The organism is Mammaliicoccus sp. J-M40 (assembly GCF_022386395.1).
Lineage (GTDB): Bacteria > Bacillota > Bacilli > Staphylococcales > Staphylococcaceae > Mammaliicoccus > Mammaliicoccus lentus.
In genome coordinates, this window is the sequence record NZ_JAJNIQ010000002.1 from 346,029 (window position 1) to 390,562 (window position 44,534).

Sequence of the window (44,534 nt, forward strand, 5' to 3'; positions counted from 1 at the left end):
GTTCTAATGTAGCAGATGACCAAGAAGACGTAGCTCAAACGATGCGAGATTACGATTTAATTGCATTACCTGTTATTGATTATCAAGATCATTTATTAGGTATTATAACAATCGATGATATTTTAGATGTTATGGATGAAGAAGCAAGTGAAGACTACTCTAAATTGGCCGGTGTGTCTGATATAGACTCTACTAACGATACTGTGTTTCAAACAGCAATGAAACGTTTACCTTGGTTATTAATTTTAACAGTATTAGGTATGATTACAGCATCAATACTAGGCCAATTCGAAGAAACCTTATCTCAAGTAGCTTTATTAGCAGCTTTTATCCCAATAATTAGTGGTATGAGTGGTAACTCAGGCACGCAATCTTTAGCCGTTTCAGTACGTAATATATCCACAGGGGAAATTGATGAGCAAAGCAAATTCAAGCTCGCTTTACGTGAATCAGGCTCCGGTTTATTAACTGGTTTCTGCTGTGCACTTAGTTTATTTCTAATTATTATTTTATTATACAGAGAGCCAGTTTTGGCGTTGATTGTTTCCATCAGTCTTACAATTGCAATGACAGTTGGTACATTAATGGGAGCAATCATACCTATGTTTATGAATAAAATGAATATAGATCCTGCAGTAGCAAGCGGCCCGTTTATAACGACAATTAATGACATTATTAGTATGTTAATATATTTTGGTTTAGCAACTGCATTTATGTCATATTTAATATAAGGAGAAAAATATGGAACATTCTAGTTTTACTTCGCTAGTAATAGTGGTAGTAGCAGCATTTTTAACCCCTATACTAGTCAATAGACTTAAAATATCTTTCTTACCTGTAGTCGTAGCCGAAATTATAATGGGGATTATAATTGGTGATTCTTTATTTGGTCTAGTTAAAGAGGATGCTTGGTTATCCATTTTATCTACACTTGGATTTATCTTTTTGATGTTTTTAAGTGGTTTAGAAATTGATTTCAATGCATTTAAGTCAAAGAAACATTCAGAAGATGAAGAAGCGAATAAAATTCCAAGCAATTTATCTTTAATGACTATCGTCTTTTCAATGATTATGATTTTATCTATATTTTTAGCATTTGTATTTAAATGGACAGGTTTAATCGATGATGTTTTACTTATGGTTATTATCATTTCAACAATAAGTCTAGGCGTAGTTGTTCCAACGCTTAAAGAAATGAATATTATGCATACGAGCATAGGTCAGTTTATTTTACTAGTAGCAGTTGTAGCAGATTTAGTAACGATGATTCTATTGACTGTTTACGGTACGATAAACGCAAAAGGTGATTCACCGCTATGGTTAATAACGATTTTAATCGCATTTGGAATTGTATTTTACATAATTGGTGGCTATTTCATTAAATCACCGTTCTTAAAAAAGTTAACTTCAGGAACAACACAAATAGGGATAAGAGCAGTATTTGCACTTATTATACTATTGGTTGCTTTAGCTGAAGGCGTAGGGGCTGAAAATATACTTGGTGCCTTCTTAGCAGGTGTTATTGTTTCATTGCTTGGTCCAGATCAAGATATGATAGAGAAATTAGATTCATTTGGATATGGTTTTTTCATACCAATATTCTTTATCATGGTCGGTGTAAATTTAAACATACCTTCTTTAATAAAAGAACCAGGCTTGTTGCTTATCATACCTTTATTGTTTATTGCTTTCTTAATTTCAAAATTAATACCAGTAAGTATTATTGGAAAATGGTATGATATGAAAACAACAATTTCATCAGCATTTTTATTAACATCAACACTTTCTCTTGTAATTGCAGCTGCTAAAATTGCTGAACAATTAGGCACTATTTCACCTGAAATCTCAGGTATACTTGTGTTAAGTGCAGTTATAACATGTGTGTTTGTACCAATAGTATTCAAGAAGTTATTCCCAATACCAGAAGAAACTAAAGTAATTGTTAAAGTAAGTTTCATTGGTAAAAACCAACTGTCTATACCAGTTGCTCAAAGTATTCATTCACACATATATCAAACGACTATGTTCTTTAGAAAAGACTTAGCTGATCATCGTAATTTAGATGAAAGTATTAAAACACATGAGTTAGATGATTATGTTGAAGAAGAACTAATAGAGCTTGGGTTATTTAAATCAGATATCATTGTTTGTTCTGCAAATGATGATGCTATTAATAAAAAAGTAGCTTTAATGGCTCATAAACATGGTGTTAAACGAATTATTTGTAAGCAAGAAAACATTTCAGAAGATGATGAATTACACGATAAGAACATTGAATTCTTTAGTAGTTTCTTAAGTAATAAGATATTACTTAAAGGTTTAATTGAATCTCCAAACGTACTGAACTTATTAAGTAACGTAGAAACATCACTATATGAAATCGAAATGAAAAATCACAGTTACCACAATGTGTTATTACGTTCATTTCCTTTTGCAGGCGATATCATTTTCGTACGAATTATTAGAGGAAAAGATTCAATCGTACCGCATGGTGATACAGAATTACAATATGGAGATAAACTGATTGTTACAGGTTCGAAAGAATATGTATCAGAACTAAAACAAGATATGGAATTCATTTGATTTAAAGTGAAAATGAGGAGTGAAACTTGCTTCTCATTTTTGCTTTTTTCTAAATGAAAATAAAGGTATTATGCTTGTCAGGTGGTATGACCAGTGGTATCATTACCAGTGAATGTAAAGAATAATATACATATTAAAGGAGTTAAATGAATGTTTAATTTAGAAGGAAAAACATATGTCATTATGGGTATTGCTAATAAGAGAAGTATTGGTTTCGGCGTAGCAAAAGTATTAGATGAACTTGGTGCTAAATTAGTATTTACTTACAGAAAAGAACGTAGTAAAAATCAACTTGAAAAATTATTCGACGAACTAAAAAACCAAGATGAAGCATATTTATATGAATGCGATGTTCAACAAGACGATCACGTTGTAAATGCTTTTAAAGAAATAGGCGATAAGTTCGGTAAAATAGATGGCGTTTATCATTCAATTGCTTTCGCTAATATGGAAGATTTACGTGGTAGATTTAGTGATACAACAAGAGAAGGATTCTTACTTGCACAAGACATCAGTTCTTATTCTTTAACAATTGTTTCAAGAGAAGCTAAAAAACTTATGCCTGAAGGTGGCAGTATCGTTGCTACTACATACTTAGGCGGAGAATTCGCTGTTCCTAACTATAATGTTATGGGCGTAGCTAAAGCAAGTTTAGAAGCAAATGTTAAATATTTAGCAAGTGATTTAGGCGCAGATAATATCCGTGTTAACGCAATTTCTGCAGGACCTATCCGTACTTTAAGTGCTAAAGGTGTAGGTGGATTTAACTCTATCCTTAAAGAAATTGAAGAACGTGCGCCATTACAACGCAATGTAGACACAGAAGAAGTAGGTAAAACAGCTGCTTACTTGCTAAGTGATTACTCTAGCGGTGTAACTGGTGAAAATATTCATGTTGATTCAGGTTATCATATCGTAAAATAATTATTAGTTTGGGAAGTATACTAGTCTCATAAATAGTGCTCACAATTCGTTGTTGTTTAACCTTCGAATTGTGAGTTTTTATTTATATGAAATGATATTTAAAATGGGAGAGAGATTTCGTAACCCCGCCCCGGTCAGGATGACTAGGATTGAAAAAAGCTTGATATAAGTGCATTTTCAATTTAATTAGCTACTGCCACTATAATAAAGAGGTCTGATACATTGTAATGTTTCAGACTTAAATGCAAAAATACAGGCCGATAAAATAAATTATCGACCCGCAAACGCAAAAATACAGGCCGATAAAATAAATTATCGAACCGCAAAATGAATATAGCTTGAAAGAAGGGCAGCGTACACTAAAAAAGCCGAAACACGAACGCCGTGTTTCGGCTTTTTAAATAGTCATTATTTTAAATCATTATCTACTATTGGATCATCTTCTACCGTTCTCGATGCTGTTGAACTTATTGATTGTCTATGTGTGTATACATTTCTAACAATTGTCTTAATAACAGCATAAGTTGGTACAGCAATTAAAATAGCTACGAATCCTCCTAAATTACCAGCTGCTAATATAACAGTAATAATTGTTAGGGGATGAATGCTTAAAGTCTTACCCATAATATTTGGTGTAATAACATTACCTTCTAATTGCTGACAAATTAACGTAATAATACTTACCCATATAAACATCACTGGGTCTTGAATTATTGAAATAATGGCTGCTGGTATGAAAGCTAACCATGGTCCCAGGAATGGTATCATATTAGTTACTAATGCGAGCAAGGCAAGTAATAGAGCGTAGTCTAAGCCTACAAATGTATAACCGATATAAAGTAAGACACCTAAGATTAAACTGACTGTTACTTGGCCTTGTATATAAGCTTGTAGCGTTTGGTTAATGTCTTTACATAAATTAACTACGAACCACTTTGTACGTCCTCTAAATGGTTTAGCGATAAACGGGATAAATCTTTCATGATCTTTCAACATATATATTAAGAAGAAAGGTACTAAAATTAATAAGAAAAGTGTTGATACTAATGAAGATATATATCCAAATAAGTTTGAAAGCATATCTGTCACAATACCACTAATACTTTCTATAGAGTCATTAATTTTTTGAGAAATGTTATCTGGTAGTCTATCTCTTTGTTGTAAAGCATAATCTACTGCATTTTGTACTTCACGCTGGATGTAAGGCATGTTTCTAATTAAATTGTTAATTTGATCTGTTACTAGAGGTGCAACTATAGAAATGAACAACATAATAACGAATACTAATGCAATCATTAAAATAGTGATGCTGCCCCATCTAGGTATTTTTCTTTTTTCTAACATTTTTTGGAATGGTAAACAAATATAGAATAAGAAACCACCTAATAATAAAGGTAATAAAATCGATTGAACAATAACAATGATTGGATAAAAAATCTGATTAATTTCCATAAATACTTTTATGATTAGAAATGTTAGGAGAATGGCGATTCCTGAACGGAACCAAGCTTTATTTAACAAGAGCGTACCTCCTTTAATCTAGTTTTGTATACCATTATATTATAAGCGAAAAATGAAAATTGACAATGACAATTGGAAATACTTTTAAATCTATATTCGTAAATTAATCTATATTAATTTTAAGTTGTACGGATTAGAATAAATATTAATCTTTCATGAATAGAAAGTTAATAGTATTTTAAACTATATTAATATAAAAAAAGATTAAATCAACAAAGAAAACGCTTACAAATATTATAATTATTAAGTGAAAAAATATATTGATTGTGTTTTTATACATGGTATAATCATAACAAGATAATTTCCGAATTTTCAGAATTCAGAAATTATCTTACAGGCTTACAACAAAGGGGAGATTATTATGGAATCTATTGTTAGCTTTGCCAATGATATAGTGTGGAGTAAAGCCCTTGTATATGGTTTATTACTTACAGGAATTTTATTCTCATTTATGATGCGATTTTTTCAAATTAGACATTTTAAAGAAATGATAAGGTTAATGTTTCAAGGGGAAAAATCACCTACAGGTATTTCTTCATTCCAAGCGATAGCAGTTTCATTAGCTGGTCGTGTTGGTACTGGTAATATTGTAGGTGTTGCGACAGCGATTTTCATCGGTGGTCCTGGTGCAGTATTTTGGATGTGGGCAACCGCGTTCTTAGGTGCTAGTTCAGCTTTCATCGAATCAACGCTCGGCCAAATTTATAAAAGAGAAATTAAAGGTCAATACCGTGGGGGTCCTGCTTACTATATAGAAACTGGTATAAAGGGTAAAGCAGGAAAAATTTACGCAGTTATTTTTGCACTTGTTACAATACTTTCAGTAGGATTGTTATTACCTGGTGTTCAATCAAATGCGATTGCCTCTTCAATGAAAAATGCATTCGGTTTGAATGCGTGGATTATAGCTATTGTTTTAGCAATATTACTAGCGTTAATTATTTTTGGTGGTATTAAATCAATTGCAAATGTAGCAACGACAGTTGTTCCGTTTATGGCTATTATTTACATAGGTTTTGCAATATTAATTATTATTCTTAATATAGATGCAGTTCCTTCGTTAATTGCGCTTATATTTAAATCAGCCTTTGGAGCTGAAGCAGCATTTGGTGGTATATTTGGTGCCATGATTGAGATAGGTGTAAAGCGTGGACTGTACTCAAATGAAGCAGGTCAAGGTACTGGGCCTCATGCCGCTGCTGCAGCAGAAGTTTCACATCCAGCAAAACAAGGATTAGTACAAGCGTTCTCTGTATATATTGATACATTATTAGTGTGTACAGCAACAGCATTAATGATTTTAATGACTGGTACATTTAATACTACAGATGGTGCTACAAATAAAGATGGATCGCCACATTTAATTCATGATAATGGAATTTATGTAGAAAGTGCTGATGGTAGTAAAGATGTGAGTGGTACAGCAATGTATGCACAAGCAGGGATAGATAAAGCATTCTCAGGAGATGACTACACATTTAGTCCAGGCTATTCTGGAATAGGTTCATATTTCATCGCATTAGCGTTATTCTTCTTTGCTTTCACAACTATACTCGCATATTACTATATTGCAGAAACCAACGTCAGCTTTATAGTCCCCTCCGACAAGCAGAAAATATGGATAAATCTTGTGCGGGTAGTGCTCATAGCTGCCACAATTTATGGTTGTGTTAAAACGGCGGATGTAGCATGGATGATGGGTGACTTAGGTGTTGGTATGATGGCGTGGTTAAATATTATTGCAATATGGATACTACACAAACCAGCATTACGAGCACTTAAAGATTTCGAAAGGCAAAAGAAAGAAAAAGGTTCAGGAAAATATGCAATATATAGACCCGATCCAAATGAAGTTCCAGATGCAAAATTTTGGCATGAAGATTATCCAAAACGTTTAAAAGAATTTGATATTAAAGAATAATTTATAAATATCAAACGCTTTCAAATATGCGCTCTCTACTGTACAATGTATTTATATGTATAGTTGGGAGCGTTTTTTATGGATAAAAAAGTAGGTCTAGTTGATCAAATTAATTTAGAAAGTAAATTTTTAGAAAGGGAAGTGACAGTCTCAATCTATTTACCCAAAGATTATACAGATTTGTATAAACATCATGTGATTATTACTTTTGATGGTCGTGATTTCTTCCAATTCGGCCAAATACATCGAACGTATGAAAAGCTAAGATCTGCGAATCAAATAGATAAAGCAATCATAGTAGGTGTTCACTATGAAAGTGTCGAAGAAAGAAGAAAAGAATTTCATCCAGATGGTTCGCATAGAAAAGAAATGTCAAAATTTGTTGTGAAAGAGCTTTGTCCTTATATTGATAAAACATTTTCTACGTTGAAAGTGGGAAATGCTAGAATACTATTAGGCGATAGTTTAGCAGCAAGCATTGCTTTATTAACAGGTCTAGAATACCCACATCATTTTAGTCAACTAGGTTTATTTAGTCCAATGATTAACGATACCGTTACAGAAAAATTTAAAGCGTGCTCATCATTAGGGTTGTTAAACATTAAACATTATATTGGAAAAGAAGAAAATCATTTTAAACTGATTAGTGGCAATTATGCTGATTTTCTTACGCCAAATAGAGCTTTTAGTGAACTTTTACAAAAATATAACATAACTTACGAATATAGAGAATTAGAGGGTGGGCACACATGGAAAACATGGAAACCACACTTAGAAGACATGTTAAGTTACTTTTTAAGTCATCAAAAACAGAAAAGTTTGATATAATAAAATAGAAGACAAACAAAGGAGGAAGTATCATTATGAAATTAGGCATCGTACTTATTCCATCAAAACCATTCCAAGAAGCAGTGAATGCTTATCGTAAAAGATACGATAAACACTATGCGTTAATTAGTCCGCATATTACTATTAAAGAAAAGTTTGACATTGAAGACAATGAACTAGACAAAGTTAAAGATAGACTTGCGGAAACTGCTAAACAACATCAACCAGTAAACATTCAAGTATCAAAGGCGTCTAGTTTTACGCCAACTAAAAACGTAATATACTTTAAAGTAACAAAAACAGATGAATTAGAAGCATTGTATAATGAATTTAATAATAGTGAATTCTATGGTGAAAGCACACATCCATTTGTCCCACATTTTACAATTGCACAAGGTCTTTCTAGCCAAGAGTTTGAAGACATCTTTGGGCAAGTTAAAATGGCTGGTATCAATCATTCAGAAACAATTGATACTATTAAATTAATGAAACAAAATGACGATGAAACATGGTCTGAAGAAGCATCTTATACATTAGGATAAAATTAAACAATATAAGACATAATTATATTATTTAAACAGATTATTCTAGAACTTAATTGTTCAATAAAAAAACAGAGGATATTCCACTTAAAATGGATATCCTCTGTTTTTTTATATAGTATTTGATCTTTTCTTTCTTCGGACATTTAAAAAGTATATACCATAAAATAAAGCTAAGAATAAAAAAATTAAACTTGAAGCATAAATTGTATAGTATACGTCAGCGAATATTTCTGAAATAACGCCACCTAGTATAGGTCCAATCATCGTACCAAAACCTTGTACGCTGTTGAATACACCCCATGTTTCTTCTTGTACTTTTGTATCTATATGACTAGCCATAAATGTATTCCATGCTGGCAATAATAGGCCGTAAATCGCACCGATTAATAGGGCGATTGTTATAACAATAAATAGCTGTGTTAATAAAGTTAATCCAAAAATAAATGAACTGTAAGCTAAGAAGCCTATAAAAATAATGATATGAGTAAATACTTTAGCGTATTTATCCATCAGTTTTGAAAAGAATAGCATCGAAATTGTACAACCAATACCACCAACTATCAAAATAATCGTATATTCTAAGGTTGTTACACCCATATGTTTAGTTGCGTATGTTGGTAATATTGGAACAAGCATTCCTATTGAAGCACCTTGTAAAAATATACCTGGGAATAATAATAAATGTCTCTTTGTAACATCTACAATTTCTGTTAATTGTTTTTTTACAGATTTATTTTCATAATCAGTCAATTGTACTTTAACAAAGTAGAACAATACCCAAGCGACTAATACACATATTGCCATCATAAATGAAAATTTAGTTGGATGTAATTTGAATAATAAATTCATAAATATCATACCTGAAAGCATACCGACTAACCAACTAAAGTAAACATAACCCATTTGTTTACCACGTGATGATTCTTCTACGCTTGAAAGCATAATCACCCATATAGGACTGACTGCAATTCCGAGTAAAATAGCACTCAGAATATAAATAACAGGTGATGGGAAGAAAATAATTAATGCTAAACTTGTAAATGCTAATAAAAAACCACTAGTTAAGATTACAGTTGGACCGAATCTTTTTAATAGAAAACCAATTACGAAATTTGTTAACGCGTCACTTATAAAATGTAAAGAAATTGCTGTAGAAGTAATACCAACAGTCACTTTCGCTGTAGTCGTTGGTAGAAATGGTAAATAACTTAATATATACATACCTCTAGCAAATTCCATCATAAATAAAATGACGAGCATTATCCAAAAATCTTTTTTATAGAATGATTTACCTGATGAAGTATTTGGCATACATAGGGACCTTTCCATAAATTTCATTGTAAGTAAGTGAATCGCTTAGTAATGAAAGTAAATCCTTACAAATTGTTTCAGTTGGTTTTTCTAAATAGTTTTCTTCTAGTAGTTGTGTCATTTCTTTAAGTTCTTCAGGTTGATTTACAAGTGAAATAACTAATTTAGTAGCTTCTTCAGGTGTGTTAGCAACTTTCCCATATCCTTTTTCACTAAAGTATTCAGCATTCTCTAGTTCTTGTCCTGGAGCAGGGTTAAGAAAAATTAATGGTAAGTGTCTAGCAAACGCTTCAGATATTGTTATACCACCAGGCTTCGTAATCATCAGTTGGCTAGAAGCCATCCACTCATTCATATGTTTTGTATAACCTAATATAAGTACGTTTTTATTACCTTTAAAGTATTGAGCTAAATCAGAGCGTAAAGATTTATTGTTTCCACAAATCATGACTACTTGAGAGTCTTTAGCATGCGCATCAATTTTTTCAATCATAGATGAAAAACCTGTAGAAACTCCAAATGCTCCAGCGGACATTAATATAACGCTTTTATTTGGATCTAAATTTTGTTTCATTAACCAAGCATGTCGATTGATAGGTTCTTCAAACTGTTTTGAAATAGGTATTCCTGTAACTCTAATCGATTCTGAGTCGATACCTATTGAATTAAACTCTTCTTTCAAATCTTTAGTCGCTACATAATAGCGATTTGAGTGTGGTGTAACCCAGTTTTTATGCAAACGATAATCAGTCATAACTGTAGCAATAGGTATGTTCAAATTAAATTGTTCAGTCAAAACAGATACTACTGGCGTAGGGAAAGTCAGTAATATTAAATCAGGTTTCTCTTTAATTAGTAAATTTAACAATTTATTTAATCCATAATATTTATAAAAACACTTATCTATTTGTTCAGGACGACTATAGTAGAAAAATTTATACATATTTCTAAAATATTTGAAGCTATTAATGTACCATTGTTTCGCAATAGAAGTCATAATAGGATGTGCTTCAAGAAATAAATCATGTTGAATGACAGTTAAATGATCAAGATTCATTTCACCAAATTGTTTCACAATACTATTCGTTACTTGTAAATGACCGTTACCAAAAGAACCGGTAATAATCAATAATTTTTTGTTTTGAGAAACCATTAGCCACACTCCGTATTTGTATTTATTATCTATGATAGTTTAACGTATTTTCCTTAATTTGTGAAAAGATATTGCATTTATTACATAATCTATACAGTTTCTTATGATTATCTCAACATTTTTATCAATAATTGTTTAGTTAATATGATATTTTTATTTAATTTTGATTTTGAGTAATCTTGAGAAAGTAATACAGGTAACATCACACTAATCGTTTGACTAGCCATCATTCGAAAGGCTAAATCAGCGGGTATATCTTTATCAATTTGATTATTGTCTTTTAAATTTTGAATATATTGAGAAATAGTGGGTCCGATTGATTGCTTAACAACATCAGTCATTATATTACGAAAATCTGTATTATACATTATTTCTCCAAAAATTATTTTTATTATATTTTTATTATTATCAATGAATTTTATTCTATTATCTACAAATGTGTCAATAAATGCATCTAAATTATCACATTTTGATAATTCTGAACTGAATTCTTTTAACACTTCAGGAGCAACTACCGATTTATATAAAGGTAATAATCCTGCATATAATAATTCATTTTTTGTTTTGAAATGTTTATATACAGTGCCTTCAGAAACTTTTGCCATTCTCGCAATGTCTTTTGTCGAGGTATTATAAAATCCACGTTCACTAAATAATACCGTTGCGCTATTTAATACTGCTTTTTGTTTTTCACTTATTTGTGATTGCTTTTTTAGTTGTTCGTTCATAATTTCTTTAATAGAGCGATTCATAATATAAACCTACACTTTCCGATATCTTTTCATACCTAATATATTTAAGACTAGCAACAAGACAAATATTAGGAAGAGAATAATCCAATTCACATATATATCTGATATTTCATAACCTCTGATCATAACGTTTTGGATTGCATCGCCAGCGTAATAAAGCGGCATTATATGTGCAATATATTGCAATGTTTTGTGCATTGAGTCTACTGGTATTATACCCGCAAAAAACACTTGTGGAACAATAGCTAGAGGTATAAATTGAATCATTTGAAATTCAGATGATGCAAAAGTTGATAATAACAAGCCTAAAGTTAAAGCAATAAATGAAATCAATATATTTGTTATAAATACGAGCGCAATATTTCCTTCTGTTGTCATCTGTAATACATATATTGAATAAATAACAATTAATGCTGTTTGAATAACAGCAAATGTACCATAACCAATTATATAACCTATAATAATTTGATATTTCTTAATTGGAGAGGATAGTGTACGGTCAAGTGTGCCTGAAGTTCTTTCTTTCAGTAAGGAAATACCTGAAATTAAAAAGGTAAAGAAAAATACAAAGAATGCAATTAAAACTGGGCTGATTGTATCAAAATAATTCGTATCTTTATTGCCATGCAAATAGTGATTTGATGTTTCAATTTTTTCAATTTTTGGTTTGTCTTGTTGAGGTAAATCTTGTTTTATGTTGTCTGGTAACTTTTTCGTTATTTCACTTAACATTTTACTTTGATTATTTAACGCATTTGTTAACTGATTGATATTTTTACTGACTAAAATTTGATTAACCTTTAACTTTAATTGATTCGTTACACTAGGGTCTGAATTTTCATAAGTAATAGAATACTCGTGATTACTTTCTTCTACAAAACCATCTAGGTCATCATTTTTAAATTTATCTTTTAAATTTTTATAATCATCATATTGAACTGTTTCAATGTTTTTATCATGTAATTGGTTTATTAAATGTTCATTAGCTTGATACGTGCCGATTTTTAACTCTTTAGATTCATCTGAGTAATTAAACAAGAAATAAATTAATGTTAAGATGAGCAGTGGGGCAACGAGCAGAAGCATTAGTGTACGTTTATCTCGCAACACTTGTTTAAATATTCTTGTTGCTATATTAAGCATCTACACCATCTCCTAACTCAAGAAAAACTTCTTCTATCGTGTTGACTTTAAATGATGATTTTATTTCATCAGGTGAACCGTAAGAAATAATATTGCCGTCTCTCATTAATAATAGTCTGTCACATTTATCCGCTTCATCTAACACGTGAGTCGTGACGAGTATCGTTTTTCCTTTATTACGTTCCTCAAATAAATCGTTCCATATAGATTTTCTTAATTTTGGGTCTATACCTACAGTAGGCTCGTCTAAAATTAATATTTTTGGGTTTTGAATAAAACTAATAGCGAGTGAAAGTCTTCTTTTCATACCTCCAGAAAAAGCACTTACTTTTTTCTTGCGTTCATTATATAAATTCACCATTTCTAAAGCACGTTGTATATTAGTTTGTAAATTTTGTTCTTTAGTAATATATAATTTTCCAAAGAATAACATGTTCTCGTAAGCAGTTAAATCTTCGTATAATGCATCACTTTGCGCCATATATCCAATTGAACGTAAAATTTTACGGTTAGGTATGTCCACATCTTCAATCGTAATATTACCTGAATCAATGGCTTCCATTCCTAAAATACATTTTATGAGCGTTGTTTTACCAGCACCAGAAGGGCCAATTAAACCTGTGATACAACCTGGTTCAAAATGTGTTGTCATATCATTTAATATATTAACTTTTCCGTATGACTTAGTTATATTATCTACTTTTATCATTTTGAACACCTCTTTTAATTTAAAAGTGAGTACTCACTCATATTACAACTAGATATATCTTAAGTCAAAACTATAAAATCATATAAAGAAAGTGTATAATAGACCTATTGAAAATAAAGGAGAAATAACGATGAAAGTTGAGACGTTATTAAACAAAATAAAATTAAAGCAAGTTTATGGGAATACAAACCAAGAAGTAAACGATATTACAACTGATTCTAGAACTGCAACTGAAAAATCTATATTTGTAGCCTCCCGAGGTTATACAGTAGATAGTCATGAATTTATCCCTAATGTTATTGAACAAGGGTGTACTGTAATCGTAAGCGATAGATATATTGAATTATCTGAAGAAGTACTATTAATTGTTGTAAAAGATACATTAAAAATAGCAAGTATTTTTAGCCATATAATTTTTGAATATCCAAGCCAAAAATTAAAAACAATAGGTGTTACTGGAACGAATGGTAAGACGACAATAGCAACGATGGTACATCATTTAACTAGAGCGCTTGGTAAAAATAGTGCTTATCTTGGAACAAATGGGTTTCAAATTAATGAAACTGTAACGGAGGGTGTGAACACGACACCAGAAACAGTTACATTAACTAAACATATATCCGAGGCTGTTAAGCAAGAATGTGAAAGCATGACTTTTGAAGTATCTAGTCATGGTCTAGTAATAGGTAGACTAAGAGGCGTAGAGTTTGATATTGCGATATTTTCAAACTTAACACAAGATCATTTAGATTTTCATGGCACAATGGAAGCATATGGTCATGCCAAATCATTATTATTTAGCCAATTAGGCCAAGACTATAGAAAAGACAAATTTGTCATATTGAACGCTGATGATGCTTTTTCTAAAGAGCTAGAGCCGGTTACTCCATTTGAAATATTTACATATGGAATAGACAATGAAGCTGATTTTATGGCTCAAAATATTAATGAATCTATCAATGGCGCGACATTTACTTTAACAACGCCATTTGGTGAATATGAAGTTGAATCTCCGTATTTAGGTAAATTCAATATTCTTAATTTATTAGCGAGCCTTCTTGGTGTTTGGGTGCAAAGTTATGATTTAAAAGAAATCATTAAAGCTGTTAAACAGATGCCCCCAGTTGAAGGACGTTTAGAAGTATTAGATAAAAACCTACCGATTGATTTAATTATTGACTATGCACATACATCTGATGGTATCGATAAATTAATTGATGCTGTAAAACCTTTTGTTAAGCAAAAATTGATATTCTTAATAGGTATGGCTGGAGAAAGAGACTTAACAAAAACACCTGAAATGGGTAAAATAAGTTGTCGAGCAGATTACGTTATATTTACACCGGATAATCCAGCAAATGATGATCCGAAAATGTTAACAGCAGAATTAGCTAAAGGAGCGACACACCAAAACTATGTAGAATTTGAAGATAGAGCAGAAGGTATTAGACACGCTATTGAAATTTCAGAACCAGGAGATACAGTGGTATTAGCATCAAAAGGAAGAGAACCTTACCAAATTATGCCAGGACATATTAAAGCACCTCATAGAGACGATTTAATTGGTCTAGAAGCAGCTTATGAAAAATATGGAGGTAAACCTAGTGAAGATTAGAGAAAGTCATTCTGATAACTTAAAATGCAAAGTTTTTATATATGAGAATAAAAAGGAAGAATACTTTGTTATTTCTATTCCAGATTTATTTTGGTCTATCCAAATCGATTATGACTTATTCGGTGAATCATTAATTGAACATCTATACCTACATTTATTTAATGTATTAGATGAAGAAGACGCAAACGAATTAGCGAATAGAATTAGCCATTGGACATCCGAATTATAAGGAGAAATGAATTGTGACAATAAAAGAAGAAGTAGAAAGTAGAAAAACCTTTGCGATTATATCGCATCCAGATGCCGGTAAAACGACGTTAACAGAGAAATTATTACTATTCGGTGGTGCGATAAGACAAGCAGGTACCGTTAAAGGTAAAAAGTCAGGAAAATTTGCTACGAGTGACTGGATGAAAGTAGAACAAGAGCGTGGTATTTCAGTAACCAGCTCTGTTATGCAATTTAATTACGATCACTATAATATCAATATTCTAGATACACCAGGACACGAAGACTTTTCGGAAGACACATATAGAACATTAATGGCTGTAGACAGTGCTGTCATGGTAATTGACTGTGCTAAAGGGATAGAGCCCCAAACTTTAAAATTATTTAAAGTATGTAAAATGAGAGGAATCCCTATTTTTACGTTTATTAATAAACTTGACCGTATGGGTAAAGAACCATTTGAATTACTTGAAGAAATTGAAAAAACTTTAGAAATTGAAACATATCCTATGAACTGGCCAGTTGGAATGGGTCAAAATTTCTTCGGTATTATAGATAGAGAAGAGAAAACTATTGAGCCATTTAGAGATGAAGAAAATGTACTACATTTAAATGATGATTATGAATTAGAAGAAGATCATCCAATTAAAAATGATTCACAGTTTGAACAAGCTATTGACGAATTGATGTTAGTTGAAGAAGCGGGTGAAACATTCGATAAAGAAATGTTGCTTGCTGGAGAGTTAACACCTGTATTCTTTGGTTCTGCATTAGCTAACTTTGGTGTACAAAACTTCTTAAATGCCTATGTAGACCATGCACCAATGCCAAATGGTAGAAAGACCGAAGAAGGTGAAGTAGTTGATCCATTTGATACAGATTTTTCAGGCTTTATATTCAAGATTCAAGCAAATATGGATCCAAAACATAGAGATAGAATCGCATTTATGCGTGTCGTGAGTGGAGCCTTTGAACGAGGTATGGATGTAACATTGCAAAGAACGAAGAAAAAACATAAAATCACACGTTCAACTTCATTTATGGCTGATGATACACAGACTGTTAACCATGCAGTGAGTGGGGATATAATCGGACTGTATGATACTGGTAATTATCAAATAGGAGATACACTTGTAGGAAATAATCAGAAATTCCATTTCGAAAATTTACCACAGTTTACACCTGAAATCTTTATGAAAGTTAGTGCGAAAAACGTTATGAAACAAAAACATTTCCATAAAGGTATTGAACAATTAGTACAAGAAGGTGCTATTCAGTTGTATAAAACATTACACACGAACCAAATTATACTCGGTGCTGTTGGACAGCTACAATTTGAAGTATTCGAACATAGAATGAAAAACGAATATAATGTTGACGTTGTAATGGAACAAGTTGGTAAGAAAATAGCTAGATGGATTGAAAACGAAAAAGATATTAAAGATAATATGAACTCTAGCCGTTCAATATTAGTAAAAGATCGTTATGATAATTTCGTATTCTTATTTGAAAATGAATTTGCTACAAGATGGTTTGAAGATAAATTCCCAGAAATTAAATTATATAGTTTGTTATAAACAAAAAAACAATGTATAATAACGAAGAAAACTAAATAGACCTACGACTTTGTCGAAGGGGAGTAACTTTAGAATGTAAATTCTAGCATATTATCGTCATTACGAAACGCAAGTTTCCGGTAATATGGGCATGTTATAAATGTTAAGTGAGACCTTTGCCTTTTATTAGGCATGGTCTCTTTTGTTTTGCAAAATAAAAATTGGAGTGTGAGGATGATGGATCCAAGTTTATTGCTCAGCTATGGTTGGGTTTTAGTCGTATTGGTCTTTCTTGAAGGTTTATTAGCTGCAGATAATGCAGTTGTAATGGCAGTAATGGTAAAACATTTACCTGAAGATTTAAGGAAAAAGGCATTATTTTATGGTTTATTAGGTGCATTTGTTTTCCGTTTTATTTCGTTATTCTTAATCAGTTTCTTGGCTAATTTCTGGCCAATTCAAGCAGCAGGGGCACTTTACCTTATTTATATGTCTGTTAAGAACTTAATAGATTTTAAAAAGCATAAAGATAAAGAGATTAAAACGCCCGATGATGTTGAAGAAAGTGATGAGAACTTTACCGAAGAAGAATTCCCTTCTGATAGTGAAGGTCATCATAAATTGAAGAAGAACTTCTGGATGACAGTATTAAAAGTTGAATTTGCAGATATCGCATTTGCTATAGACTCTATGTTAGCGGCATTTGCAATCGCGGTTACATTACCAGCTTTAGGTATTCATTTTGGCGGAATGGACTTAGGACAATTCAGTGTAATGTTCATCGGTGGTATGATGGGTGTAATCATTATGAGATTCGCTGCAACATATTTCGTAGAATTATTAAATAAATATCCGAACTTAGAAGCAGCAGCTTTCGCTATAGTTGGTTGGGTAGGTATAAAGCTACTCGTTATCGTATTAGCACACGATGAAATTGCATTGATACCACATGATTTCCCACATGGTATTGTATGGCAGTCTATTTTCTGGACAGTTTTATTGGCATTAGTGATTATCGGCTGGATTACATCAGTTCGACATAATAAAAAATCTTCATAACTAGTTATTTACGAGGGAGTGAGATAGAGTTCTCATTTTGCTAAAAACTTCGTAGCCCACCATAGGTAGAATTACTAGTAATGAAAAAAGTTTGATATAAGCACTTCGTTAATTTAGTTTTTGTCATTATTAATTAAATTATGCGAAGTGCTTTATTTTTTTATAAATATGGAGTTGATATACTGGTCTAACGTGCAAGAAATTCGAGACAAGCCCGTTACATTTTCTAACGAGCTAGTGTTTTTAAACAAGCCCGTTAGCGTGATATTATCTACGATTTAGTTAAGTGTTGACGCTTGAGGGAATAATATGAGTTAGGAAATACGTCCTAACCAATTGTTTTTATCAACAAAGAAGAGCTTATATAAAATTTTTACCTATAGCCAAAAGTACAAGTTTAAGGTAATGTTAATTTTTCGTAAATTTATTATAAATTTTTATGTGCAAATTTGCTTGAATGCAATGGATTTAGGTTAAATAATTTTGCATTATATGGCATAATAGATACATTAAGTGTTTTGGTTGAGGAGGACAAGAAATGTCACAAAAGAAACATGTCATTCCTAGAAATGAATATAAGAGACAAAGACGTGAATTTTTTCATAATTCAGAACGTGAGGAAAGAATTAGACAAGAACGTAAAGAAGACGAATTAAGACGTGCTCATGAAAAAGAACAACAAAAGAAAAACGAACAACGTGTTAAAGAAAATATGCAAAAGGCACGTATTGAAAAATTAACAAAAGAAGAAATTAAAAAGCAGAAAGAAGAATCAAAGGATCATCCAACGTTAGATTTAGATGATGAAAGATTAGAATCCAGTCATGAAGATAAATTTTCTAAAGAAGGTTCATCTATTGAAGATGATGTTTCCTCAACAGAAAATACTGAAGATTCATTTGAAAATCTAAAAGATAACCAAAATCTAGATGATTCAGAAGAAATCAAATATAAGAAAGTACATAATCAATCAAATAAGCTGAATAATAAGCAAGAAAATGAATTCGAAATAAATAAACAACTCGGCGCCGAACATGATGAAAAGGTAGAAAAGAAATCTCAAAATGATAAAAATATACTTAATATCATCTTATCGAAAATTGAAAAGCATTGGCCGATAATCGCTATTGTATTAGCTATTATACTTATATTCATATTAGTTTGGAGTATATTCCAAAATGTTAACCCACCAAATGAAAGTCGTAAATCTATAGAAGAGAAGCAATCTCAAAAAGGTTTCCAAAAACCAATAACAAATGTAATGGAAGCTGTTGAGAAGTCTAAAAACTCTGTAGTTGGTGTTTCTCATGAGGATTCAGATATCTCAAGTAAAACTGAATCCTCTCAAAAAGAGAAAGAAGAAAATAGCGGTGTAGGATCAGGTGTAATTTATAAAGTAGAAAATAATAAAACATACATAGTGACAAATTCACACGTTATATCTAATGATAAATCACCAGTTATTAGTGGTGAAAATGGTAAAAGGTATAAAGGTACTGTAGTAGGGTCGGATCAATGGTCTGATATTGCTGTTGTTACAATTCCCACAGATAAAGATGCTAATTTTAAACCAATTAAATTTGAAGACTCTGATAACTTAATACTTGGAGAATCAGCTATTGTTATTGGTAGCCCATTAGGGGCGGAATTCCAAAATAGTATTTCTACAGGTGTAGTTTCTGGTTTAGATAGAACCGTTCCTATTGATTTTAATGGGGATGACGAATATGATTGGGAAATAAAAGCAATACAAACTGACGCAGCTGTAAACCCTGGTAATTCAGGCGGGCCTATATTAGATGCACAAGGTAATTTAATTGGTGTAGTATCATTAAAAATTGATATGCCTAATGTAGAGGGTATGGCTTTTGCTATTCCTTCAAATGAGTCTGCTGAATATATCAAGAAATTAGAAAAAGATGGTAAAATCAAACGACCAGAAATGGGCATTATGGCTCAAAATTATAAAACTTTAAAATCTGACGAACAATCGCAAATAACACTGCCTAGTAAATATAACTCTGGTATGGTTGTAACTGGTATTGATGAAAAAGGCAATGCTCAAAAAGCGGACGTTAAATTCCATGATGTTATTGTAGAAATGGATGGCAAGAAAATAGAAAATAACCTTGAATTCCGTAAAGAATTGTATAATAATCATAAGTCAGGTGAAGAAATTAAGCTTAAACTTATCCGAGAGGGTAAAGAAATAACTAAGACATTAACTTTAAAATAAATAGAGGTGACAATTTGTGTCCATTATTAAATACTTTTTTCAAAAAATGACGCCGCAACAAGGTATTGTTTTGTATTATTTGGCCGCAATAATTGTCGCCTTTTTATTATTGAATTTACCTTATGTTGTAAAACCAGGTGTAAATATTGAGCCTGTAGATACTTTATTTGTAGCAGTGTCTGGAGTCAGTGTTACAGGACTAACTCCTGTAGTTATTGGAGAAACATTTACGACTTTTGGACAAGCAGTTATATTAGTCATACTGAATATTGGTGGTATTGGTGTCATGGCTATAGGGACATTGCTCTGGGTTATATTAGGTAAGCATATAGGACTTAGAGAAAGACAGCTTATTATGCTAGATAGTAATTCAACTGCAATGAATGGCGTTGTAAAATTAATATTAGATATTGTAAGAACGATTTTAATGATAGAACTTATTGGGGCTATTTTATTATCTTTTTATTTTTATAAAGATATTGGGTCTGTGAATGAAGCTATACATCAAGGTATCTTTGCTTCAGTTTCTGCCACGACGAATGGTGGACTAGATATTACTGGAGACTCTTTAGCACCATATGCGAATGATTATTTTGTTCAAACGATTATAATGTTGCTTATTATGCTAGGCGCAATAGGTTTCCCTGTTTTAATAGAAGTTAAAACTTATATGAAAAATACTATACCAAACTTTAGATTTTCATTGTTTACGAAAATTGCGAGTGCTACATATTTATTTTTATTTGTATTAGGTACGATAGTCATTTACCTATTTGAATTCTCAAATACATTTAAAGGAGCTACTTGGCATAAATCATTGTTTTATGCGATGTTTCAATCATCTTCAACACGAAGCGCCGGTTTATCAACCATAGATTTAACTCAATTTTCAGAAGCCACCAACTTTTTCTTAGGGGGTTTAATGTTTATCGGTTCATCTCCAAGTTCTGTTGGTGGAGGTATTCGTACAACAACATTTACTATACTAGTATTATACTTAGTTAACTTTAGTAATGGACGAACGACAATTAAAGCTTTTAATCGGGAGGTACATCCGATAGATATACAAAGATCATTTGCCGTTATTTCATTAGCATTAGCTATCACATTTGTCGGTGTACTTGCCATTGTGAGGTTCGAAGATGGTAAACATGATTTATTATCTATTTTCTTTGAAACCATGTCGGCATTTGGTACATGTGGCTTGTCCATGGGTATTACAGATGGATTGCAATTAGGATCGAAAATAGTAATCATGATACTCATGTTTATCGGTCGCGTAGGATTATTATGTTTCGTTGTAATGTTAGGTGGAAAATCGACGCCAGATAAATTCCATTATCCTAAAGAACGTATCCAAATAGGTTAGTATTAAAAAAGGAACTTTTCGTTTAGAAATTTTAACGAAAAGTTCCTTTTTATTTTTAATCTGCTAATGCTATTAGAGTTCTATTACATATTTAGTTTTTAGAAACTGGTAACGAAATAGTAAATGTTGTTCCTTCTCCTTCTTCAGAATGAACGTATATTTTTCCGTTCCAATCTTCTATTAATTTCTTACTTAAATATAAGCCGAGGCCACTTCCTGAAGATTTCGTTGTGAAAAATGGCTCAAATATGTTTTGGATTGTTTCTTTTGTAATACCCGTACCATTATCTTTAAATTCTAGTGTTATATTGTTGTTAGAATCTATGTTCAAATTAATAGTTATATTTGCATTTGTTGTTTGTAGTAAAGCGTCTTTGGAGTTTTGGAATAAGTTTATCAATATTTGTTTCAATTGGTCTTCTGATAAATATGAATAAACAGGTTTATCAGGTAAGTTGAGTATAACGTTGATATTATTCTGTTCAAGTTCATACTCTAAGAATGCTTCCACATCTTGAATTGTTTGTACGATATTAATATTTTTATACTCTAGGTTTGTTGGTTTACCTAAATATAAAAACTGTGTAACGATATCATTTATACGTTCTAGCTCTTCGGTTATAATATTGAAATGTGTATCTAATTTATTTTTATCATATTTCATTCTCGTTAATTCTATAAATCCATTGATAATAGTTAAGGGATTTTTAATTTCATGAGCAGTATTTGCAGCTAATGTTCCTATTAGTCTAAGTTTTTCATTATTTGCTTGTTCTATTAAACGCTCATGTTCTATCCTTTCTAAGCGACTTTTATACACTAATGCAACGATTGTTAATAATAAAAATATAACTAAAAATATTAATAGACTTGGAATTACTATTCTTGAAATGAAAAAGTATTGTCCAGAAATATTTATCAAGAATGGTAAGTCTTTATATACATAGTTGATGGATTTAGAGTTTTTAAATTCAGGTCCAATTTGATAAATTTCTGTTCCATTAATCGATTGAATATTAATATTAAATCGGTTTGAAATAAGTTTTATCTCATCTTGAAATGCGTTCATATTAATTTCAACAGCTGATGTATAATCTTTATTTTTAACTTTTAGTTGAGTTGTTAATAGTAGTATATCTGAATTTTTAAGAGATTTCTTTTTAGTTCTTAATTCGTCTTTATTAGAAACTGGAAAACGATGTTTATAAGTCTGATATTCTTCTATATCTGTATATCCCTTACCTTTAGAGTCATATACAATATTATCTTGATTATCTATTATGTAAATGTGATCCATCCATGTGTATCTCGTATGATTATCTTCTAAAAATTTATTTATAAAGTCTTCATTATTTGTATTAGATAATATAGTCGTTAAAGACTCTGAAATACTATCTGCTTGAGTAATGAAAGTTCCTATTTTTAAATCTATGTTCTCTTTTGTAGCATCTAATCTTTGATGTATTCTAGTGGTATAATTTTTATTTAATACCCAGCCAATTAATACTGAAACAGTTAAAGCAAAGATAATATTTAGAATGATTATTTTTTTAAATGATTTCATAAACGTCTCCTACCTCTGTTGATGTTATTCTACCAAATTAGCAGAAAAAAACATAACTCTTTTTAAAAATGGTAAAATAAAAGTAAAAGGGGGAAAAACATTGAATACTAATGAAACTGTGACAATTGATTTGTTAGCTACTTCTGACTTACATGGACAAATAGGTAGGACAGGAATAAGTGGTAATATATTAAAAATGGCTACTTATGTTAAGCATAAGCGTAAGACAAATCACCATGTATTATTGCTTGATAATGGTGGTATGTTATCTGGTTCAATGTTTGCATTTTATTATGCTCAGATTGCGCCATATAAACGTAATCCAATGATTAAGATTATGAATGATATGAAATTTGATGCGAGTGGGGTTAGCCCAGATGAGTTTAACTTCGGGTTAGATTTTTTAAATCGTTCAATTGCTTTAAGCCGTTTCCCTTGGTTAGCAGCTAATATAGAACATAGCAAAACAAAAGAACCTTATTTTACAACACCTTACACTATAAAATATGTAGATGGAATTAAAATAGGAATTATAGGATTTACTTCAAGCGGTTTAATGGAGAATAAAAATGTAGAATTAGAGAACGAAGTAACTGTTGGAGAATCAATGGTATCAGCTAAGAGATGGGTGAGGTATTTACATGAGAAAGAAAGCCCTGACTTTTTAATTATGCTGTATCATGGTGGATTAAATACTTATACAGATAAAAGTAATTACAGAGCTTATTATAGTCATAATGCTGAAAATATGATGAAAAGCACTGAAGGTGTGAACGTTATTATAACAGGGCATCAAGAGCATGTAGTTGATATGAAAGTGGCTGAAACTCACTTTATCCAACCAGGAAAAGATGCGACTAATATCATTGATATGTCTATACAATTTAAGAAAAGAACAAATTCTGTAGAAATCATAGATTCTTCTATTAAGCATGTTGAAATTTCAAGTTATCCTGAAGATAGAGACTTATTAGAACTTACTTATTTTGATCAAAAAGCTGTACAACACTGGGCAGAACTACCTGTAGTAGACATGCCAGTTATATTAGATTATAAAGATATAAAAGATTTGTTTATAGAGCCACATGTATTTATTCAATGCATTCAAAATAGTATGCAGAGAGCATTTAACAATGTGGATTTTGTTTGTGCACAAATAGGTAATCCTGAAGGTAAAGGTTTAAGGGGTGAAATTCAAAATAAAGATGTCTATCATTCTTATATTCACACGGATAAGCCAATCAAAATCACTTTATCAGGCAAAGAAATAAAACGTATTCTTGAGAGAACGGCTACAGCATTAAGTAATCAAAATGGTGAAGTTTATTATAATGAGGAGATTCTTGAACCTACATTGATGACCGTTTGGAAAGGGTTTAACTATACAGTTAATATAAATAAACCAATTGGTCACCGCATAGTTATGGAAGATGTTGATTTAGAAAGTGAATATATAGTTGTCATGACAGATTATTTATATAGAAATGTAAAAAATATTATTTCAGGAAATGATTATGTTATGTCTAAAAAGACAGTCATTGAATATATAATAGAAGAATTATCAGAAACTAAAGGTAGAATAGAACTAGACCATCATTTTGAAATCATAAAATAAAAACAACAATCCATTGATAAATTTGGCAATGGATTGTTGTTTTAAATTTTGACTTAAACTTGTATGTTTCAAAATATTTTAACTAAATATAATTACGAGTATGATAATAGCTGCTACTTGAGCTATATATGATGTAATAATTCGTTTCGTGTAAAAATATAAAGTAGACAATATTAATTGAGCTAATAAAATAAATACAAAGATAGGAATATTACCTAAGTATAAAAATAATGAGCTTGAAGCTAATGCGGCGATTACAATTGCAATAATAGGTTGAGATAGTTTTTGTTGCAATTGATTTTGTAATATTGTTCTAATATATAGTTCGTGACAAGGAATTGCGATTACAATAGTTACAAGCATTTGCCATTTATAGAAAACACCAGCGCGCATTAATTCTTTAAATAGTGCTTCATAAGACAGACCACTATAAATGAGTGATAATAAAAGCTGCAATAAGACTAAAAATATTGCGCCTATTAAACCGTACCCAATAGATTGTAATAATCGTTTAGATTTAATTTCTCTTTGGTAAAATATATAGCTTATTCCAGCAATTAGCATAATACCAGTATATAAATACCAGAACACTTCTTTTTCACCTTTCATAATAAATAATAAAATATGAAAGAGGACGAAGCTTGAAATAAACCATATTAATTGAGCATTAATTTGTTTTTTCACTATTATCCCTCATTAGAAATTATAGTATAACGCTTATGGTTTACTACTGTTTTTTCTGGTAATTCCAAACTTTCGAAGTTATCCATAATTGTTAAATCTACGATAACTGAGTTTTCATTAATTTTTTCAACGCGTCCTTTTAAGCCATCTTGAAATTCTATGATATTTCCTACTTCTGCAATTGTCATTTTAATCCTCCTAAATAATACTAAGAAACATTATACTAAATTACCTATACATATAAAAGTAAAATGTGAATATACCTCTATATTATCATAAACATTTCATACATATGATTAATTCAACATATGGTAATATAATATTGAGGCTGATTGGGGAAAAATAAGGAGGAAATATGAATGAAATTTATAAGTAACAATGGTATTACCGATCCAATGATTAACTTGGCTATGGAAGAATATGTACTCACTTCTTTGCCTAAAGACGATAGCTATTTCTTATTCTATATTAACCAACCATCTATAATTGTTGGTAAAAATCAAAATACAATTGAAGAAGTTAATCAATCTTACGTTGAAGAACATAATATCAAAGTTGTAAGAAGGATTTCTGGCGGTGGAGCAGTCTATCATGATTTAGGTAATCTAAATTTCAGTTTTGTAACGAAAGACGATGAAGATAGCTTTCACAATTTTGCTAAATTCACACAACCAATAGTAGATGCTTTAAATGAAATGGGCGTTAAAGCTGAACTATCTGGTCGAAATGATATCCAAGTAGGAGAAAGAAAGATTTCAGGAAATGCAATGGTTAAACAAAGAGATAGAATGTTCTCTCACGGCACTTTAATGTTGGATAGTGAAATAGAAGAAGTTGTAAATGCATTACGTGTTAGTGAAGCAAAAATTAAATCAAAAGGTATTAAATCAATTCGATCAAGAGTTGCAAACATTCAAGAATTTCTTGAAGAGCCTATGGATATTGAAACATTTAAACAGCGTATTCTAACTTCAATATTTAAACAACAAGGTAGTGAAGAAGTAGAGGAGTATCACTTAACTCAAGAAGATTGGGATAAGATTAACGAACTTAGTCAAAATAAATACCAAAAGTGGGAATGGAATTACGGTAAAAATCCTAAATATAACTTTGAAAGAAGTCACAAATTTGATAGAGGACTTATTCAAATTAAATTGGATGTTAAGAAAGGTAATATTGAACATGCAGCTATTTTCGGTGATTTCTTTGGTGTAGGGGATGTTAAAGATATTGAAGATGCTTTAATAGGAGTACAACATCAAAAATCATCTATTACTGAAGCTTTAAAAGATGTAGATGCATTTTATTATTTTGGTGATATCAAAAAAGAAGATATTATTGATTTAATGTTATAAAGAAAGGAGACTATTTTTGATTTGGGTCAAAAGTAGTCTCCTTTTATGTTCTAGTATTTAAATGACAATTCACGATTGTAAATCCTCCAATTGAATTAATTCTTCACTGTATTGATCGAACAATTCATTATTTCGATTTACAAGTGCTTCATCAATTAAAATAGCTAATTCACGCTTTCGATTTTCACGAAGTGCAGAGTCAATAACAAGTTCAACTGATAAATCATTTAAGTTATTAACAAACGTTTCTAGACTTTGGTGTTTAACTTGTGAATATTGTTTCATTTTCAACAACCCCTTGACTTTATTTGTTAAAATTATAGCGTATTTATTTTCTAAATGCAATGAATATTCAGAAATTTTAAAAACTTTCGCTATTTGATTGAAAAGCTAACTATAGACCTCTATATTTATATTATAATTAAGTGTTTGTAATATTCAAACTTTTATGCTCAACCTTATTTTACCATGTGAAAATAATAAAATAAAATATTAATAATGTAAAGATATGTAATTTTTTATTAAAGGAGAGAAATTAAGTGTTTAAATTTAAAAAGTGGGACCATATACAATTATCAGCACCTAAAAGATCTGAAGATACAGCAAGAGAATTTTATGCAAATAAATTAGGATTTAATGAAATAGAAAAACCGAAATCTTTACAAGGTAACGGTGGTGTTTGGTTTAATATTAATGATATAGATTTACACATCAGTATTGAAGAGGAATTTAATGCTTTAAAGAAAGCTCATCCAGCTATTAATATTGAGAATTTAGAAGCATTTAAAATTTATTGTGACGAAGTGAGTATTAAATATCAATCTGATGATAGATTTCCAGGGGCAAAAAGGATTTTTATTAGAGATCCCTTTAATAATAGATTAGAGTTCATAGAAAAAATATAGAATTTTAATAAAAAAAGTATTGACCATAATTTAATATTTGTATATATTTAAATTAAATAAAAAGAAAAATTGCTAAGGGAGGAGGGAAATTAAATATAGTATAAAATTTTTAATAAAGTAGTATAGTAATACAAATAATTGTAAAGGAGGTCGTCTATGGAAAAATATATTATTAAACAAAATACTGTTTATATACATGGTATAAAAATAGATAATCATATTGTTCATTCTGAAATATGTGAAGCAGGAAAAGATCCGTTTATGGTAAAATCAAAGCCACAAGAAATAATGAATCAGTCATGCCGTTTTTATGGCGAACATTTCAATGATAGAAAGCAATTTACAAAAAGACTTACGAATATCACAAGTAAACCTCCAATATTAGTTTCACCTATCATTTCTACTTATTTCTTTTGTACAAACTCCGAAAGAACTCCAGAAAATACTTGGTTAAATCTTCTTTATGTTAAAGAATTCATCCCATTAAAAGGTAATAAAACAAAAATTATATTAGAAAAAGCATCTTCCATTATATTTAATATATCTAAACATGTTATAAATCATCAATATTTGAATTGCACATGTTTACATTATAGAAATCATCGTAAAAATTTATTCATTAGAGAACTTAATTCTGTGAATTTAGGGTTAAATCAGGAGGGATATAATGTGCTAGATGTTATTGATTTTTATTTAAATAAAAATAATTACAAAAAATAAATGGATAATAATAAATAATGGGATATGTGACACTAGAAGTGTAAATATTCCGTTATTTATTTTAAGTTTACTCTTGAAATTATGACCATGCTTGATATAATAGTATTTGTGCTTGATAAAATCATATTAATCCACAGTAGCTCAGTGGTAGAGCTATCGGCTGTTAACCGATCGGTCGTAGGTTCGAATCCTACCTGTGGAGCCATGGAGATGTACTCAAGTTGGCTGAAGAGGCGCCCCTGCTAAGGGTGTAGGTCGTTCTGCGGCGCGAGGGTTCGAATCCCTCCATCTCCGTTATATAGTCTGTAACCATTATGGTTGCAGGCTTTTTTGTTGTGTGAAAATAAGTATTACATCTATTTTGTAAATGATTTTATTATTGAGATAGATATTTTAGCCTCTATAAGTTTCAATTTAATAGATAATACTAAAATCAAGATTTCAAGATATATAATAAATAAATGATATATAAATTAATTCATAAGAGAATTTATGCATTAAATTCTATATTAATTTACAGGAATACTGAATGAAAAATATAAAAAATAAGTATTGAAAAAAATGTAAAATTAATATAATATAAAAAAGTGAGAAGTTCCTCACAATAAATGTAAAATCATTAACTTTCACCTTGAATAATCATATATTGAAAGTGGGAATTAATGAATTTTATAAGTTATATATTTTAGATATTATACAAGAAAAAGGAGAACAAGATGAAGTATTTTGAATACTGGAGAAGAACATTCGATTATAAAGGTCAATCGCAATTAACAGATTTATTTATTTATATAGGGATTAATATTTTAATATTAGCTTTTATATTTATATTCGCGCTATTAGGTCCATTAACTTGGGAAAATGCACTTGTTAATTTATATTATATTTGTCTAGTATTAATGTTATTCCCAACTGCTTCATTGTTAGTTAGAGTTATAAAAAGCAATAAAAAAACTAATAATCAATTAAAATAGTGTTAGTAAAAATATTGATTCATAAGTAGAGGAAATCTTTAAAAGATTTCCTCTTTTTTATTAAGAAATATATTTCCAAAATATAAAAGTGTATAATGTATAATAAATTTACATTTAGGGGGTATACACATGACTGTTAAATTAGTATTTATGAATCAAGCTGATTTTGCTGACTTTAAAGAACATTCTTTAATGAGTTTTGCGAATGAACAGGTTAAAAGCGGTGCTTATGAAAAAGAAAATGCTATCGCTAGATCAAGGAAGTATTTTGACGAATTGTTGCCTGATGATTTGAATACGAAAGAACATAAAATATTTACTGTTTATAAAGATGAATACAAAGTGGGTACGTTATGGATTAGGGTATTTGAAAAGAACCATGCATTAAGAGCATTTGTTTATGATATTGAATTATTTGAAGAATTTAGAGGACAAGGTATAGGTACTCAAACAATGGAAGCACTTAATGAATACTGTAAAGAAATGGGTGTGGATACTATTAACCTACATGTGTTTGGACATAATAAAAGAGCTTTATCAGTGTATGAAAAAGTAGGTTTCAAAACAACAAATTATTATATGGAAAAGAAATTGTAATATAATGGACTTTGTAAAGATAATAGTTACGGAGTGATAATTTTTGTTGAATTTGAAAGAATCGCGTCATATGTATTTAAAAGGTGAAGATAGGGCAGTGCTGTTGCTACACTCATTTACAGGCACTACAAGAGACGTTAAAGATTTGGCTTATAATCTAAACAAACAAGGATTTACGTGCTATGTACCGGCTTATAAAGGGCATGGGCTTAGTATCGAAGCGTTTTTAGATTACCAAATCGATGATTGGTGGAATCAAGTCTTAAAAAGCTATCAGTTCTTAATAGATGAAGGTTATGAAGAAATTAACGTTTTAGGCGTATCCTTAGGTGGTTTATTTTCATTGAAACTCTCAGAAGAAAAGGATATAAACAAAAGTGTTATTATGTCAGCACCTAACAAAAAAGATAATAATAATATTAAGAGAAGAATAAAAAGCTATGGTGAACGGATGAATTACATACAAAATTTAGACGAGAATGAAAGCAAAAGACAAATAGCTTTGATAGATACTTACGATGAAGGTGCAACTAAATTTTGTGATTATATAGAAGATATCATGACTAATTTAAATAAAATACAAAATCCAATTAGCATTAAGTATGGTGAGCGAGATCAACAATCTTATAAAGAAAGTGCAGAATACATATATGAACATGTGAGTAGCAATGAAAAAACTTTAACAGCATATCCGAATTCATCACATCTTATGACGCGCAGTGAGGATAAGGATGAAATAGAAGAAAATATTATAGCATTTTTGAAATAAAAAGACCGAGACATTTATATGTCTCGGTCTTTTTCTATCAAAGTCCACCTAATAGACCACTGATATAAACTCCAAGTGCTAGTAACAAGCCGAAAATTGTATTGGCTTTTCCTGTAGCTGCCATAGCAGGCATCATGGATTGTGGTGTATTATTTTTATTAAAACGACGAATTGCTTTTATAGGAAATGGTGCTGAAATAAGTGCGATTAACCAAATGATAGAGCCATAAGGTTTGAATAGTGCTAAGTATATAACAAAGCCATAAGCAAAGATATAAAGTATCGCCATTGTTAGGATAGATAATTTTTTACCTACTAAAATTGCGTATGTTTTACGTCCGCTTTGTTTATCTTTTTCACGGTCTCTAATATTATTAGCTAAGTTGATAAGTCCAATTGTTATAGATACTGGAATACTTAACAACGCTGGATAGTAATTTATTGTTCCTGTTTGAATATAAAATGAAATCATTATAATGACAAATCCCATAAAGAAACCTGCAAATATCTCTCCAAATGGTGTCCAAGAAATTGGGAATGGTCCACCAGTGTAGAAGTAACCAATCGCCATACAAATAAGTCCTATTGGGATTAACAACCAAGTACTTTGCATACAAATATACACGCCAAGTAATAAAGCGATTATATAAAATATAATTGCGAGAGTGTATACTGAATTTGGCGACATACCATTTCTTACAATAGCTCCACCGATACCAACAGATGTGTGGTCATCTAAACCACGTTTGTGATCAAAATATTCATTGAACATATTTGTAGCTGCTTGTATTAATATGCTTGCTAATAACATTGCTAGAACAACTGAAATTTTTATAGAAGATTCTGAGCCTGTTAAGAATATTTTAGAAGCGGCTGTACCTAATAGCACTGGCACAAATGAAGCAGTTAAAGTATGTGGTCTCATCAAATGATAATATTTTTTAATACCTGAATGCTGTGATAAATTTTGTGACATTTATTTACCTCTTATATTAATATTTTTGACATTATTAGTATATGCTTTCACAAACAATAGGTCAATCACTGTAATTGTGTAATATTTTCACATATATTCATTTTAAAAAGTACAATAATTACGCATGTTGATAGAAAAAATGATAAAATAAATAAATAGATATATTTCGGAAAGAAGTGGAAGAGTGATGGCCTTGAGGACGGATTTGAAGCAAAATATGATTTCTGAAATCAAAGGGAATAAAAATTATATTTCAGTTGAAATTGAGCTTCAATATCAACCGGATTTAATTAATTTATTGAGGAAAGCAAATCATTATTTGGGACAAAGATTTTATTATAAATCGAAAGATCATAGATTAGAAATGTGTGGTATTGGCTATGTATTAGAAGCTAGATATTCACACCTAGAACACGATAAAATTTATGAGTATTGGCAAAGTATTAAAGAACAATTAGAAGCAAAAGTTTATCATGATAAAAAGCATCATTTGAAATTTTTCGGAGGATTCCAATTTTCTGAACATGCTTTGACGAATGAATGGAAAGACTACGGTATGAGTCATTTTGTCTTACCAAAATATTTAATAACAATTGAAGATGAACGTTGTTATTTAACTTATACAGAACAAAGCCAAAAGTTTAACATCGAAGAGATTAACGATATTTTATCAAAATTAGATGAATCAAAGCGAACAGATATTATTGAAACGCCAACTATGATTTCTAATAAAGATATTCAAAGTGAAGAGTGGAAAGCTTTAGTAGATAAAGTAGTTCAATTTATGAAAGATTCAGTGGCATTACAGAAAGTAGTATTATCTAGAAGAAGACAAATTGTTTTTGAAAATGAAGTAAACATTGAAGATGCTTTACAGCGCTCATTGAATATAAATGAATCAAGTTATTTATTATTATTTGAGTCTGGTAAATCTCAATTTATTTCACAAACACCAGAACAATTATGCCAAATCAGTAATGGTATATTATATACAAACGCAATTGCGGGTACTATAAGTAGAACAGATGATGAAACAATAAACGAATCTTTGAAAGACGAATTATTAAATGATTCTAAAAACCAATTTGAACATAGATATGTCGTAGATAGTATTATTCACGATATTCAATCATTTACAAAGCACTTAGAATACGATAAAAAGCCTACAATATTAACTAATAAACATTTATATCATTTATATACGAAAATACAAGCTGATTTATTATCAGAAAATGTATTAGAAATCGTTAATCAATTACATCCAACTCCAGCTTTAGGAGGTTTCCCGAAAGCAGAAGCAATGAGATTTATTGAGAATGAAGAATTTGGAACACGAGGTCTATATGGCGCACCTTTAGGCTATATTGATTTAGAAGATAATGGTGAATTTATTGTATCTATTCGCTCAATGTTAGTAAATGAAAATTCAGCAACATTGTATTCTGGCTGTGGAATTGTTAAGGATTCAAATGCAGAATCAGAATTTGAAGAAACAGATTTAAAATTTAAACCGATGTTAAAAGCACTAGGAGTGATGTAGATTTGAGTACACATACTGAAAGCTTAACTAAACAAGTATTTACGTTTGTTTCGAAATTATATGAACATGGGGTTGATGATGTCGTAATCAGTCCCGGATCTAGATCAACACCTTTAGCGATAGCTTGTGAAAGACATCCACATATTAAAACGTGGATTCACCCTGATGAAAGAAGTGCTGCATTTTTCGCTTTAGGTATTATTAAAGCAAATCAGAACCCTGTTGCGATAATCTGTACTTCAGGAACAGCGGCTTCGAACTATACACCAGCAGTTTCTGAAGCGTATATAAGTAAATTACCACTAATCGTTGTAACAAGTGATAGACCTCATGAACTAAGAAACATTGGTGCACCACAAGCTATTAATCAAGTAAATATGTTCCAAAACTTCACAAAATTTCAAATAGATATGCCTTTAGCAGATGAATCTGAAGGTACTATTAATACAATAAATATTAATATGATTAAAGCTGAAAAACATTTTGTAGGTCCACAAAGAGGGCCAGTGCATTTTAATTTTCCGTTTAGAGAACCATTATTACCGGATGTTAAATTGAGAAGATATTTATCTTCAAAAAGAAAAATAGAAACGAAATATCAGAAGTCTATTGATTTTACAAATGTTCAAAATTATATCGAAAAACCTAGAGGTGTAGTTGTAGTAGGAGATACTCAAGGTCAAGATTTATCTCAAATATTGACTTATTCTGCTATTCATAACATACCGGTTTTAGCTGATCCTTTAAGTAATTTAAGAGGTTTGAATCATCCAAACGTTATCGCAACATACGATGCATTGTTTAAAGGTGGTTTAAGTATCGAACCACAATTTATTATTAGAGTGGGACAACCAGTAGTTTCTAAACAACTTAATAATTGGTTGAAAGAAGTTAAATGCCCTCAGATACTCGTACAAAATAACGATACACCAGATGCTTTTCCAAAAGTTCCAACAATTTCAGTTGAATTGAGCCCAAACGATTTCTTTAGACAAGCTCAAGATGTGACACCAACACAAAATAAAAATTGGTTGAAAAAGTGGCAAGCTATGGAGAAAGAAGCACGCGCGTTAATTGAGACGCATATTGAAGAAGAAGCTGACGAAGGTGCAGCAGTAGGAAGCTTATTGAAAAAAATGACTTCTAAAGATACTGTGTTTGTCGGCAACAGTATGCCAATTAGAGATGTAGATACATTCAATATTGATTCAAAAGCTGAAATTGCAGCAAATAGAGGCGCTAATGGTATAGATGGTGTTGTATCAACAGCGTTAGGTATGTCTGTTTATAGAAAAGTGACACTGATTATAGGAGACATCTCATTTTTCCATGATATGAATGGATTAATTATGAGCAAAGCTTATGATTTAGATATTACGATTATTTGTCTCAATAACAATGGTGGTGGGATATTTAATTACTTGCCACAAAAAGAAGAAGCACCAGAACATTTTGAAAAATTATTCGGTACACCGTTGAATCTTGATTTTCAGCATGTTGCGCATTTATTTGAATTAGGTTATGAAAAATTTGAAAATGTTTCAGATTACAAACGACAAACATTACCTCAATTCGGTTCATATTTATATGAAATTATGACAAATCGACAAGAAAATACGGAAACACATCGAGAATTATTTGGCAAAATGAAAGGTATTCAATATGTTAACTCATTACGTTAAAGGTGAACTGAATACAGATCAGCCAACACTTATTATGTTACATGGTTTTATTAGTGACCATACGACTTTTCATTTAGTAGAAGATAAAATCGTAAATAATGATATCAATATTATTGAAATTGATTTACCTGGTCATGGACAAGATAAATCTAGAATAGATGATGAGTGGAGTATGCCTTTTATAGCTCAACAATTGTTAGAAGTTATAGAATATTATAATTTAAATCAAGTGTTCTTACACGGTTATTCTATGGGAGGTCGTGTAGCGCTTAGCTTTGCTATTCAACATCCACAAGTATTAAAAGGACTTATATTGGAAAGTGCTAGTCCTGGTATACAAGATAATGACGAGAAACAGAAACGTATTGAAGTTGATAAAAACAGAGCACAATTAATTAGTGAAATAGGCGTGACTGAATTTGTAAATGAGTGGGAGCAATTACCACTTTTCAATACTCAAAATCATCTGGCTTCTGAGGAACGTAAAAGAATCCGTAAGATGAGATTATCTCAAAATGCAAAAGGGCTTAGCAAATCTTTAATTGATTATGGTACTGGATCACAAACATCATATTGGGCAATGTTAGATCAGTTACAAACTCCTGTATGTATAATTGTTGGTTCAGAAGATGAAAAATTTGTAAATATTGGTTCGAAAATGAATAATTGCTTTAAAAATAGTGAATTACACATAGTAAAAGAAGCTGGGCACACAATTCATGTGGAACAACCAACAAAATTTGATACAATAATAGTAGAATTTATTTTAGGAGGCACATTATGTCAAGACAATGGGAAACGATAAAAGAATATAAAGAAATTAAGTACGAATATTTTGAAGGTATTGCAAAAATTACAATTAACCGTCCAGAAGTTCGAAACGCTTTTACGCCATTAACAGTAAACGAAATGATTGATGCATTCTCAAGAGCAAGAGATGATGAAAGAATAGGTTCAATTATCTTAACAGGTGAAGGTGACTTAGCATTCTGTTCAGGTGGAGACCAATCTGTGCGTGGTCACGGCGGATATGTCGGAGACGACCAAATCCCTCGTTTAAACGTATTAGATTTACAACGTTTAATCCGTGTTATTCCTAAACCAGTAGTAGCAATGGTTAGAGGATATGCAATCGGTGGTGGACATGTATTACACATCGTTTGTGACCTTACAATTGCGGCAGAAAATGCAAGATTCGGTCAAACAGGACCAAAAGTAGGTTCATTTGATGCTGGATATGGTTCAGGTTATTTAGCTAGAATCGTTGGTCATAAAAAAGCTCGTGAAATTTGGTTCTTATGCCGTCAATATGATGCACAAGAAGCGGTTGATATGGGACTTGTAAATACAGTAGTACCTTTAGAGCAAATAGAAGACGAAACAGTACAATGGTGTCAAGAAATGATGGAACATTCACCAACGGCTTTACGTTTCTTAAAAGCAGCTATGAATGCTGATACAGATGGCTTAGCAGGATTACAACAATTCGCTGGCGATGCAACATTATTATATTATACATCTGATGAAGCAAAAGAAGGCCGCGATGCCTTTAAAGAAAAACGTAAACCAGACTTCGACCAATTTCCTAAATTCCCATAATATATAAAATAAGCATATCACTTTCATACTGAAATAATCAGTTAAGTGATATGCTTATTTATTTTGATTTAGTATAGTTTATTCATAATTATTAATATTTTAATAAATGTTTCTTAATTACATGCTCTATTAAATATGGTATTTCTTCAAATGCACTTTTAGTATGGATTCTTTCCGTTACTTGGTGGGCATCTTTACCGATTGGCCCAATATTTAATACAGGAGCACTTATCTCTTTAATGTCATGAAATGGAATGAAATATGATTGATTGAAATTTGGTGTTTGTTCGATATAGCTTTCAAATCCATCATCATCTTGTCTATATTTTGCGTAACTTAAATCACTTATGCCATTAAAGAAATACTGTCTTTTAGATGTTCTATCGAATTGTTCTAGAGACTTTTGGCTAACCGTTTCAACAATTTCATCTATGAAAGAATCTTCTGATGAATGTGCCGCTGGATAATAGGGCGGTGCGAAAAATGTTATTACAGTTGGTCCAAGGTTTTTTAACATATGCATTAGTTGGTCCGCAATTTCGATTGCTTGTGCCCGTTCATCACTTATTTGATTAATAATTTGCTCAATAATTAAATTAACGTGTGCCTCTCCAAATTCTTCAATAGCTGTTAATTTTAACTCCTTAAAAGTCATTATATTAATATTAATTTTTCTAGATTGACCTTCGTTTTTTATAATATTTTGATAGGTTTCTTCGCACTCTTTTACTGCTTTTTCAACGATGCTATTAAAAGTCTTGAACACATCTTCAGCATTTTTATTAAATAAGAATATATTATATAAAGCAACTGTTCTAAATGGTGTTTGTACATCATAGTGTTCTTTAATATCACGACTCATTAGTGAGACTGGTAATGGTGTCGTTTCTTCTTTATATTCTTCTTTAAAAGTAGGGTTATATTCCATTTCTTTATTTATAAAACTTTGAATATAATTAGAGCTTAAACCTTGTGTTGGTTGACCTACATGAGTCTCTTTACCGTAACAGAGAACAGATGGCATTATTTTTCCAATCGTACCAGAATAAATATAGTGGTTGGAATCTTTTTCAGCTTGAGAGAAAGTCGGTTCACTATTTAAATGTAATTCAAATTCTAGTTGATCTTCTTTTCTTAATTGATTTAATTTTTCTACAGCTTTTAACATCCCGAGAGAACCAACTTCTTCATCAGGTACTGATACTACAATTATGTTGATATCCCAAGATTCATATATAGCTTTTTCTAAAGTTGACATATGTATCATAAGACCAGGTTTCATATCCATAGAGCCACGACCAAATAAATAATCGCCAGTCTTGATATCTTCTTTAGCATCCTCAGATAAATATTTATCATTTTCTTTAAAAATTTCTGTAAGTTTATCCATTTCAAATGCATGCATTTTATATTCGCTAAAGTCATCAATACCAACTGTATCGTAGTGACTAATACATATTAAGGTCTTCTTTGAGTTTGGTGCTTTATAATAAGCTAATACTGCATTTCGACCATCCCCAGTCGGTTGCAGTATAATTTGGTCTTCTCTTGATTTAAAATAATCTAGTTTTAAATATTCATTCATTAAAAAATAAGGAAATGTTTTTTCACCTTCAGAATGTGTAATAGAAGCATGGCTCACTAATTTTTTTAGTAATTTTTCTCGTTCCTTACTTGTTTGCCATAATAAATTCATAAAAATCCAACCCCTTTAAGATAAATCTTGTATCATTTTTTCCAATCTATTAAGTCCTTCTTCTAATGATTTAAGGTCATAAGCGTATGAAATTCTAATATAACCTTTTCCTATATGTGTAAAAGCTGAACCTGGAACAACAGCAACATGATACTCCTCTAAAGCTTTTATACAAAAGTCATAATCATCTATACCAAAATGTGAAATTTGAGGGAAGATATAAAAAGCCCCTTCAGGTTTTTCTGATAAGACAAAACCTATTTCAATTAAACGATTATAGACATAATCACGACGTTCAATGTAAGCTTTATTCATTTCTTTAGGAGAATCAATACTGTGTGTAAGTGCTTCTATAGCAGCATACTGACTCGGAACATTTGCACAAATACAATTATAAGCATGTACAAAAGTTAATTGTTTCATTACATATTCTGGACCTAATAAAAAGCCAATACGTAACCCAGTCATCGAATGAGATTTACTTAAACCGCCTAATAAAATACATTGATTTTTAATTTCTTCATATGATGCGAAAGATGTATGTTGATCATTAAATGTATTTTCAGCATAAATTTCATCACTAACCACATAAATTGGATGTTCTTTAAATACATCTACTAATGCTTCAACTTCATTTTTATGTAAAGTAATGCCCGTAGGATTATTAGGATAGTTAAGTAATATTGCTTTAGTTTTATCAGTAATATGAGATTTTACTAGTTCAGGTGTTATTTTTAAATTTGTTTGGGTAGTATCTATATAAACAGGCTTTGCACCAAGCAATTCAACTAAAGGCACGTAACCGGCATAAACTGGAGCGGGGATGAGTACTTCATCACCTTGTTCTATAATGCCCCTTAATGCAGTGTCTAGCGCTTCACTTGCACCATTTGTTACTAATATTTCATTCGTATTAAAATAAGCATTAAAACGGTTTTCATAATATGATTTTACAACTTCTCGAAGTTTCAATAAGCCTGCATTATGAGAATAAGAAGTAAAATTATAATCAATAGCATCTTTCATAGCTTCTTTAACACGATTTGGTACATGAAAGTCGGGTTGTCCGACTGTCAGATTTATAACATCATCAATTTCAGGTATACGGTTAGAAATAGCTCTTATTCCGGATACTTGAAGTTTTGATGCAAAACGGTTTAACGGTAATTGCATTTTTTTCACCTCTTCAAAACGATAATTTAATTATAACGGTAATATAGCTACAAATAAATGAATATAGCAAAAATTTCGAAAACGTATTACAATAAGAAAAACATTACAAAAAATGGGGATGTTTACAATGGTAGATTTAAGTAAAATGAATCAGCGTTTAAAATTATTATTATCTTTAGATATTTTTGAATGGTTACCTCATCCGACATTTGTATTAGTGCAAAATAATGAAGAACAATGGATGATAACTTTTGAAGAAGATTCGATACATATTAGTAGGGCAGAAGTACAATTACCACACTTTCATAGGTTTTATTTTGGACAAGACAATCAATTAATTAAACGTGCTCAGTTTCATATTAAATTTAAAGCTAAAGCTGAAATGTCATTAGATGAAAAACAATTTGTATCAGATTTTATGAGACCATCTGAGAAAAAAGAAAATCCAATCTTGTTTATCCAATCAGAAACACCATATACACAAGAGTGGATTGATTACTTAACGTACTTGTTAAGTGCAGGATACGAGGTCTTAGAGAATATACGACGTAATAATCATCAATTAGCACCAATCACTCACAAGCATGTTCATATACCAGCTTATTTGTTAAATAGAGAAGAAAAATATATAGGTACAATATCTTATGAAACTTTAATAAGATAGTATACAAAAAGGATGTTTTCGCTAGTTTCTAGCGAAAACATCCTTTTTATTTTTAATTTATATTCTATTCTTTCTTTTTAGGTGGTTTTTTCATGTTTACAACTGGATTTGCATAATGTTTAACAAGATCAGTACTAAAGAAGTAAACAATTACAATGGTTATAGCGATGATTCCAATCCAAGCATATGGTTGTTCTATTAAAAACTTATCCCATGCTTGAGATCTGAACAGTCCAACGAATAATCCATGTAATAAATATATAAACATAGTTCTAGAACCGATGTATGTTAAAGATAGTTTTCGTTCAGGTATTAGATTCATAAAACTTAATGTTGAAACGAAAATAACAATATAAATAAATAGTCGTTTTAAGGCACTGTAAACAGTGACGTCACGATCAATTTCTGAATATGGTTTACTACCAAATAGCCATTCAAAATTATAATCAGTCATTAAATATGCAATAAAGATAACGATTAAACTTAGACAAGAAATCCAAAGATACTTTTTATTTCTTAGAATTATAGATTGCTCTTTATTAATATAATAACCTAATAAGAAAATAGGGAAGAACACGAAAGTTCTTGAAAGGCTTAATTTTGCATTAATAAAATCGAAGTATCCTACTAATAAACCTATTAAAATAGCAATAATAAAAGTAGCATATGGGTTGAAGTTTCTTACAAAATGTAAAATGATATGCCATGAAAATAGACTGACTAAGAACCACATTGCCCATTGAGGATCGAAGGGGCTAACATTTAATGTATCGTCTCTGTCTATAAAGTAATAATACAATCCATAAAAAACTTGGAAAATTAAATAAGGTAAAAGTAATTTAATAGTAATTTTCTTTATGTATCCTGGCTTACCAACACTTTTTGCAAAGAAACCCGAGATAAGTACAAATGCCGGCATATGGAAACTATATATAAACATATACAGCGCTTTAATTAAATGGTTATCGTTAATATAAGACCTTAATAAATGTCCAAACACCACTAGTACAATTAAGAAAAACCTGGCGTTATCAAAATAATGATCTCTTTCTTTATGATTTGTCATGAAAATACTCCCTTAAATCAAGTGTTTACGCTTTCTATGAAATGTAGATTATAAATTAAATAAGTTCAATGTACAAATATAATCTATTTTAAAATATAAAATCATCCAAATAAATGAGTCCGGAACATCAATAATTGTCCCGGACTTTATGTTGTATTGGCAGTAGCTGACTGGGTTGAAAACACGCTTATATAAAGTTTTTCAACCCTAGTCATCCTTACCGAGGCGGGACTACGAAATCTTTTTAAGAAAATGAGATTTCTGTCCCACTCCTCATGCTACTTCTATTGATTAAGATTTATATCGGTCAAAGTCGTAATATTCGCCATCAGTTTGAATTTGTTGGTAAAAATCACTAATACGCTTAGCATTAGAAGTAGAAAAATCTACGCCAGTCGCATATTGATGTTCACCTGGGTTTTGAGGATTAAAACGCATTTTATATAATGTATTTTGTCCTGCATTAATGTAGTTACTAGAGATAAATTGAGCTCCACCAAAAATAGCTTTGGATGGTGTATCCCATCCTGCTTGTTGAGCGTATTTAATACCACCGTATAAAGCATTGTCATCAATAGCACCTACACCAAACATATTATAATATTTAGTATCTGATTTTAAATCAACTTTACCATCAGAATTAATACTACCGCCTTTTGCTAAATCACTTGTGCCATTACCCGTTTCAAGAAGAGCGTGAGAAATTAAGTATATCTCGTTTACACCAACAGATTTTGCTGCTTCACTAAATGTTTCTCCTTGATTTTCTAATATACCTTTACCACGGAGTAATTCATTTAATTTAGATACAGGAATATTTTGAGATTGATTTAAATCTAAAAATTGATATTTTTGTACTGGATCGTCAATATATTTACTTGTGTCCATTGCATCTTTAACTTCTGCTCTAGTCGCTTTTCTAACGCCACTTGGTAATACTTTTTTAGGCTCTGTGCCATTTTTTAAAGCCATTTGAATATCTACAGCTTCATCAAGTGTATAAGGGCTTGTTGAAGATTTTGTTGAAGTTTCTGCAATTTGTAAGTATTTAGCATTAATCCATACTGTTTGTCCATTTAATATGCCTTTGTACCAAAGTTCATTGCCAATTTGTTGAGATGTAATGACTTTGAAATAAGCGTAGTGATAATTTTGTAATGAACCTAATAAGGTATTTTTAGAAGCATATGGCTCACTATAGAAATAACCAGTATTATCAGTGATTAAGTAATTTGTATAATTTTCTTGATACGCGATTGGCGTATTATTTACAGTGCTAGCTTTAATTGCTTCTGTCTTTTTAGGTGTAACAGTTGGTTGAGTGACTGTTTTTGGTTTTGTTGCATTTTGTAACTGTACATCTTGAGATTTAACCCAACCTAATGGTATAGCATTGTTATCTTGTAATAAATAAAATGTTTGATTGTTTATTACTGATTGTTTACCAATTTTAAATGTTTTTCCTGCTTTATTAACAGCTGGAACAGTTTTGTCATTATAAACAGAAGTATATACACCAGAAATATTTTTGTTTACTGTTCCTACATAATTTACGCGTTCTGTATTGGCTGTATAATTTTTATTAGCTTGAGCAACCTGACTAGGCTTCGCAACTTTATTGTTAGTTTGAGCTGCTGGTTGAGTGACTGGTTTCGCGTTGTTAGTTTGAACTTTATTTGTACTTACAGTCGGTTTAGGCTTCACAGCTGTATTATTTTGAGCTACTGGTTTAGGATTAACAACACTAGAAACATCTGATTTACTTACAGGTTTAACGTTACTAGTTTGTTCTTTACTAGTACTTTCAACTGGTTTAGGTTTTACAACTGTATTATTTGGTTTTTGAGTTGGTTTAGGTTTAACAGAACTTTGTAATTGTACATCACTTGATTTAACCCAACCTAATGGTGTTGAATTATTGTCTTGTAATAAATAAAATACTTGGTTGTTATAAGTAGATTGTTTACCAATTTTGAATGTTTTACCTGCTTTATTAGTAGCAGATTTTTGCTGATTATCATATACAGAAGTATATACACCAGAAGCATTAGTGTTCACTTTACCAACATAGTCTACAACGATTGTGTTAGCAGGTTTTGAAACTACTGGCTTGCTAGGTTTGGCTTCGGGTTTAGTACTTGGCTTAGATACTACTGGCTTACTAGGTTTAGTATTAGGCTTAGATACTGTTGGTTTAGTACTTGGTTTAGATACTGTCGGGTTACTAGGCTTAGTAGTATTTTGGCTAGGCTTAGTAGTATTTTGGCTAGGCTTAGTAGTAGGTTTAGTTACTGGTTTAGTTGTTTCAGGCTTAGTAGGTGCTGTTAATAAACCAGTTTTGTATTGATATTTTTCCGTAACTAAGTCAACAAGTTCATCAAATGTATAATTATTCTCAGCAAACCAACCGTACGGATCACTGTGGTCTGTTCCACCTAAGAATTTAGATACAGCGTCGTGTGACCAAAGAGTACCAACGCCATCTCTCTCAGCACTATCTAATGATAATCCATAATAAGCTAAGTTCGTTGCAATATAATCTGCATAATTGTTAATAGAGCGAGCAAATCTATCGCTGCCATATACACGAACTAGTTCTACATGAATAAATCTTGGGTTTGCTTGTGCACCAGCACCCCATGCTAAATAGTCAGTAGGAGCTACTTCGATAATATTGTTATCATCTACATAAGCGTGTACGAACGCACTCTCATAATTATTTTTCATATAAGCAATCTCATTATGAATTGTAGAGTTAGGATTTGCAGTTTCGTGAGCAACAATTCCTTCAGGTTTCCCAACCCCATTTCTATAAGGGATTTTTGGAATGTGGCTAGAGAAATCTTCTACATATTTAGGAACAGTATAGTTATTATTTCTTATTTGATTGTTAATTGATGAATTAACTGCAGCTTCATATTGAACATTAGCTGCTCTTACTTTAGGAGCACTTGGTGCATTTACAGCCGTTCTAAATTTAGTGCTGTTACTTTGTGGAGCAGCAGAACGTGACTGGATTTCCGCATTTTTAGAAGCAACTTTAGGTTCACTAATATTAGTCTCGTTGGCTTGATTAGTTTGGTTATTTTCATCAGATTCAGCATCATTAGAAGTATTATCTTCTTTAGATTGCTCTTTAATATTCTCGTTATTGTCTTGTTCTACGTCAGATGCATTATCTTCAGCAGAAACATTATCAGATGTAGCGTCATCAGAATCATTGTTATCTTCCGCTTGCTCTTGATCATTAGCTTTTTCATCAGAGTCTTGTTCTATGTCAGATGCATTATCTTCAGCATTAACATTATCAGATGTAGCGTCATCAGAAGCATTGTCATCTTTCACTTGCTCTTGATCATTAGCATTAACATCAGAGTCTTGTTCTACGTCAGATGTATTATCTTCAGCAGAAACATTATCAGATGTAGCGTCATCAGAAGCATTGTCATCTTTCACTTGCTCTTGATCATTAGCATTAACATCAGAGTCTTGTTCTACGTCA

General features: G+C 30.9%; 39 protein-coding genes and 2 tRNA genes (1 of these 41 only partly in view). 26 read left to right on the forward strand and 15 right to left on the reverse strand.

What is annotated here, in order from left to right:
* The 3 genes from mgtE to fabI form a co-directional block, all read left to right on the forward strand.
* Positions 1–731, forward strand: partial view of a magnesium transporter gene (gene mgtE, locus LQ688_RS04330; protein ID WP_016999369.1) — the 3' portion only. Its footprint begins 652 nt before the window's first position; only the last 731 of its 1,383 coding nucleotides appear in the window; its start codon lies off the left edge, out of view; it ends in the stop codon at positions 729–731.
* Between the two features lie 10 nt (positions 732–741).
* Positions 742–2,583 carry a cation:proton antiporter domain-containing protein gene (locus tag LQ688_RS04335; protein WP_064204861.1) on the forward strand — a complete coding sequence of 614 codons (1,842 nt, stop codon included), beginning with the start codon at positions 742–744 and terminating at the stop codon, positions 2,581–2,583.
* A 150-nt stretch (positions 2,584–2,733) separates the two neighbouring features.
* Positions 2,734–3,507: an enoyl-ACP reductase FabI gene (gene fabI, locus LQ688_RS04340; RefSeq protein ID WP_016999367.1), complete on the forward strand. Its 774-nt coding sequence runs from the start codon at positions 2,734–2,736 to the stop codon at positions 3,505–3,507.
* A 408-nt stretch (positions 3,508–3,915) separates the two neighbouring features.
* Here fabI and LQ688_RS04345 read toward each other — a convergent pair whose 3' ends face one another.
* Complete coding sequence (locus LQ688_RS04345) at positions 3,916–5,028, reverse strand: AI-2E family transporter (RefSeq protein ID WP_017000866.1); 1,113 nt, start codon at positions 5,026–5,028, stop codon at positions 3,916–3,918.
* Positions 5,029–5,389: 361 nt separating this feature from the next.
* On the opposite strand from LQ688_RS04345, the gene LQ688_RS04350 reads away from it, so the two are divergent.
* From LQ688_RS04350 to LQ688_RS04360, 3 genes are all read left to right on the forward strand, one after another.
* Complete coding sequence (locus tag LQ688_RS04350; protein WP_275589820.1) at positions 5,390–6,949, forward strand: alanine/glycine:cation symporter family protein; 1,560 nt, start codon at positions 5,390–5,392, stop codon at positions 6,947–6,949.
* 78 nt (positions 6,950–7,027) lie between these two features.
* Positions 7,028–7,777 carry an alpha/beta hydrolase gene (locus LQ688_RS04355; protein WP_017000864.1) on the forward strand — a complete coding sequence of 250 codons (750 nt, stop codon included), beginning with the start codon at positions 7,028–7,030 and terminating at the stop codon, positions 7,775–7,777.
* A gap of 35 nt (positions 7,778–7,812) precedes the next feature.
* Entirely contained in the window at positions 7,813–8,319 is a 507-nt protein-coding gene (locus tag LQ688_RS04360; RefSeq protein ID WP_017000863.1) for a 2'-5' RNA ligase family protein, read from the forward strand.
* Between the two features lie 111 nt (positions 8,320–8,430).
* Here LQ688_RS04360 and ltaA read toward each other — a convergent pair whose 3' ends face one another.
* The 5 genes from ltaA to LQ688_RS04385 form a co-directional block, all read right to left on the reverse strand.
* The gene (gene ltaA / locus LQ688_RS04365) at positions 8,431–9,633 is read right to left on the reverse strand and encodes a lipoteichoic acid biosynthesis MFS flippase LtaA (protein WP_239752643.1); all 1,203 of its coding nucleotides are present in this window, start codon (positions 9,631–9,633) and stop codon (positions 8,431–8,433) included.
* The gene (locus LQ688_RS04370) at positions 9,611–10,786 is read right to left on the reverse strand and encodes a diglucosyl diacylglycerol synthase (protein ID WP_070045150.1); all 1,176 of its coding nucleotides are present in this window, start codon (positions 10,784–10,786) and stop codon (positions 9,611–9,613) included. The genes ltaA and LQ688_RS04370 overlap by 23 nt, the downstream gene beginning before the upstream one ends.
* 107 nt (positions 10,787–10,893) lie before the next feature.
* Positions 10,894–11,538, reverse strand: coding sequence for a TetR/AcrR family transcriptional regulator (locus tag LQ688_RS04375; protein WP_103268896.1), 645 nt, complete (start codon positions 11,536–11,538; stop codon positions 10,894–10,896).
* Positions 11,539–11,547: 9 nt separating this feature from the next.
* Positions 11,548–12,681, reverse strand: a complete 1,134-nt coding sequence (locus LQ688_RS04380) for an ABC transporter permease (protein ID WP_103268897.1) — start codon at positions 12,679–12,681, stop codon at positions 11,548–11,550.
* The gene (locus LQ688_RS04385) at positions 12,674–13,390 is read right to left on the reverse strand and encodes an ABC transporter ATP-binding protein (protein ID WP_017000858.1); all 717 of its coding nucleotides are present in this window, start codon (positions 13,388–13,390) and stop codon (positions 12,674–12,676) included. Before LQ688_RS04385 ends, LQ688_RS04380 begins: the two co-directional genes overlap by 8 nt.
* A gap of 130 nt (positions 13,391–13,520) precedes the next feature.
* On the opposite strand from LQ688_RS04385, the gene LQ688_RS04390 reads away from it, so the two are divergent.
* From LQ688_RS04390 to LQ688_RS04415, 6 genes are all read left to right on the forward strand, one after another.
* The gene (locus LQ688_RS04390; protein WP_070045147.1) at positions 13,521–15,005 is read left to right on the forward strand and encodes a UDP-N-acetylmuramoyl-L-alanyl-D-glutamate--L-lysine ligase; all 1,485 of its coding nucleotides are present in this window, start codon (positions 13,521–13,523) and stop codon (positions 15,003–15,005) included.
* A complete protein-coding gene (locus tag LQ688_RS04395) occupies positions 14,995–15,234 on the forward strand; it encodes a YueH family protein (RefSeq protein WP_017000856.1) in 240 nt (79 codons plus the stop codon). The genes LQ688_RS04390 and LQ688_RS04395 overlap by 11 nt, the downstream gene beginning before the upstream one ends.
* Before the next feature lie 13 nt (positions 15,235–15,247).
* Positions 15,248–16,810: a peptide chain release factor 3 gene (locus tag LQ688_RS04400; RefSeq protein WP_064204869.1), complete on the forward strand. Its 1,563-nt coding sequence runs from the start codon at positions 15,248–15,250 to the stop codon at positions 16,808–16,810.
* 216 nt (positions 16,811–17,026) lie between these two features.
* Positions 17,027–17,848: a TerC family protein gene (locus LQ688_RS04405; RefSeq protein ID WP_026023726.1), complete on the forward strand. Its 822-nt coding sequence runs from the start codon at positions 17,027–17,029 to the stop codon at positions 17,846–17,848.
* 538 nt (positions 17,849–18,386) lie between these two features.
* Positions 18,387–20,084 (forward strand): S1C family serine protease, encoded by a 1,698-nt coding sequence (locus LQ688_RS04410; RefSeq protein WP_064204870.1) that lies wholly within the window; start codon positions 18,387–18,389, stop codon positions 20,082–20,084.
* Positions 20,085–20,100: 16 nt separating this feature from the next.
* A complete protein-coding gene (locus tag LQ688_RS04415) occupies positions 20,101–21,453 on the forward strand; it encodes a TrkH family potassium uptake protein (protein ID WP_017000714.1) in 1,353 nt (450 codons plus the stop codon).
* Positions 21,454–21,544: 91 nt separating this feature from the next.
* Here LQ688_RS04415 and LQ688_RS04420 read toward each other — a convergent pair whose 3' ends face one another.
* Positions 21,545–23,017: a two-component system sensor histidine kinase NtrB gene (locus tag LQ688_RS04420; protein ID WP_239752645.1), complete on the reverse strand. Its 1,473-nt coding sequence runs from the start codon at positions 23,015–23,017 to the stop codon at positions 21,545–21,547.
* 100 nt (positions 23,018–23,117) lie between these two features.
* Here LQ688_RS04420 and LQ688_RS04425 point away from each other — a divergent pair, with 100 nt between their 5' ends.
* The gene (locus tag LQ688_RS04425; RefSeq protein ID WP_064211115.1) at positions 23,118–24,632 is read left to right on the forward strand and encodes a bifunctional metallophosphatase/5'-nucleotidase; all 1,515 of its coding nucleotides are present in this window, start codon (positions 23,118–23,120) and stop codon (positions 24,630–24,632) included.
* Positions 24,633–24,710: 78 nt separating this feature from the next.
* Here the strand turns inward: LQ688_RS04425 and LQ688_RS04430 are convergent, their stop codons facing one another.
* Together LQ688_RS04430 and LQ688_RS04435 are read right to left on the reverse strand one after the other, a co-directional pair.
* Positions 24,711–25,316, reverse strand: a complete 606-nt coding sequence (locus tag LQ688_RS04430) for a CPBP family glutamic-type intramembrane protease (RefSeq protein ID WP_064204873.1) — start codon at positions 25,314–25,316, stop codon at positions 24,711–24,713.
* A 2-nt stretch (positions 25,317–25,318) separates the two neighbouring features.
* Positions 25,319–25,504, reverse strand: a complete 186-nt coding sequence (locus LQ688_RS04435; RefSeq protein WP_017000707.1) for a YkvS family protein — start codon at positions 25,502–25,504, stop codon at positions 25,319–25,321.
* Positions 25,505–25,675: 171 nt separating this feature from the next.
* Between LQ688_RS04435 and lplA the strand changes: the two genes are divergently transcribed.
* Complete coding sequence (gene lplA / locus LQ688_RS04440) at positions 25,676–26,671, forward strand: lipoate--protein ligase (protein ID WP_064211116.1); 996 nt, start codon at positions 25,676–25,678, stop codon at positions 26,669–26,671.
* Between the two features lie 69 nt (positions 26,672–26,740).
* Here the strand turns inward: lplA and LQ688_RS04445 are convergent, their stop codons facing one another.
* Positions 26,741–26,956 (reverse strand): IDEAL domain-containing protein, encoded by a 216-nt coding sequence (locus LQ688_RS04445; protein ID WP_017000704.1) that lies wholly within the window; start codon positions 26,954–26,956, stop codon positions 26,741–26,743.
* Positions 26,957–27,210: 254 nt separating this feature from the next.
* Here LQ688_RS04445 and LQ688_RS04450 point away from each other — a divergent pair, with 254 nt between their 5' ends.
* From LQ688_RS04450 to LQ688_RS04480, 7 genes are all read left to right on the forward strand, one after another.
* Positions 27,211–27,576, forward strand: coding sequence for a VOC family protein (locus tag LQ688_RS04450; protein WP_239752646.1), 366 nt, complete (start codon positions 27,211–27,213; stop codon positions 27,574–27,576).
* Between the two features lie 156 nt (positions 27,577–27,732).
* Positions 27,733–28,296 carry a competence protein ComK gene (locus LQ688_RS04455; RefSeq protein WP_239752647.1) on the forward strand — a complete coding sequence of 188 codons (564 nt, stop codon included), beginning with the start codon at positions 27,733–27,735 and terminating at the stop codon, positions 28,294–28,296.
* A 130-nt stretch (positions 28,297–28,426) separates the two neighbouring features.
* Positions 28,427–28,501: transfer RNA gene (locus tag LQ688_RS04460), tRNA-Asn, on the forward strand.
* Position 28,502: 1 nt separating this feature from the next.
* Positions 28,503–28,590: transfer RNA gene (locus tag LQ688_RS04465), tRNA-Ser, on the forward strand.
* Positions 28,591–29,012: 422 nt separating this feature from the next.
* Positions 29,013–29,270, forward strand: coding sequence for a hypothetical protein (locus tag LQ688_RS04470; protein ID WP_070045140.1), 258 nt, complete (start codon positions 29,013–29,015; stop codon positions 29,268–29,270).
* Positions 29,271–29,399: 129 nt separating this feature from the next.
* Entirely contained in the window at positions 29,400–29,867 is a 468-nt protein-coding gene (locus tag LQ688_RS04475) for a GNAT family N-acetyltransferase (protein WP_064204878.1), read from the forward strand.
* A gap of 43 nt (positions 29,868–29,910) precedes the next feature.
* Positions 29,911–30,636, forward strand: coding sequence for an alpha/beta hydrolase (locus LQ688_RS04480; protein WP_103268901.1), 726 nt, complete (start codon positions 29,911–29,913; stop codon positions 30,634–30,636).
* A 37-nt stretch (positions 30,637–30,673) separates the two neighbouring features.
* On the opposite strand, the gene LQ688_RS04485 is transcribed toward LQ688_RS04480, so the two are convergent.
* Complete coding sequence (locus LQ688_RS04485) at positions 30,674–31,612, reverse strand: 1,4-dihydroxy-2-naphthoate polyprenyltransferase (RefSeq protein ID WP_064204879.1); 939 nt, start codon at positions 31,610–31,612, stop codon at positions 30,674–30,676.
* 205 nt (positions 31,613–31,817) lie between these two features.
* On the opposite strand from LQ688_RS04485, the gene LQ688_RS04490 reads away from it, so the two are divergent.
* From LQ688_RS04490 to menB, 4 genes are read left to right on the forward strand one after another with little or no spacing between them, the layout of a single operon-like run.
* Positions 31,818–33,152 (forward strand): isochorismate synthase, encoded by a 1,335-nt coding sequence (locus LQ688_RS04490; protein ID WP_235854126.1) that lies wholly within the window; start codon positions 31,818–31,820, stop codon positions 33,150–33,152.
* 2 nt (positions 33,153–33,154) lie between these two features.
* On the forward strand, positions 33,155–34,834 hold the full coding sequence (gene menD / locus LQ688_RS04495; protein WP_017000696.1) for a 2-succinyl-5-enolpyruvyl-6-hydroxy-3-cyclohexene-1-carboxylic-acid synthase: 1,680 nt from the start codon (positions 33,155–33,157) through the stop codon (positions 34,832–34,834).
* Entirely contained in the window at positions 34,815–35,639 is an 825-nt protein-coding gene (gene menH / locus LQ688_RS04500; RefSeq protein ID WP_239752648.1) for a 2-succinyl-6-hydroxy-2,4-cyclohexadiene-1-carboxylate synthase, read from the forward strand. The genes menD and menH overlap by 20 nt, the downstream gene beginning before the upstream one ends.
* The gene (gene menB / locus LQ688_RS04505; RefSeq protein WP_174700893.1) at positions 35,612–36,433 is read left to right on the forward strand and encodes a 1,4-dihydroxy-2-naphthoyl-CoA synthase; all 822 of its coding nucleotides are present in this window, start codon (positions 35,612–35,614) and stop codon (positions 36,431–36,433) included. The genes menH and menB overlap by 28 nt, the downstream gene beginning before the upstream one ends.
* A 91-nt stretch (positions 36,434–36,524) precedes the next feature.
* Here the strand turns inward: menB and LQ688_RS04510 are convergent, their stop codons facing one another.
* Together LQ688_RS04510 and LQ688_RS04515 are read right to left on the reverse strand one after the other, a co-directional pair.
* Positions 36,525–38,129: a M20/M25/M40 family metallo-hydrolase gene (locus LQ688_RS04510; RefSeq protein WP_239752649.1), complete on the reverse strand. Its 1,605-nt coding sequence runs from the start codon at positions 38,127–38,129 to the stop codon at positions 36,525–36,527.
* Between the two features lie 15 nt (positions 38,130–38,144).
* Entirely contained in the window at positions 38,145–39,302 is a 1,158-nt protein-coding gene (locus tag LQ688_RS04515) for an aminotransferase class I/II-fold pyridoxal phosphate-dependent enzyme (RefSeq protein WP_239724957.1), read from the reverse strand.
* A 127-nt stretch (positions 39,303–39,429) separates the two neighbouring features.
* Between LQ688_RS04515 and LQ688_RS04520 the strand changes: the two genes are divergently transcribed.
* Complete coding sequence (locus LQ688_RS04520; RefSeq protein WP_016999618.1) at positions 39,430–39,966, forward strand: hypothetical protein; 537 nt, start codon at positions 39,430–39,432, stop codon at positions 39,964–39,966.
* 64 nt (positions 39,967–40,030) lie between these two features.
* On the opposite strand, the gene LQ688_RS04525 is transcribed toward LQ688_RS04520, so the two are convergent.
* On the reverse strand, positions 40,031–41,032 hold the full coding sequence (locus tag LQ688_RS04525) for an acyltransferase family protein (RefSeq protein ID WP_064205415.1): 1,002 nt from the start codon (positions 41,030–41,032) through the stop codon (positions 40,031–40,033).
* 291 nt (positions 41,033–41,323) lie between these two features.
* Positions 41,324–44,534, reverse strand: a 3,211-nt coding sequence (locus tag LQ688_RS04530) for an N-acetylmuramoyl-L-alanine amidase (RefSeq protein WP_239752650.1), incomplete at its 5' end; no start/stop codon positions are given.

Bases quoted from the DNA above. Each gene is read 5' to 3' on its own strand.
- LQ688_RS04335 (WP_064204861.1), top strand. From the start codon at position 742: ATGGAACATTCTAGTTTTACTTCGCTAGTAATAGTGGTAGTAGCAGCA.
- LQ688_RS04485 (WP_064204879.1), bottom strand. From the start codon at position 31,612: ATGTCACAAAATTTATCACAGCATTCAGGTATTAAAAAATATTATCAT.
- LQ688_RS04385 (WP_017000858.1), bottom strand. From the start codon at position 13,390: ATGATAAAAGTAGATAATATAACTAAGTCATACGGAAAAGTTAATATA.
- LQ688_RS04420 (WP_239752645.1), bottom strand. From the start codon at position 23,017: ATGAAATCATTTAAAAAAATAATCATTCTAAATATTATCTTTGCTTTA.
- LQ688_RS04515 (WP_239724957.1), bottom strand. From the start codon at position 39,302: ATGCAATTACCGTTAAACCGTTTTGCATCAAAACTTCAAGTATCCGGA.
- LQ688_RS04510 (WP_239752649.1), bottom strand. From the start codon at position 38,129: ATGAATTTATTATGGCAAACAAGTAAGGAACGAGAAAAATTACTAAAA.
- LQ688_RS04525 (WP_064205415.1), bottom strand. From the start codon at position 41,032: ATGACAAATCATAAAGAAAGAGATCATTATTTTGATAACGCCAGGTTT.
- LQ688_RS04355 (WP_017000864.1), top strand. From the start codon at position 7,028: ATGGATAAAAAAGTAGGTCTAGTTGATCAAATTAATTTAGAAAGTAAA.
- LQ688_RS04375 (WP_103268896.1), bottom strand. From the start codon at position 11,538: ATGAATCGCTCTATTAAAGAAATTATGAACGAACAACTAAAAAAGCAA.
- LQ688_RS04390 (WP_070045147.1), top strand. From the start codon at position 13,521: ATGAAAGTTGAGACGTTATTAAACAAAATAAAATTAAAGCAAGTTTAT.
- LQ688_RS04445 (WP_017000704.1), bottom strand. From the start codon at position 26,956: ATGAAACAATATTCACAAGTTAAACACCAAAGTCTAGAAACGTTTGTT.
- LQ688_RS04380 (WP_103268897.1), bottom strand. From the start codon at position 12,681: ATGCTTAATATAGCAACAAGAATATTTAAACAAGTGTTGCGAGATAAA.
- LQ688_RS04470 (WP_070045140.1), top strand. From the start codon at position 29,013: ATGAAGTATTTTGAATACTGGAGAAGAACATTCGATTATAAAGGTCAA.
- LQ688_RS04410 (WP_064204870.1), top strand. From the start codon at position 18,387: ATGTCACAAAAGAAACATGTCATTCCTAGAAATGAATATAAGAGACAA.
- menH (WP_239752648.1), top strand. From the start codon at position 34,815: ATGTTAACTCATTACGTTAAAGGTGAACTGAATACAGATCAGCCAACA.
- LQ688_RS04350 (WP_275589820.1), top strand. From the start codon at position 5,390: ATGGAATCTATTGTTAGCTTTGCCAATGATATAGTGTGGAGTAAAGCC.
- LQ688_RS04520 (WP_016999618.1), top strand. From the start codon at position 39,430: ATGGTAGATTTAAGTAAAATGAATCAGCGTTTAAAATTATTATTATCT.
- fabI (WP_016999367.1), top strand. From the start codon at position 2,734: ATGTTTAATTTAGAAGGAAAAACATATGTCATTATGGGTATTGCTAAT.
- LQ688_RS04405 (WP_026023726.1), top strand. From the start codon at position 17,027: ATGGATCCAAGTTTATTGCTCAGCTATGGTTGGGTTTTAGTCGTATTG.
- LQ688_RS04435 (WP_017000707.1), bottom strand. From the start codon at position 25,504: ATGACAATTGCAGAAGTAGGAAATATCATAGAATTTCAAGATGGCTTA.
- LQ688_RS04455 (WP_239752647.1), top strand. From the start codon at position 27,733: ATGGAAAAATATATTATTAAACAAAATACTGTTTATATACATGGTATA.
- LQ688_RS04475 (WP_064204878.1), top strand. From the start codon at position 29,400: ATGACTGTTAAATTAGTATTTATGAATCAAGCTGATTTTGCTGACTTT.
- LQ688_RS04360 (WP_017000863.1), top strand. From the start codon at position 7,813: ATGAAATTAGGCATCGTACTTATTCCATCAAAACCATTCCAAGAAGCA.
- ltaA (WP_239752643.1), bottom strand. From the start codon at position 9,633: ATGCCAAATACTTCATCAGGTAAATCATTCTATAAAAAAGATTTTTGG.
- LQ688_RS04370 (WP_070045150.1), bottom strand. From the start codon at position 10,786: ATGGTTTCTCAAAACAAAAAATTATTGATTATTACCGGTTCTTTTGGT.
- lplA (WP_064211116.1), top strand. From the start codon at position 25,676: ATGAAATTTATAAGTAACAATGGTATTACCGATCCAATGATTAACTTG.